Here is a 57,671-nt window from a genome sequence, read left to right as displayed (position 1 = left end):
GAAATCTTTAGTAAGATTACCTTCTTCATTACGAACAATTTTTAGTGAGACACTATATAAAGCTGTCGTTGAGGCTCCGATAGTAAAGATAGGAATTGAAAATATAAACCATAAAATATTTAAATAAGCACTGTAGCAGATGTTTGTGAGTGCTTTTGAAACAGGACTGTTATACTCGAATAGATTACCCATGAAAAATCTCTCCTTTTTAATCTCATTAGTGATTTGTTGATTCTCTAAGTATGAGTGTTGTTTCGGTATACATCTTACGGTAATTTAAAGTAGGTTCTTTAATTCTTGAAAATAATAGTTCAGCAGCACAAACCCCCATTATTTGACTGTGGATATGAATAGTTGTTAGTGGAGGAGATATAATCCTTGATTCAGGAGAATTATCAAATCCACATAAAAGAACATCATCGGGAACCTTATAGCCTTTAATTTTTAAAACGCTAATAACATCTAATGCAATAAAATCATTTGCACATATAAATAAATCAGGTAACTCATCTAAATTATCAAGGCAATTGTGCAAGTATTCCAAATATGAACTTTGTGTTTGAAGCGATTTATCTACATTATGATTTGTAAAACAGAATTTATCATAATACTCTATATTATGAAACAATAGACCATTACGAAATGCTAGGTAGCGTTCATAGAAAGATTGACAGTGATTAATTTCTCCAATGAAACCTATTTTTCTTTTGCCACGATGAACCATTTCTGAAATAAGTTGTTGAATTCCTGATGTGTTTTCCATATACAGGAAATCGGAATTAATAGGATTTGATGTTAGAACATGTGAATCTACGAATAAGATAGGGATATTTAAATTACTAATCATATGATTATAATCTTTATCAAACATTTCAAAACAAATAATCCCAGCACAAGTATGTTTGTTAAAAGAAGAGGGAAGTTTTAATGAGCTTAATTCTTCAGGTAAAACTCTGATGATTGTAAGCGTATAATTTAATTGTGATAATTCACGTTGAAATTTATCAAGCATTAATGATGCAAAGTGTGAATTATTTAAGAAGGTGGATGTTAATAAAATGATTTCACTTTGTTTTATAGAATTAGAAACTAGATCGTTGAAATTATTAAAGTTTGAAAATTCTGCGATTGAAAATTGTTTATATCCCATTTCTATAGCTTTTTGCATAACTTTTTCCCTAGTTGCTTCTGCTATAACTCCAGTATTATTAAGTGCTTTAGAAACAGTATTTCTAGAAATACCTAAAGCATCAGCAATATCTTGAATTGTTACTCTATTTGACATATATCCTCCTTATTTTTATCATTCTAATATTGATATTTTTATCAGAATGATTTTTTATATTTATATAAGTAGTGAAATATATTTCATAATCTCAGAATCAGGTTTATCCTATCAATATTTTTGACAGAAAGATCAACTATTGTCATGCTAAAATTTTCTCAGTTATGAAAACTTATCAGGACTTATATATTTAGGTTTAGTGAATGATTGGGTATCGGAAAAATATAGAAATATATAATTATTATAATATACGAATAAAAAATAGTCAATTGCACAATGTTTGCGCTTTATAATGTAACAAAAATTGTGCAAACGACAAAAGATAATTTGTGCAATTAATGGTGTTGTAGATGTAAGATTTGGGATATTTTTTGGTTAAAAATAACAATATTTATTGACAATGTGTAAAAACACTGATATAAATACTAATGTAAACGGTTGTAGTGTTACATTTGTAAAAGTATTGTGGAGTGAATTAATTTTAGAAAGGAGAAGAGTCATGGAAAATAGCGCACATGTTTTGGGAAATAACCAAGTGAAAAAGCGTGGTAGATCAAAAGAAACAATATTATATATAAAATCCCACTGGCAGTTATATGTGATATTTCTTTTACCAGCTTTATTATTAACATTGGTATTTAAATATTTACCAATGGGAGGGGTATTAATTGCATTTCAAGATTATAATCCGATAAAGGGGATATTGGGAAGTGAATTTGTTGGTTTTGAACACTTCATAAGATTTATGAAATCTCCAGATTTCATTTTATATCTAGTTAATACCTTAAAGTTGAGTATATATGGCCTACTATGGGGGTTCCCAGTACCTATTATCTTAGCTTTCCTATTAAATCGGATTAGTAGTTCTAAAATAAGACAAAAAGTTCAATTGGTATTATATTTACCTAATTTCATATCTGTTATCGTATTGTGCGGTATTATACGAATATTATTATCAGTAAATGGGCCGCTTAATTTATTCTTTAATACAGATATAGACTTTATGACTATGCCCTCAGCATTTCGTACAATTTATATTGCCTCAGGTATTTGGCAAACTGCTGGATGGGCTTCGATTATGTACACGGCTGCACTTTCGAATGCAAGTAAAGAGTTGAAGGAAGCGGCGATTATCGATGGAGCTAATATTTTTCAACAAATTAAGGCTGTTGAATGGCCAGCGATTAAAGATATCGTTGTGATTCAATTTATCTTAGCAGCAGGAAATGTTATGAGTATCGGCTTTGAAAAAGCATATGCGCTGCAAACAGATTTAAACTTACAAGCTTCTGAAATAATATCTACATATGTTTATAAAATCGGATTGCTACAGGGTGATTATGGATTCTCAACAGCAGTAGGATTATTTAATACAGTAATTAATATTATTTTATTAGTTTTAGTGAATAAAATTATTGCTAAAATGAATGACGGAAAAGGATTGTAGGTGAATAGTATGGAGAGGATAAAAAAATTTCATAAGCTATGTGTTAGTGATAAGTTATTTTTACTGCTATCGTTTTTGGTATTGGGGTTATTTTTATTAGCTATTATAGTACCTGTATTATATATTATCTTTGCATCATTTGTTGATCCAGTAACTTTACAAAATCAAGGAATTACTTTTGATTTCAGTAAATGGACCTTAACAGCATATGAAAGGGTAATTGATAATGCATCAATTTGGACAGGATTTAAAAATGCTATTATTTACTCAGTGTTATTTACTGTCATTTCGGTTATAGTGACGTTGCTAGCGGCTTATCCTATGTCAAGAGAAGATTTTAAAGGTAGAAAGATTTTTAATCTAATATTTATGATTACAATGTTTTTCGGGGGAGGATTAATTCCAACATATTTATTAATAAGTGATCTAGGATTATTAGATTCAATTTGGGCCATAATTTTGCCAGGGGCTTTTAGCGTATGGAATATGATTATTGCTAGAACGTATTATAAAGGTATTCCAAGTGAGTTAAGAGAAGCTGCAGAAGTAGATGGTGCTAATGAATTAGTCTATTTCTTTAAAATCTTATTACCAGTTTGTTTTCCAATTATTGCAGTATTATCATTGTGGCAATTTGTTGGAATGTGGAATAGTTATTTTGATGCAATGATTTATTTAAATGATGCATCTAAGCAACCATTACAACTTGTATTGCGCTCGATATTAATTCAAAATCAACCTGAGTCTGGAATGATTTCAGATATACAAAGTACGGCTGAAAGAGCTCAGCTAGCGGAGTTATTAAAATATTCTACAATTATTATTTCGAGTTTACCCTTAATTGTGATGTATCCATTTTTCCAAAAATATTTTGATGGAGAAATCATGTTAGGATCGATTAAAGGGTAATATAAAATACAAAATTTATGGAGGGGAAAAAATGAAATGTAGAACAGTTATGCAGGGAATTAGTCTTTTTTTAGCGTCATCTATAGCCTTAGTCGGTTGTAGTGGGAATAAAGTAGAGTTAAGAAGTCAAACGGATTTTCAAGAGGTTGATGTAGCAACTCTGCAATTTCCTTTACAAGAAACGACGACTATCAAAGGAATGACAACGTTTCCAGCTAATACGGAATCTAATCCAAATAACCGCACAATTTTTAAAAGGTTACAGGAGGCTACTAATGTAGAGGTGGAGTGGACAGCCATTCAATCAGATCAATGGGGAGATAAAATCACATTAGCAATGTCAGATGTTAATACATTACCTGATTTTGTAATGAATGCAGGATTTTCTACAAGTGATTTATCAAGATACGCACAACAAGGAGTTATTCTTCCATTAGAAGATTATATTGAAGCGTATATGCCGAACTTGAGTAATATATTAAATAAATATCCAGAATATAGAACTATGATTACTGATTCAGAAGGACATATTTGGTCTCTACCTTGGATTGAGCAATTAGGTAGCGGGAAAAAAGCTATTCAAACAGTTGGAAATATGAGTTTTATTAATCAAAAATGGCTTGATTTCTTAAATTTAGAAATACCTGAAACGGTAGAGGAATTTGAAGAGATATTAATTGCCTTTAGAGATAATGCGGAAGCTTTACAAAAAGAATTTAATATAGATGGAGATATTATTCCAATGTCTTGTATTATTAATGATGGTGATCAAGATCCTTCAATATTAATTAATGGATTTGGGGAAGGATACGGCGATCCAGATAAAAGTAGACATATTGCAGTAACAGATAATCTAGAAGTCATTAGTACTACTGTACAAGAGGGGTACAAAGAAGGTATTCAATGGCTACATTCTTTATATGAGCAAGGTTTAATTGATGCAGAAGCGTTTACTCAAGACTGGTCTACATATGTCTCAAAAGGGAAATCAGGACGTTATGGAGTTGCTTTTAGTTGGGATATTGCAAACATTGATAATCTTAATGATTGGGTTCCATTACCAGTTCTAACTGCTGATGTGACAAATTTAACAGCTCAAAATGGTTCATTTACTAGTGGTGTAGATGTTGGGCGTGCAGTAGTGACAGCTGCAGCTGGAAATCCAGCATTAGTATGTGCATATTTAGATCAAATGTATGATCCATTTCAATCTCCACAAAACAATTGGGGAACTTATGGTGAAGATGATGAGTTTGATATCTTTGAATTAGGGAAAAATGCAGATGGTGAAGAAATGTTACAACATGCGCCTCTAGGTGATGCATCACCTGTTGAAGTTCGTGAAGCTGAGTCTGTTGGTGGCCCATTGGCTATTCTTGATGAGTATTATGGTGTTTATGTTACTACACCAGCTGATGCACAATATCGTTTAGAGTGGATTGAAGAGTACTTTACACCAGATATGAATCATGAATATGTATATCCTGTAGTTTTTATGGATCAAGAAGATACTAAACGCTTAGCAAATCTTCAAACTGATTTGGAAAAATTAATGAATACTAAAAAAGCTGATTGGATTAAAAATGGTGTTACTGATGAAGAGTGGAGTCAGTACCTGAAAGATTTAGACGCTTATGGACTACAAGAATATTTAGAAATTCATCAAAAATATTTAGATGCAGCTTATGAATAATTAGGATAATAACGTATCTCAATATGTCTGGGAAATGAGGATATCAAATATGAATATAATTTTAAATAAAGCTAGAGAGTATGAGATGAATCATGAGGGTGCAATTAAGCTACAAAAACCTGACTTTCATTTAGCATCACGAGTTGGGTGGATGAATGACCCTAATGGATTTAGTGTTTATAATAATGAATACCATATGTTCTATCAATATCACCCATATAGTGCTTCATGGGGACCGATGCATTGGGGACATGCTAAAAGTAAAGATTTGATTAATTGGGAGTATCTGCCTACGGCGTTAGCACCTGATCAAGAGTATGATCAATTTGGATGTTTTTCTGGAAGTGCTGTAACGTTAGATGATGGTAAGCACCTACTTATGTATACAGGTGTGAAAAAAGTAAAACTTCCAAATGGTGAGGAAACCGATATTCAAACACAATGTATTGCCATTGGAGATGGTGTTAATTACAAAAAACATCCAAATAATCCAGTTATCACAGCAGATATGCTACCTGAAGGATGTAGTAAAGTAGATTTTAGAGATCCTAAGATATGGAGAAAAGAAGATGGTAGCTATTTATGCGTAGTAGGAAATAGACCAGCAGATGGTAGTGGACAAGTTGTTCTATTTAGTAGTAAAAACGCAATTGATTGGAAATATGAAGATATTTTATCTTATAATGGAAATAGGCTAGGGAAAATGTGGGAGTGTCCTGATTTCTTTGAGTTGAATGAAAAAGGTGTATTATTAATTAGCCCACAAGATGTTTTACCACAAGGATATGAATATGGAGGTGGGAATGTAACGGCTTGCTTAATCGGTGATTTTGATAATGAGAACAATATCTTTAAAGAAGAAATTAATCATGCAATTGATTATGGGTTAGATTTCTACGCTCCACAATCTGTTCTTACTGAGAGTCAAAGACGGATTATGGTAGGATGGATGGCAAATTGGGACACAAATGGTTTACAAAATCCAGGTAGAGAATGGTTTGGACAAATGAGTATACCAAGAGAACTACACGTTATAAATAATCGATTAATTCAAAACCCAGTTAAAGAAATTGAAAATTACCGAAAAAATAAGGTTGAATATCAAGAAGTTACATTCAAAGGTAATAAAACATTTGAGGCTGTTAAAGGACGAAGAATTGATTTAGAAGTTATCGTTAAACCAAGTATCAACTGTGATGAATTTTCAATTAAACTCGCACAAGATGAAGTATGCTATACTGCAATTAAATACGATGTGAAAAAATCCTTATTAACAATGGATAGAAAATTTTCGGGTTGTAGAAGAGCTGTTTTGAATGAAAAAAGTGCAATAGTACCATTAAAAGATGGTTTGTTAAAACTCAGACTCATTTTAGATAAACAAAGTATTGAGACATTTATTAATGATGGTGATAAAGCAATGACTATGTTAATCTTTACTGATTTAAATGCTGAGGGAATTTCATTTTTTAGCGATGAAGAGATAACGCTAAATCTTGTAAAATATGATTTAGTGAAATAATTAAAGATTAATTTTTTTAGACTAACGAATTGTTAATACAACTGTGACACTTTCTCATGAAATAGCTCGACTCCTACCAGAGAGGGATACCACTTCGTGGGGAGGTGACCTATGCAGTTTTCCACCCTAAACATTTTTGTAGTCGATGATTAATGAGGCACTCTGCCTCATTAATCTCTTCATTACTTCCTCTTTGCCAAGACGAATAGGCATCTGCGAAATAAACAGTAACTTTTAAATCAGCTTCTACTTTGGAATAACAAGCAAACGCTTTTCCTCAATCGGAAGTACGTCATATAAATATGTCTATTTTGACCCCTAACTTTGAGCTATACTGTAGCTATCAAAGATAAGGAGGTCAATTTTTTATGAAAGAAAATCATATTATAGTTCCAGTCACATTGAGTGACCCTAATTTAAAGTCTTAGTCAGCATCTACGACCGGTAAGGATATGCCTGCCTGTTACTTTAAAATTAAGGATACTGAAGTCACGTTTTACAATGGGGAAATAAGAGTATATTTTAGATGAAGTTTTAATGGAGCTGTTTAAGTATGCTTATTAATTTTACTACGATTCAAAATATCTTTAAGCCCTACTAATGGGGGGAGGCATTTACTTCGTAAATGGTCGGTGATCCATTGTTTGTCGCCACAACGATATGCGTTGTGGGAATGAGGGTTTAACTAATGTCCTCACTGATAAATATGATTTAGATTTATTTAATCAGACTATCTTCTTATTTTGTGGGAGAAAAAAGATTGAGACAAAGCTTTATACTAGGATCGTGACGGATTTATGTTGTTATATATAGAAACAGAAATGTATTTCATCATTCTACATCAGTCTTAGTTAATCGATTGCTTTAATACTAAGACAGACTATCGTCCAGGGGTCACCTAGCGATTTCTGAAAGAAATCTACTCCTCCTTTGCTAGGGTATGGGTCACCTACCATGCGAAGCATGTTTCCTCCATTAGTAGGGCTTAAAAGTTTTCCGATATGAAAAACTTATCTGGACTTATATATATTAGAATCGAAAATGAAAATTTACAATGACCACAAAATCAAGATGTAAAACAGGTTGCTTATACTAATAGAAATAAGCGGTTTTTTCGATAAAATCTCTTATTTCTATTTTTTTATGATTACTTATACTAGTTGTAATGATAAACCCTTTTCAAAGTAGGCGACTTGGATGACAGAACTTGAACAACAATTAATAGAACGAAATAAAGCTTTATTCACTAAAAATCAATCACTCGCAGAAAAATTTCGCCAACTAACTGTGCAGATTCAGTATATGAATAAAAAGAGATTTGAATTTTCTAAGTGAGAAGACGAAGGTAGCTGATGCTCAAATTTCATTATTTTAATCCGATAATGTTCAGAATTTGGTGTGGTAACTTCTTTATGAGTTTTTTTATGGGTCACATACAATATTACAATCTATCTGATAAAAATTAAGTAATGGCGTCAAAAAGACAAATAAGTGATATAATAAAAGATAGTAATAATTAAAAGAGGTATAAAGATGACAACATTTAATGAATTCAAACTTAGTTCAGACATTTTAAAAGCATTAAATGGACTGGGGTATCATGAAGCTACAGAGGTTCAAGCCCAAGTTATTCCAACCATTTTAAATAAAGAAGATCTAATGGTTCAATCAAAAACGGGAAGTGGGAAAACAGCATCTTATGGAATTCCAGTTTGTGAACAAATAGATTGGGAAGAAAATAAGCCTCAAGCACTTATTTTAACTCCTACTCGAGAATTAGCCGTTCAAGTTCAGGAAGAACTGATGCATATTGGACGCTTTAAGCGATTAAAGGTAGTTGCTGTTTATGGGAAGTCTCCGTTTAAAGATCAAGTTCGAGAATTAAAACAAAAAACACATATTGTTGTTGGAACACCAGGGCGAGTATTAGATCATATTGAGCGTGGAACATTAAATTTACAGCAAATTAAATCTGTTATTTTAGATGAAGCTGATGAGATGTTAAACATGGGATTTATTGAGACGGTGGAAATGATTTTAAAGATGACACCTAAGGCACGTCAAACGATGTTATTTTCGGCAACGATGCCAAATGCAATTAAAAAGTTAGCAAAGAACTATTTATCGCAGCCGACAGAAATTAAAATTGAATCGAAATCAATTGCAACCGATTTAGTTGAGCATGCGTTATATCCTGTTCGAATGCAAGAAAAAGTTCGTTTACTACAAGAGTTATTAACCGTAGAAAATCCAGGTCGCTGTATTGTATTTTGCTCAACACGCGAAGCAGTAGACGCTTTATATCAAGGATTAAAAGCAAAAGGTTATCCTGTGAATCGTCTACATGGAGGAATGGAGCAAAGGGATCGTCTTGAAGTGATGCGAAACTTTAAAATGGGACAGTTTTCTTTTTTAGTCGCAACGGATGTAGCAGCACGAGGAATCGATGTCAGTGATTTAACACACGTGTTTAACTTTGATTTACCTGAAGACCAAGAATCTTTTGTTCATCGAATTGGTCGCGTCGGGCGTGCAGGAAAAGTCGGGAAAGCGATCACGTTTGTAACTCCATTTGAGACTAAGTTATTAGAGCAGATTCAAGCTTATATTGGATTTGAATTGCCAGTGATTGAACGTCCAGTGGCAACAGAAGTTGAAAAAGCAAGAGCTGCCTTTGAAGCGAAATTAAAAGAACGTCCGAAAATCAAAGTGCAAAAACATGCAGATGTCAACAAAGAAATTATGAAAATCTATTTAAATGGTGGAAAGAAAAAGAAACTTCGTGCGATTGACTTTGTTGGAACCATTTTATCTATTGATGGAGTTGAGAAAGAAGATATTGGAATTATTGATATCCAAGAGAATGTGACCTATATTGATATTTTAAATGGTAAAGGTTGGAGTGTCATTGATGGGTTAAAAACGAAGACCATTAAAGGGAAAAAACTAAAGGTTCAAAAAGCGTATAACTAAACGATTTAAAAGATGAAAAGTAAGGTCGGCAAATTCGCCGATCTTTTTTTGATATGATTAATACGTTGGTAAATGGACGGAAATGCTAGTTTATTGCATAGCAAATCCATCAATTTGTCATACTAGTTTTATTAAGATATAAAAGCAGACGGGGAGGATTTCGTCTGCTTTTTTTCAAAATGAGGTGTAAAAATGGTACGACGTGGGTACGATAGCCAAGACGAACGCTGGTTTTCCCAAGTAGAATTGGAGAAGTTAAAACAGGCAAATCATGATATTACTTGGCTCATCAATCGAGGTTATAAACTAGAAGGAAGTGTTACTTTTGTTAGTAATCGCTTTTTATTTTCAAACCGCCAACGTGAAGCATTAAAGCGTGTTATTTGTGCAAGCACATGTTGTTTAAAACGTATGGAAAAAGAGTTACCACTAGAGCAGATGAAAGGAAAGACACTCTATATTGATGGGTTCAACTTAATTATTACACTTGAAGTGGCATTAAGTGGTGGCACCTTAGTATTTGGGAATGATGGGAATATTCGTGACTTAGCAGGACTTCGAGGCAGTTATCGAATGATTGAAGAAACTGAACAGGCTCTTCAACTACTGGGACAATTTTTAAAGCGATATGAAGTTTCGCATGTCATTTTCTATTTAGATGCACCTGTTTCAAACTCTAAACGGTTAAAATCCAGTATTTTATCGATGATGAAAGCCATTCCTCTTTCTGTTGAAGTGGAATTAGTTCCGAATGCAGATGTGCTACTTGTCAATAAAGAATATGTCGTGAGTACAGATGCTGCTATTTTAGATTCATGCCTGAGTTACTTCAATCTATCAAAAGCGATAATTCGAGAGAACCAAGTGAGTGCCATGATGGTTGATTTTAGAATGAAAGAAAGAGGGAGTATCGATGATTGAATTTATCATTAACTATTGTGCGCCAACACTTGCTCATATTAAAGTGGCTAATTTATTTAGCTATCCGCTCACATCTCTAGAAACTCTCAAAGAAGAGTTAAGGGCGGTCAATGAACAGATAAACCCATCTGGTATTTACGCCACGTTACTTAAAATTGGAAAGAAAAGAGCTTTAATTTATGTCTATCAGCAACAAGCGTTAGAAATTGAATTAAGAAAATTGAACGTAAAACAATTTTTGACGACGATTGGGTATCAATCCTTTAATCTTAAAGATTGTTTGAATTTTTTAAAAAAACGTTTGATGATCAGTGAAGCATTTCCACATGAAATAGGATTTTTCCTCGGTTATCCGTATGATGATGTCATTGGATTTATTGAACATGAGGGGAAAGACTATGCTTACAAAGGATACTGGAAGGTTTATGCAAACGTTGAGGAAATGAAACATCTATTTAAAAAATATGCAGATTGTAAACAATATTACCTTAAGCAATATGAACAAGGCATATCGCTACAATGTTTGTGTGATACAATAATAGATTAATAGATAAGACGTAATCATTCTTATGTATCGTAAAAATTTGACTGCATATATCGTCGGTCTGTATGAAGAACGTTTGATGATTTTACAGTTTTTTTACCCTTTTATTATGAAATATGGATTATTTTTCGATATGATAAATCAGTGAAAATGGATAATTAGGAGCGTGATTGTCAACTAACGATACTAACAATGTTGGTGAGTTTGACGAATAAAGCAGGGAGGCAGAGAGTATGAGGAAACGATATCTAATCGGATTCTTTATTGTAACCCTTCTCATAAGTATGGGGTTGACGTGGAAACTAAAGATGTCTGTTCGTCCGTCTTTAGCGAAAGAGTTACTAGATTTACCTTATATCGTTAATAAGGTGGACGAGCTTGGCGGTGAGGACCTTCAATTAAATTGGCAAGAAATTGTGTCAATTATTGCAGTGGACCCGAAAAAAGATTTGAGTCAAATCTCAGAGGAAGAATTACAGCAACATGCTTCACTTTTTATTAGCCATTATCAAGTCTTATCCTTTGATGAGGTTCTCAATCAATTAGATTTAAATGAGAAAGAAAAAAAGAGGGCCTATGAGAACTTGAATCAATTAAAACATTATGGTTATATTCCTTCTAAAACGAATCCTGAATCTTTTGAGATGAGATTTATTGAGTCGATTAAAGCAGGGGCGATCGAAAACTATCAGTTATATGGCATTTTACCGTCTATTACGATTGCCCAAGCGATATTAGAATCTGATTGGGGGCAATCAGATTTAGCCAATCAAGCGAATAATTTATTTGGAATTAAAAAAGGGACGAATTGGTCAGGTGAAGTCATGAGTTTTGAAACGAAAGAAGGCTTTGATGAGTATATTATCGATGAGTTTAGGAGTTATCCATCGCTTAATGCATCCATCATTGATCATGGTCAATTTTTAGTAGCCAATTCTCGTTATACTAAAAGTGGCGTGTTTGAAGCTAAGACCTATAAAACACAGGCAAAAGCATTAGAAGAAGCGGGATACAGTACCGCTAAAGATGAAAATGGGGATAAAATTTATGCTAAAATGCTGGGTCAATTAATTCGTCAATATAATTTACAATTAATTGATCATGCTGTGTTATATTGATAGAAAACCTCTATTTTTAAATAGAGGTTTTTTTGATTATATTTAGAACTTAATCTTTGAGTCTTTTAAATGATTGGTTAACGTGGTATAGTTTAAGCAACAAGTTAGCGTCAGCTAACTTGTTGAAAAGATATTTTTTTAAATAGATATTAGAAAAGTCTTTTATTTTTAAGATTTAGTTAGCATAAGCTAACTTGAATAAAGTGGAGGGATAAAGATGCAGAAGTATTTAGTTGAACATTGTGCACCCACGTTAGCGGGGCTAAAGACAGCGAGTTTATTTAATTTATCTTTTTCAACTCGTGAAGAGTTGGATCAAAAGGTGTTGATGGCGAATCAAATGTTAAATGATAAAGGTCTTTATTGTGAAGTTTTACGACTGCGTCAAACCTCAGCTTTGATTTATGTGTATCGTCATCAACAGTTAGAAATGGATTTATCAAGATTAGAGAGTCAACAACTCTTATTAAAAGTTGGTTATTCCAGTGTGGTGCTAAGACCATGCCTAGAATTATTAAAGGAACGTCTTTGTTATCAAGAAACATTTCCTCATGAAATAGGATTATTTCTTGGCTATCCTGTAGAAGATGTCGTTGGATTTATAAGGCATCAAGGGAAAAATAGTAAGCACACAGGATATTGGAAAGTGTATGGGGATGTAGTGGAGAGTATTAAGCTCTTTACAAAGTTTAAAAAGTGTAAGCATATCTATAAGCAACGATTTGGAAGTGGTGTTTCGATTCAGCAATTAATTGTTGCTGATTAATATAATTAAAGGAGAGTGGAATGATGAGTAAAGTTGCAGTTGTGTTTTGGAGCGGAACAGGAAATACGGAAGCGATGGCAAACCAAGTAGTAGAAGGTGCAAAGCGTAAAGGAGCCGAGGTAGATTTATTTACAGCTGCTGAGTTTGAGAAGAGCTTAGTTGCTACGTATGACGCTATTGCATTTGGATGTCCGTCCATGGGCGTGGAACAGTTAGAAGATGGCGAGTTTGAACCGATGTTTGAAGTCTGTTTACCAAAGCTTGCGCATAAGAATATTGCATTATTTGGTTCATATGGCTGGGGTGATGGTCAGTGGATGGAAGAGTGGGAGTCTACTTGTTCAGAAGCTTCAGCAAATCTAGTTTGTCAAAGCGTGATTTGTAATGATTATCCTGATGAAGAAGCATTAGATGCCTGCTACCATCTTGGACAGTCATTAGTAAAATAAGAGGAAGGAGCGGAATATTCCCGCTTCTTTTTGTCATTTAATCACTTATTTTAAAGATATATCATACGATAGCAAAAGATAGAGTGAAAGGTGTGATTAAGTTTTGAGTGAAGACATGAGAGCGCCAATTAATAAATATACCATCACAAATCTTAATTTACGAAAAGAGCCTTCTAAATCAGCTACGATTATTACGGTCATTCCAGCCTATTCTCGATTTGAGCTCATTGACTCAGATGATGAATGGTTGAAAGTATTATACGATAACCAAATCGGTTATGTTTATAAGGATTATGTTTCAGCAACCAAGATGACCACAAGTAATGTTCATTTAAGAACTAAACCATCAAAAGATTCTCAGTCTATGAAAGTGATAAAAAAGCATCAAGAGGTTGAAGTCGTCGATCAAGATGGACTTTGGAGCCAAGGTTTTTATGATGGAAAGCTTGGATTTATTTATAGCGCGTATTTAAGTAATGATGGAGCGAAGTCAGATCCAGATCCAGATAAATTAGCTGTATTCTATATGGATATGACGAAATATGTTAATGATAATAAAATTAAAAGTCCAACATCATTTCTATTAACGACAGATTTAAAAGCCAAACAAACGTATGTCTTTGAAGATAATAAAGGAACTTGGAAAGAATTATATCGCTGGCCATCTACGATTGGGGCACCGGTGACACCAACGATTACAGGAACGTTCCATATTAGTGGTCGTAAACCTTATTTTGGAACCGACCGTTATCAAGTAAAATATGCGACCCGAATTAAAGATGGTTATTATTATCATTCAATTTTATATGATCCAAGTGGCACACGAATTATCGATGATCGGTTAGGTGAGGCACTGAGTCATGGGTGTATCCGATTAGCTCCGGAGAATGCGAAATGGATTTATGATAATATTTTAGACGGTACCACAGTTGTTATCCATTAGAAAACGCCCATTGATGGGCGTTTTTTTACATGATCACCTGCTGTTTGTTGAGTAAATCGATGTAAGACTTCATTTGTTCTTCTGTGACTTGGGGAAACGATTCATAGTAAGCGCCAACTGAAGTGAAGCGATCAATGGAATGGAGACAGATGATGTCATCTACAAATTGTCGGAATGCTTCAATCGTTTCAGTTGGGGCAACAGGGACAGCCAGAATAAGTTTTTTAGGTGCGTGAGCATGAATAGATTTAATGGCAGCAAGTAGGGTGAAGCCTGTGGCAATCCCATCATCAATTAAGATGACCGTTTGATTCATCACAGGTGGGAATGTTTCACTTCCTCGATACTTCTGGAGTCGACGTTTAATTTCCATCATTTCTTGTTGAATTTGTTCTTGAATATAGTCAGAAGAAACGTCGATTTGATTAATATATTCTTCATATAATAAATAATTTCCATCCATCGTGACGGCACCGATGGCAATTTCTTTATTATGAGGGGCACCGATTTTTCGCGGAATCATAAAATCCCAATCTAGTTGATAACGGCGAATAGTCTCGAGCCCAACTTCAACGCCTCCACGGGGAACGAGTAAGATGAGAGGATAATCGTTCTCAAATCGTTTAAGTTGATTAGCAAGTTGTTGGCCTGCATCGAATCGGTCTTTAAAAAGCATCTAAATTCCTTCTTTCATTAAAAATGCTTTGATTATTATGTGAATTTTTGGTGATTCATATCATCAAAAACTAACGATTCAAAAAAAGTAACAAGGTGAGGAAAAATTTAAAAATTCATCGGTAACAAATTCAAAAAATTAGCATAAAATGCATTGAAATGTCATTAGAAAGGATGAATTTAAAGTGAAAGTTTTGAAACACCACATGTCTGTCTATCAATATACATGGACAAGTTTAAAATTACGAGCGGAAAAATCAATGATTGCTGAAGTTTTAACAGTAATCCCATCTCATACGAAATTTGAGGTGATTGATGTTGATGGCTTGTGGTTAAAAGTAGTATATGAAGGTCATATTGGTTTTGTCATTAAACAATCGCTTTCAGTCAGTGGGCTAGTTGAGAAATCATTGCAACTTAATTTTCAAAAAGAGGTTATTTAAATGATGTTAGCTTGTAAAATTGAGGAGCAAGTTGAGAAAAGAAGTGACAATCTGAAAAAAAGTATCTGACAGAATATAAAATCCGACAAATTCTGCCGGTTAAAATTTTTATAATAGAAAGGTAAGGGAAGAAAAATAGAAAATAGATATTGGGGTGTCATTTTCTATTTGGAGAATTAAAATAGGTAGTGTATTGTATTCTTTGCTAGAAACTTTACCTAAAAGCCATCTGGATTTGAAATCGAGATGGCTTTTTTTATGATGAAATCAGAAAAAATTGCAAACGATATAAAGATAAATAGGGTTGATTGTTGTTATGACCAGGATTACGATAAGTGGTTAGATGAATGGGATCAATAGATGAAAAATACATGGGATAGAGGATTTCATAGCATCATATAAATATAGCTACTGATATTAGCAGGGGGGATAATATCGTTAATTTCTACTAAATCGTTGACTTTCAGTGTATTTAGAGCGTGAGTCATTTATGATTAATTGTGCTATTGATCAACGTAAGATTCCTCTTCAAATTTTAATGAAGTTAGTCACTTATTTGGTGAACTAGTGAAAAAGAGGGTTAGGAATAAAAGCTTTATCGCATAAGAAGAACATGAATGGCTTATATTAAAATTCCTTAGTATAAATAGAGGCTAGCTGATAAATACTACTGAGAGCTTGATTAAACAGTAGATTTGAGGTGATCAAATGAATGAACAAAGAAATGAGGCCGTATGGTATTTTGTCATGAGTGTGTTGATAGCATGGATTTGTCTAAAGTCGTTTGATTTTCTAGGAATTGCAGGTCATCTTTTATTAGTTATAGCTATAGGTTTAATGGGGATTGGATTTATAAAATTACCAATGATAAAAAATAGGAAACATGAAAGATATAATCATCGACTTCATCAAGGAATGCAATTAAATGAAGTCTATCAAAAGTTGAAACTAAGTTTTGATGAAGAAATGGGAGATGATAAGACGATCATTTATGTAGATAGTCGACATAATAAATGGTTTGTGATTCAAAAAGAAAAGGTTATGCCAGATTATAAAAGGATACATATTTTTGATTTTTGTGATATTGTCTCAGTCGAGTTAATAAATGAACGAAGCTTTTATAAGAATCAACTCAATTACCGCACTGTCGATGAAGTTTGTACAAGACTTGAAGTACAAGTTATGACTACAAACATCAAGATGCCAGAAATTCATTTACGATTTATCACTGCAGATGTTTTTTGTTCATCAAAGCAGTATCAAAAGATATTAAGAGAAGTGGAATATATAAAGACGATATTAACAAGCATGAAATATCAAGGTCATGATGAGTTATATGGATGGGGCGAGAATATAAAATATAAGGAGGAAAGAGAGGAAGTTATTGAATAAAAATAAAGCTAGAGGAAATCCTCTAGTTTTATTTTTGTCGTAGATCGATTGAGGAATACTGTGCTAAAATGATCTTATTGTAAGTGAAATGTTGTAAGGAGTGTCAGAGATGGAACAAGAGACAGTATTTATTCGAAACCAAGGTGGCGTGACAGTACTGAGTGACTTACTTCAATCACTGGATCAGTGTGAAGGTTTTTGTTTTACGGTGGCCTTTATGACGTTTGGTGGAGTTCAGCTATTAGTTCAAAAGTTAAGTGAATTGGAACAACGTGGTATTTATGGTCGCGTTTTGACATCAACATATCAGCAATTTTCAGAACCGAAGGCGATTGAGAAGTTACAATCTTTTAAAAATATAGAAGTTCGTTTATATGATCAAGTCATTGAAGGGGGACTTCATGCAAAAGGTTATCTATTTATGAAAGGAGAGCTTGTTGAGGTTTATATTGGTTCATCCAATTTAACGACGAGTGCATTAAAAGAAAATATTGAATGGAATGTGAAGTTAACTAAATCAAAGAGTGATGTAATGGTTGAGGACGTATTATCTGATTATGAATTGTTATGGGAAGCTGCAGGTAGTTTAACGAAAGAGAAATTAGAAAAGTACAAAGCCAGCTATCAAAGATTTAAGGCTTTTGAAAGAGAGAGCTTGTTAGAAGTAGAAGATGCACTATTATTACCAAGTGAGGTTCGTCCAAATCTGATGCAACAAGCGGCCATGAAACGACTGAATTCACTTCGTCAAAGAGGAGAAAAGAAAGCTTTAGTGATTGCAGCAACAGGAACTGGTAAGACTTATATGTCGGCATTTGATGTCAGTCAGGTCAAACCTAGAAAGTTATTGTTTGTAGTGCATCGAGAGGAGATTTTACGAAGTGCGAAGGTCACGTTTGAGAAAGTAATGGGGGATTGTAATATATCGATGGGGCTTTATACGGGGAATGTGAAAGAGATAGAGGCGGATTATTTATTTGCAACGGTACAGACGATGTCGCGTTACTATGAGCAGTATCCACGTGATTATTTTGATTATGTCATTATTGATGAAGCACATCATGTTGGTGGCCAGTCCTATCAAAAATTATTAGATTATTTTACACCTAAATTTTTACTGGGAATGACAGCAACACCAGAACGTTGTGATGATTTTAATATTTTTGATTGTTTTGATGGTCATGTTGCATTAGAGGTTCGTCTTCGTGAAGCACTTGAAGAAAATTTGATTGTTCCTTTTCATTATTTTGGGATCCGTGATATCGAAGGTGTGAATTTAAGTGATGTTAAGTTGGATCAAATTCATGAAATAACAAAGCGACTTAAAGTCAATGAACGGGTTAATTTTATTTTAGAGCAGATGCAATTATTTGGGTATGATGGGGAATATCGTAAGGCAATTGGTTTTTGTGTTAGTGTGGAGCATGCGGAGTATATGACGCAAAAATTTAATGAAGCGGGAGTTGTAAGTGCTTGTTTAACGGGGAATCATTCTCCCGAAGAGCGACAAGTCATAATTCAACGTCTAGAAGATGATCAGGATCCATTAGAAGTGATTTTTACGGTTGATATTTTTAACGAAGGAGTCGATATTCCATCTATTAATTTGGTACTTATGCTTCGTCCGACACAATCGCCAATTATCTTTATCCAACAATTAGGTCGTGGATTACGTAAGCAAGAAAATAAAGAGTTTTTAACTGTTTTAGATTTTATTGGTAATCATCATAAATCATTCTTAACTGCGATTGCACTAAATGGTGATCGTTTTTATGATAAAGATAGTTTGAAAGTAGCCGTATCAACGGGATTCCCTGATATTCCAGGAGACAGTTTTATCATTTTAGATAGTATTTCAAAGGAGCAAATTTTAACACAATTAGAGTCTGAGAATTTTAATTCGATGGCATATTTAAGGGAAACTTACCAAGAATTTAAACGAATGAATCGAGGACAGACGCCGTATATGTTAAGTGATTATTTAAAATATGAAGGGGCACCTGATCCAGTATCGTTCATTAAAAAAGAAAAAACTTATCTTAATTTTGTTGCTAAAGTTGAACAAGATTCATTTCTTTTGTCACTTTTAGGTGCCGATGAATTTGTTAAAGTAGTGCGTGAATGGTCAGGTCAACTTCCTCTAAGGCGACCATATGAGTTCATCTTATTAAATTATTTAATGCGTCATCCTGAAGTGATGCATCTAGATTTAGAGATGGCTATCAAAGAGGTATTAAAGTATGTCGATGCCGTGTGTGAGGAAAGTGTGTTACATGCCTTACAATGTTTAGGTCAAGTTTATTATGACACAGGTGAAGTTTCTCAGTATTTAAAACTTTTCGAGTGTCTCGGTCAAACGATAGTCGTATTACCGGTGTTTAATCAATTACGTCATGCCCCTCATTTTAAACCTTATTTAGAAGATGTCTTAATGTATGGATTAGTCCGTTACCAAGAGGAATTTGGAACTAATGATTATGGATTACCTTTCTTCAAGTTATATGAATCTTATATGATGAAGGAGGTTGCTAAACTGGCAAACTATGATAAAAAACATAGTGCATTTAGAGGAAGTGGATTGTTAACCTATCAGAATGATTTCTTCTTATTTGTTGATTTACATAAAGAAGAAGACATAAAAGAAAGCATTAATTATCAAGATCAGTTTATTTCAGCAGATAAGTTTCAATGGCAGTCTCCAAATGCTACAACTCAAGATTCAGAACGTGGACAAAAGATTATTCATAATAAAGAGAAGGGAATTAATCTTCACTTATTTGTGCGTAAATTTAAAAAGATTGATGGTGAAGTTCAACCATATATCTATATTGGAAGAGGAAATACCATTCACGCAGAAGGAAATAAGCCTATAACGATTCAAATGGAACTTGAGCATAAAATCCCAGCAGCGTTATATCGAGAATTTAATTATAAAGTATAACAAAAAAGAGTCTAGAACCCTTAGGTTTCAAAGACTCTTTTTGTTATTTCATTAGTTCATGGACAGCAGGAAGATCAGCGGGTGCCCAGTTTAATTTATTGAGTTGAGATTTTGACACCCAGCGTAATTCTGCGTGTTCATTAGCATTCGGTGTCCCCTGAACTAACTCGCAGAGGACGGTGATTAAGTTGACAAAAATGTGTTCATATTCATGCGTATAATCATTGAATACTTGAAGAGCTTTTATTGTACAGTCTAATTCTTCCTGAATTTCACGAATAACAGCATCTTCGATACTTTCATTAGGCTCAATCTTTCCACCTGGAAACTCCCAATAGTTCGGTAGGCTCATCTTGGGTGAACGAAGCGCACATAACACTTCATCACACTCATTGATGATAATAGCACCAACGACTTTGACTGTTTTTTTCATTTGTATCACCTGTTTATTAATAATAACCATTATATCATAAAAAGCGACGTTGGGAAAAAGATTAACATGTATGGAGTATCTGAATTAGGAGGTTAGTCTCAGTCATGATAGAAAAGAGGGAAAGTAACTTTCTAGTCATCACTTTACGAGCCATTCTTCCATATAATGAACTATATGAATAGTTTGAGACTAAAGGAGAAATCGTATGTTATGGTTTGAAAGATTAAATAAAATTCAAGGATTTGATATTAATGATCCAGCTAATGCAAGACAAAATAGTTATGCTTGGTCAATGGTGGAATTTGGAGATTATATTTATGTGGGAACTTGCAGGAATATGTTGATTTCTGCTGCTACTAGTTTTAGTGGTCAATTAAATCAAAATCCTATCATTACAACTGGAATCGATAATAACGCTGAAATTTGGAGATATAAAAAGGATGGAAGCTGTCCATGGCAACGAGTCTTTAAGACTAATTCTTCCGATAATAGTTATGGATTTCGAGCGATGATTACACATCAATCGGAGTATTCTTGTGCCATTTATGCCGCAACGATTGGTGAAGAGGTGTATGTCTTTAAAAGTGAGGATGGAGTACACTGGAAAAAATTATACACCCCTGAATTGGTTGGGACAAGCTCGAGAGCTTTTGCCTCTTTGAATGGTAGATTGTATATCGCCACATTGGATGAAGCCATAGGTGGAGGAATGCCATATTTATATTCAAGCCAAGATCCTGAATTTGAACCTTTTGAGTTAGTGATTAACCCTAATAGTCGTTCTTTTATTCCAAGCCAAAATCCAGTTGGTGGAGTTGATAGCTTACAAGTTTTTAATCATAAACTGTATGTAGGGATTGAGACTGAAAGTGGAGCTGAAATCTGGCGTTCGAATGATAGCTATCCAACCATGAATGATTGGACACTAGTTGCTGATAAAGGATTTGGAGATGCAATGAATCGAAATGTGATGTCTACTGGAGTCTTTAAAAATCATCTGTATATTGCTGTGACTAAAGAGTTACCATTAGCTTTATTTGCACCACTCGGCTTTGATTTAATTCGGGTTGATAAAAATGATAACTGGGAAGTTGTTGTAGGAGGGAAGCCATTACTTTCATCCTCTCCTTCGACTGGAAAAAGAAATAAAAGCATTTCGGGATTTAATTCAGGATTTAACAATATCTTTAATGTTTATGGGTGGCAAATTAAAGAATATGAGAATCATTTAATTCTTACCACATATGATGCTTCAACTAATGTACGACTCCTATATGAGGTGTTTCGTAAAAATAAAGAGCAATATATAGAAAATATGGGAATAGAGAATTATACAAAGATTGTTAGAGCATACTCAAAAATTTTATGCTTATTGAATAAATATAATTATCCCAAAGGATTTGATATTTATACATCCACCGATGGTTGTCATTTTACACCAAGAGTTTTAGATGGTCTACATGATCCATATAGTTATGGTGGAAGGACTCTATTGGTTAGTTGTGAAGATGAGTTGTATCTTGGAACAGCAAATCCCTATTGTGGATGTAATGTTTGGAAAGCGCGTTATGTCAACTCCAATTGCTACCATTCAAATGGTAACTTAAATACATACTTTAATAATTTGAATCAAATGAATGGTGAATTGCAAAAGGTTTATCCAGAGTTAATAGAAGCACTTGAGAACATGTTTACGTTACGAGCTCAGGCGACGAATCAACAAAGTGAAAATTAGAAGCAATCAATACAGCAAATTTAACTCTAATTAAAAAAGAATATTAGAACGTATATGAAATATAACCTATAGAATAGACACTATCAAACAATGGCTATTCTATAGGTTTTTTGGATAAGACGAATTGTTAATACAAATGCGATACTTTCTGATGAAATAGCTCGCTTCCCTACCAGAGGAGGATACCGCTTCGTGGGTAGGTGACCCATGCAGTTTTCTTCCCTAAACATTTTCGTGGTTGATGAATAATGAGACAGAATGTCTGATTAATCTCTTCATTATTAACTTGTGCTAAGTTTGTCTTCTTCTGCGAGAATTGTTCAAGAAGACCATTGGTATTTTCATTTGTAGTTTGTTGTGCTTCTTTAGTTAATGGACGTGATTGACCATGAACTCCAAAATCAGGTTTAGCATGTCGTATCCAATACATCGTCTTTATTAGATTATCCGCTTTTTTTAGTAATTTTATATGAAATATAGGTAGTGATCAATAGAGAGATGCTTCAATATAATAGAGATTTTTGAAATTCATAAAAACAGTGGTTTTTAGGAAAAAATCTTTTTTCATTGGTCAAAAAGGAGATCTGAAATGAATGAGATGTATGGATCACTAATATCAGTCAATTGATTTTGTAAGAGAACGGGATCATCAGTGACGATTCCATCGACCTGCATGGAAATCATGGATTGCATGGTTGATTCTTTATTGACAGTCCACGCATAGATTTGTTTTCCAGAACGATGAATCTGATCAATTAAAGCATATGAAATAAATGAGGCTTCGATGGAATAATAGTCGACATCCTCAAGATCTTGGTAATCGCCATAAGCTAACGCAGTGATGTAGACGGTTTGAATTTTTGGATTAATCATTTTGACAGCTTGTAAAACACGATAATCCATCGCCCCGATGAGACATTCTTTTTCCATGTTATATGCTTCGATGAGTTCAATGACTTTCCGTGCGACATCAACGGGATGATCTTTTGCTTTAATTTCAATCATCAACGTAATCTGACCTTTACTACGTTGTAGGACTTCTTCAAGCGTTGGAACCGGTTCGCCGTCAAATTCTGAAGAGAACCAGTTTCCCGCTTCAAGTGTTTGAATGTCTGAATAAGTGGCTTCACTGACTTTTCCATTAAAGCCAGTTGTTCGTTTGAGATTGGCATCATGCATTAAGATAATTTCACCATCTTTTGTTTGTTGAACATCAATTTCTGCCATATGGGCGCCACTTAATATGGCGTAGTCTAAGGCGGCTAATGTATTTTCAGGTGCATGAGTAGCTGACGCTCGATGAGCAATGATTTGCATTTCATCAGATAAGTGTTTATTAACATTGTAAAGATTATCTGGACTAATGAGCTCCCCAACTAATAGGCTTAAAATAAGAGTTGTACTTGCTAATAGAATGGGATGTTGGCGCTTTGAAGCATAGCCTGAAGAGAGGTGAGGGATAAAACTATGAGGTGATTGAACATATAATGTGGTTATAAAAGCACAAGTTCCAATTAGGAAGAGACTTGGAGCGATGATGGTTAACATGTTTTTAATCATTAAGGAAGCGTTAAAAAAGACCATCATGGCTTTCGATGATGGAAGTATTACTTTAATGACAAGTGCACAACTGAAAATAAAAAATCCATAAACGGTCATAAAGCCAATCGCGACTAATAATGACCACCTTATTAGTAAGGGGATAAGCTGACGAACGTTCTTTTTTGTCAGTTGAAGGCTTTCCTGACAAGCGGATAAAACAGATGTTTTTTTATAAATAAAAATCGGAAAAGTGAAAATAAAGTGAAGGCATAATAATTCAATGAGGACGATAAAAACGAAATACATCGGATGTAAGGGAGCCCTTTGATAAATGAAGTCAAATAAAAATTCAGTCATCGAGGCACCATCTAAAAAGACAAATTTAAAAACAAAGGCGGATACTGGAATGAAAAAAATTAAAGGAAATAGCAATATAATATTCTTAGGATAAAGGATCGTACAGGATTGTTTAATACTTTGTTCAATTAATCTAAAAATAGAAGGTCTCTGTTGATAAATAGCACATTGAATGAGAATGAAAATGGCCTGAATTTCAAAAAAGAAATAATAGCCTAAACAAAGAATCATTGAAAAACCTAGAATAAGGGTAGAGGGGGAAAAGATAAAGTGATAGATGATGCTAGGACTTAAATAAGTTAAATCGGCTTGTTGCATCATTGAGGTTAAAATTGAAAAAAACATAGGGATAATGACGACTAAAGCAAAGAATTTATGAATAAGTTCAAATAATAAGAGGGTCAGCCAATTCCATTTTATATAGTATAATGTTTGTTTAATCAGATGAAGCATTCTCTTGTCCTCCCTATCCGCCGTAATGCTTAATCATATGCAGAAGATTTAATTAATTTGCTTCATGATGAAAAGATTTAATCAAAGACATAATGAAAGTGAGTGGTCTTTGATTTGTCATAACGAGTTCTTGAGGGGATTGACCTATCTTTTAGACAGAACAGAGTAAAATTAACTTACTTGAAATTTTTAGAGTAAAACTAGCTTGAAAGAGGAAGTTAGAAAGTTCAATCATTGTTTACTAATTGACTAAATATTAGAGGTTATAGTTTATAGTATGACCCTATATGTGTTGAATCATGAGATAATATTAGATAATGTGTTATAAAATTAGGCAGTAAGGGATAAAAATAAAGAGTAAAGTTTAGTCATTCTTAATCTATAATAGATGAAATAGACTTTGAGTTTAGATGTAGTTCTTGTATAATAGAAATTATAACAAATAAGTGAGGTTAAATATGAGAAAACGTTATTATACTAATTTTGAATTTTACTATGATGAAAATACGATGGACATTCCGCAGCATATTCTAGAAAGTGAACAATTATCAGATGCAGCTAAAAATATTTATATTTACTTCATCTATTTAATCACTGAAAATGTAGAAGATGTTTTAGATGCACTCAGCCGAATTGATGAGGCGAAAAAGGATTTAGAGCCAGGACTTGAGGAACTTTTAGCTTGTGGATTAATTAAAAATGAGATTAAAACGAATGAAGCAGGCGAAGAAGAAGTACACTATATTGTTACAAAAGAGATGAATGAGTAAGCGTTAAGCTTACTTTTTTTATAAGGAAGAAGTGAAACGGAATTAGGAATCGTTATTATTGAAGGGGTATTATCTTTTTCTTCACCATTTATTTTGCCTATTTTACCGGTCTACTTAAGTCTATTATCAAATAGCACCAATGAAAATGAAACTAAGACAAGTTTTTTTATTCTGCCGTTAGTTTCCGTTTAAGCTGTTTTAGAACTTTAAGTTTAACGTAGCAAATGAAAGAGGTTATTTATTTCGAGATAGTAGCAATTGCTCTCATTTTTCATAAAATAAGATGAAAAGTTAGGAGTGATAGAATGAATTATTCAAATATTCGAATCGTCAATCAACCTTTCAATCCAGCTCTTGGGTGGACAACTATCAATCAAGGACCAAATAGTATTCAAATTCCATCAAGACCCCCATTTTATGGGCCTAGCATAGGAAATAATATGCCATCAAGTGGAGGTTCGCAGCCTTCTGGTAGTCAAATGATGCCAACAACGCCAGCTCCAAATTTTACGCCTCAAAAAAATCAAAATCAATTTAGTACCTTTGCAATTGATGCAGGTAGTATTAGCGGCTGCTTATATCGATGGGTATATATTTGGCCATCACGTTCAAATCAAGGATTTTGGCTTTATTTAACGTATGTAGGTCGCAGAAGTATTGCTGGTTTTAGAGCATCAGGATGGGGATTTAGTTATTATGGAATGGATGTTAATCAAATTGATTCGTTCCAGTGCTATTAAGATAGAACCTTTCTAACCATTCGGTTAGGAAGGTTTTTTAATAGTAAAATATTGAAAAATTAAAAGAGTTGGTGCAACAAAGACGTTAATAAGAGCAAAGCATTTAAAAAGAGGTGACATCGTTGCAATGGTCAGTTGACCATAGCGAGATGCTGGTGATGAGGGTATTTATTGAGGTATCTTCAAGGAAAAATATTGGAATAATTTATATTAAATATCATTGAAATGCGGTATACGTTAGCGCAGTCAGGATTAGTGGATAAAATTCGACAAAACTAGGCGTTATAACGCTCTCATCTTATGGGGAATAGAGTTTTATAAAATTGTGTACGTTTTCACATAGTTTCATTGAGTTTTTTTTCACAAAGTTATTGTTCAAAAATTCACAACATGCTATAATGAAGACATCAAGGAAAATATGAATAAAAAACATGAGAGGGGTTTTCTAGCATGAGAACTGAGAAAGAATTTATCAACTATATTAATGAATGTCCAACAAACGTTAAAATCCGAGGAAACCGACAAAGTATCATCTTATCTTGTGAAGATACTGAGGTAAAATTCCCAGTGGTTGATCATATTTATACACGTTTTGTGTGCTCATTATCACATGCAGAAATATTATCAATGGGACGATTAGAAGAAATTACGATAGAAGGATTAGAGGCATTAGCGATGGCAGCTATGAATCGAAAAGCATCAAGCTTTGACTTAGCATTCCAAGCTTAAGTAAAATAAAAAAATAGTAAAAATAGAGCGAATCAAGCTCTGTTTTTTTGATTGATTCGTATTAATGGTATATCCATTTTAAGGAAAACAAGGGTAGTGGATGAGAATAAAAACGTTTTATTTAACTGTAAAAATGAAAAAAGTCGAAAAAAAGACTTTACAATTCGAAATTTATTAGCTAAGATGAATACAAATATTCGCGTTGAAGAAGAATAGTAGAGATTACCCTTTTTTGTAGAGAGAGAATGGTTGGTGAAAATTCTCAAAAAGGAATCTTGAACCAGCTTTGGAGCTCTGTACCGAAAGATTGAGTAAGCTACAGCGGTTGATCTCGTTATCGATTTTAAAGATATGATGATAGAGCCATGGACTATGATCATAATTAGGGTGGTACCGCCGTTTTTGGCCCCTTACTTGGGGAGCAAAGCGGCGTTTTTTTTGTATACAGGAAACGCCGAGATGCCCCTTAAACTAGATGAAAGATAAGGATGAACCTTATCTACGAACTTAATTTAGATTTTAGGGAGTGACGTAACATGAGTAAGAAATTTGTTCAAGCCATTACTGCGATTGATGAAGATTTTGCGCAGTGGTATACCGATGTTGTAAAGAAAGCAGAATTAGTTGATTATTCGAGTGTAAAAGGGTGTATGATTGTCCGTCCATATGGATATGCCATTTGGGAAAACATTCAAAGCTATTTAGATAAAAAATTTAAAGAAACAGGGCATGAAAATGTTTATATGCCAATGTTAATTCCAGAATCACTATTACAACGTGAAAAAGATCATGTCGAAGGATTTGCACCGGAAGTAGCCTGGGTGACACATGGTGGAAATGAGAAGTTAGCAGAACGATTAGTCGTTCGTCCAACGTCAGAAACTTTATTCTGTGATCATTATTCAAAAATTGTTCAAAGTTATAATGATTTACCCAAAAAATATAATCAATGGTGTTCGGTTGTTCGCTGGGAAAAAACAACGCGCCCATTCTTACGTACCACTGAATTCTTATGGCAAGAAGGTCACACCGTTCATGCGACGGCTGAAGAAGCTCAAGAAGAAACCTTGTTAATGTTAGATACTTATGCCAAAATGTGTGAAGAATTCTTAGCCATTCCAGTGATTAAAGGGCAAAAAACAGAAAAAGAAAAATTTTCTGGAGCCCATTCAACGTATACGATTGAAAGCTTAATGCACGATGGAAAAGCATTACAAAGTGGAACATCACATAATTTTGGAACCGGATTTGCTAAAGCCTTTGATATTAAATTTGCAGATAAAGATTCTGAAATGAAATATGCACATCAAACATCATGGGGAGTGACAACACGTTTAATCGGTGCGATTATCATGGTACATGGAGATAGTTCAGGTCTTGTTTTACCACCTAAAGTAGCGCCAACACAAGTCGTTATTATTCCAATTGCCGCACACAAAGAAGGAGTGATTGAAAAAGCGAATGAATTACAAGCACGCTTAGCAACTGTCGCTCGTGTCAAATGTGATACATCTGATAAAACACCAGGATGGAAGTTTAGTGAATATGAAATGAAAGGAATTCCTGTTCGTGTAGAAATCGGGCCAAAAGATATTGAAAATCATCAAGCAGTCTTGGTTCGTCGTGATACACGTGAGAAAATCGTCGTATCACTCGATGAATTAGAAATAAAAGTTGCAGAATTACTAGAAGATATCCAACGTCATTTATATGCAAAAGCTTTAGCGAAGCGTGAAGCGATGACATATACAGCGAAGACGATGGATGAATTAAAAGAAAATGCACAGAATCGTCCAGGTTTCACAAAGGCTATGTGGTGTATGAATCAAGCTTGTGAAGATAAAATTAAAGAAGAAGTTGGATTTACATCACGCTGTATGCCATTTGTCCAAGAAGAAATTTCACAAACGTGCGTCTGCTGTGGAAAAAAAGCGAAGACGATGGTTTACTGGGCCAAAGCTTACTAATGATTCTATTTTTAAAAGCCAAGCTATCGATATTTAAACATTGAACAAGTGAGAAAATAACAAGAAAATCAAAGCGGGAAAAATTAATCAATATATAAGAAGCAGTAAAGTTTTTACGATGGAAAACTCTTTATTGCTTCTATCGTTATCTGATGTTTCTAACATTTTGAAACTTTAACTTTGACGCCAATCATATAAATGATTTATTAATTTTATATATATACAAACAGAAATGTAATTCATAGTTTTAACGCACACTTTGTTGTATATCTCTTTTAGCACTTAGATACTTTTTAATCTAGCTAAAATTTTTCTTGGTATGAAAAACTTATCTGTTTCTATATAGTTTAAAATTTTATGCATATTTTAACAACTTGCTTCTTATAATGTGATATCAAACCATTAAAGGAGCTAATAATCATGAAAAAATTTGAATACCGATTAGAGGAATTACATATTGATATTAAATCAGCTTTAAATCCAGTATATACTGAGCTTCATGATCAGCTTGAAGAAAAATTAAATGAACTTGGAAAAGAAGGATGGCGTCTTTGTGGTGTCAATGGTTGCTTATATTATTTTGCACGGGAACTTTAGTCCTATATAATAAGGATAACAAACATAGAAATTAAGGGGAAAAATTAATTTAGCTTTATTTAGAAGAAGTATTAAGTGTGTCTCACTTGTTACTATCCTTTAAATAAAGCTTTTTTTTATAATAATTAAACATCTGGTGATCAGAATAAAATAGATTCAATGAGTGAATGAAAGATGAAAATGAAGGTTTTAAAAAGAAAAATGAATGAAAATGAGTGATCTCATAGTAATTTATGTAGCTATAATCTATTTAGATTGTTATCGTGATTTGTTTTGAATGAAAATGAATGAATTTGATTGAAAAGGATTGACTTTTGTAAACGTTTTTCTTATAATAGAAATGTAATCAAGTTAAAACATTCGAAAAAATGAGTTTAGTTAATAATATCATTAATAATTGGGTAAATTATGAGATGAGGTGAAAAAGTGATTACGGAAGAACGACATCAATTGATTGTATCTGAATTAAAGCAAAAAGGATCAGTGAGAGTCGCAGACCTTGTTGAAAAATTTAATATTTCTGAATCCACGATTCGTCGTGATTTAGTTCAATTAGAGGCATTAAATTACTTGAAACGTGTACACGGTGGTGCTGTACCAGTACAAAATAAATTTGTTGAGAAAAGCTTTAATGATAAATCACATCAATTTGTTACACAGAAGGATTTAATCGCTCAGTATGCTGCTTCATTAGTCGCCGAAGGAGATAGTATTTATCTTGATTCCGGAACAACGACTTATGAAATGATTAAATATCTAAAAGATAAAGAGATTGTAGTGGTGACAAATGGGTTATCACATGTTGAATCGCTAATTGAATGTAATATTCCTTGCTTCGTCCTTGGTGGAAAAGTCAAGCAAAAAACAAAAGCGGTTGTTGGATATGAAGCTATTTCAGCCCTCGGTCGTTATCGTTTTGATAAATGTTTTATGGGAAGTAATGGTGTTCATTCATTACATGGATTTACAACGCCTGATCCAGAAGAAGCAATGATTAAGGAAAATGCTATTAAAGCGTCAAATAATGTCTTTATCTTGGTCGATGATAGTAAGTTTGGAGAGGTCAGTTTTACACGATTTGCAGAAATAGGTGAGGCAACCATCATTACAAATGGTGACGATGATTTGACTCAATATCAAGATAAAACAACAGTGAAGGTAGTGAGAAAATGATTTATACAGTAACACTAAATCCTTCCATTGATTATGTTGTAAACATGGATCAATTAACGGAAGGTGTAGTTAATCGAGTAAGCACAGAACATTTTTATGCAGGTGGAAAAGGAATTAATGTTTCACAAATTTTAAATCAGCATGAGATTGATAATGTAGCACTTGGCTTTATTAGTGGATTTACAGGTGATTTTATAAAAGGTAGTCTTCAAGAAAAAGGGATTAAAACAGACTTTATTCAGTTAAAAGAGGGATATTCACGTATCAATATGAAAGTAAAGACGCTATCTGATGAGACGGAAATCAATGGATCAGGACCAAAGATTTCAAAGGAAGAGATTGGAAAATTATATCAACAGTTAGATCGCTTAACATCTGAAGATACACTGGTGCTAGCTGGAAGTATTCCTGCTTCATTACCGGATGATTTTTATGAACAAATCATGAAATATGTAGAAGCAAAAAACGTGAAGGTTATCGTTGATGCGACAAAAAACTTATTATTAAATGTCTTAAAATATCGACCATTCTTAATTAAACCCAACCATCATGAAATTGCTGAAATGTTTAATGTAACCATTTCTAGTACAGAAGACTTGTTACATTACGGAAATCAGTTAAAGGAAATGGGTGCCCAAAATGTTTTAATCTCAATGGGGGGCGACGGTGCGATTTTAATCTCAGAAACTGGAGAGATTTATCGCAGTAATGTTCCAAAAGGAACGGTTAAAAATTCAGTTGGTGCAGGGGATTCAATGGTAGCTGGATTTATTGCAGGTTACCAAAAGCATCATAGTTATGAAGAGGCATTACGATTAGGGGCTGCAAGTGGAAGTGCAACAGCTTTTTCAAGTGATGTGGCAACCCGAGAGTATATTGATGAATTGGTATCAGAAATTAATGTAACCAAATTATAAAATGGAGGTTAAATGATGAGAATTACAGACTTATTAAGTAAACAGTCAATCACCCTAGATTTAAAAGCAACTAATAAAATGGCTGCGATTGATGAGTTAGTTGATTTAGTTCATGCAAGTGGAAACTTAAGCGATAAGGAAGAATATAAAAAAGGAATTATTGCGCGTGAAGAGCAAAGTACAACAGGAATTGGCGAAGGAATCGCTATTCCACACGCCAAAACGAAAGCGGTTAATAAAGCTTGTTTAGGAGCCGCTGTTAGTCAATCAGGGGTGGATTATGAATCATTTGATGGAAGTTTAGCTCATTTATTTTTCATGATTGCAGCCCCAGATGGAGCGAATAATACACACTTAGAAGTGTTATCTCGTTTATCAACGATTTTAATGGATGAAGATTTCCGTAAAAATTTAATGAATGCCAAATCAGTCGATGAGTTCTTGTCATTAATTGATGCAAAAGAAACAGAGTCTTTCCCTGAAGAAACAGAAGAACAAAAAGATGATTTTTATGAAACTCCCAAACGCGGAGATGCTAAATATCCTCGTGTTTTAGCGGTTACAGCTTGTCCAACAGGAATTGCCCATACGTTCATGGCGGCAGAGGCATTAAATAAAAAAGGTGCTGAGATGGGAATCTCGATTAAAGTTGAAACAAATGGATCAGCAGGAGCTAAAAATGTTCTAACAAAAGAAGAAATTGAACATTGTGATGCGATTATCGTCGCAGCCGATAAAAAGGTTGAAATGGCACGTTTCAATGGTAAAAAAGTCATTCAAACAAAAGTAGCAGATGGAATTCATAAATCAGAGGAGTTAATCACTCGTGCGATTAATGGAGATGCTCCAATTTATCATAGTGCAGAGGGTTCAAGTGACGTTGAAGAAGAATCAAATGAAAGTTTAGGACGTCAATTATATAAACACTTAATGAACGGTGTTTCAAATATGCTACCTTTCGTTGTAGCAGGAGGGATTTTAATTGCCTTAGCCTTCTTATTCGATGATCGCGCAATTAATCCAGCTAATTTTGGATCAAATACCCCATTTGCAGCCTTCTTTAAAATGGTTGGAGATGCAGCGTTTGGATTCTTATTACCTGTTTTAGCAGGATTTATTGCCGTAAGTATTGGTGATCGCCCAGCAATGGTCGTAGGATTTGTTGGAGGGTTATTAGCGAGTACAGGTGGAGCAGGATTCTTAGGAGCTTTACTTGCAGGGTTTATTGCTGGATATTTAGTATTAGGTTTACGTAAAGTCTTCTCATTCTTACCACAATCACTTGAAGGAATTAAACCGGTATTATTATATCCATTATTCGGGACACTTTTAATTGGTGTGATTATGACATTTATTATTAATCCACCAGTTGCTTTCGTTAATAATGCGTTAACAGGATTCTTAAATAGTTTAGGAACAAGTTCAGCAGTTATTTTAGGGATTGTAGTAGCGGGTATGATGGCAATCGATATGGGAGGACCATTTAATAAAGCCGCTTATGTCTTTGGGATTGCTTCATTAGAGTCAGGAAATGAAGCGGTTATGGCAGCGGTTATGGCCGGAGGGATGGTACCACCACTTGCCATTGCTTTAGCGACAACATTCTTCGGAAATCGATTTACAAAACAAGAACGTGACTCAGGAAAAGTTAACTATATCATGGGATTATCATTCATTACTGAGGGGGCGATTCCATTTGCAGCCGCAGATCCATTAAAAGTGATTCCTTCATGTGTCATTGGTTCAGCTGTTGCAGGGGCATTAACGATGATTTTTGGTTGTACGTTACCAGCTCCACACGGTGGAATCTTTGTTTTACCAGTAATTGGAAACTGGTTCATGTATTTAGTAGCTATTTTAGTTGGCTCAATTGTTGGAGCGGTGATTCTAGGATTCTTAAAACGTTCAAAAAATGAAGCATAGCTAGCGCTAAAAAGCTTGAGATCAATGTGTCTCAAGCTTTTTATTATGACATAATAAAAAGCTATCGTCATAGATAGCTCTTAAGGTTAATGATTATTAGCAATCTTTTAATTGTCCATTAGCAATTAAGAATTCTTTAAATAATGGAAGTTTAACGATTAATTCATCACAAAATTGACGCCATTCAGGTAAACGATGATTATGGCGTTGTGACCAGATGTTCATTAATTGTAGATAATTCGTTGAAATACGTCCCGTCATTTTTAAGCCAGCAGGTGTTGAGTATAGAAGTTTTAAATAATCTTCTTTTGATTTTGTTTCGTTATAAACTTGTTGAAGTTCTTTTAAACGCTCAATAATGACTGAGTCCGTATATTCATTAAACGCTGCTTCTAAATCAAATTTACTAATACGATGCATTGTACTCATCCCTGTAATGATATCCGCAAAGTGATAACGCTGAAATTCAATCCAAGCTTTATTTGTAAAAGTAATGTCCATATTAACAACAATTCCTTTAGCAAATGAACAGTGTCCACTATTTAGAGGAGCTTTTAATAATTTTAATGCGCGCGCATAGTGACGATTTTCACCATTAATCTCTTCCTTTAAAAGGCTTGCTTGTTCAATACAGTGTTGTTCATCATATTCTTCGATCATTGCATAACCACTTGAAATAAGAGTCTCTTCTAAATCATAGACACGAAAATTTGTTATAACATTCATTACGTTTCTCTCCTCTTTTTTTGTAAAATGATATATCATTTTCTTGAATTCAGTCATTTAAGAACGAATAATCTCGAACTAAATGATAACTTGAAACCTTAAGTTAAGCAAGATGAAATAGTTTACAATTTAGATTATTTTCTTGAGTTTAAAATAAAAGATTTCAAATGTGAAAAGAAAGGTAAAGGAAGTGATTGAAAAATGAAAGTGTTGTTAAAAATGTCGAACTTTTTTAATAGAGTTGCATAAACTAATAGAAAAGGAAAGGAGGAGATCAACATGAGTCAAATGATTCCTAAAATTATTCATCAAATATGGATTGGCGATTCAGAAATTCCTAAACAATGTTTACAGTATATCGATTCATGGAAAAAACATCATTCAGATTGGGAGTATCGATTATGGACTGATGAAAATATGATTAAACTCCAGAATCAAGAGCTTTATGATTCAACGACAAACATTCGACAAAAAGCGGATATCGCGCGATATGAATTACTATATCGTTTTGGAGGAGTTTATGTGGATATTGATATGGAATGTTTCAAAAACATTGAGCCATTGTTAGATGGGGTTGAATTTTTTGTCGGTACTGAAGATGATTTTTATTTTTCAAATGAATTGATGGGCTGTGTTCCTTATCATGAGCTCATGTGTGAATTAGTTGAAGGAATACCTGCTTCTATAAAGTCTGATTATAATTTGACGATTGATGAGCAGAGTGGACCAATTTATATTACGAAATATTTGTTATGGATGCCTCAAGTTACAGTTGTTGAACAGGAAATTTTTTTTCCAGAACAAAGTTGCCAAGCTAATCTTAAAAAAAGTTATGCCGCTCATCGGGCTAAATTATTAGCCTCTCTTTAGGGGGAGTTAGACATCCTTTAAGTGTTAGTCAATTCTCTTGATTCCATCTCATAAATTTGATATTCTTCTTTAAAGATTAATATTTGAAAGGATATCAATAATATGAGAAAACATTATGGGGTTTTAGCAACTCTTTTATCAGCTTTTATATTTGGATTTACCCCATCTTAGCAAAGTGGACTTATATAGGAGGAAGCAACGCCATTAGCCTGACATTTTATCGCTCATTTATGGCGCTTCCTGTCTTGTATATTATTCTAAACAGTCGAGGAGTTTCATTAAAGATTACCAAAAAAGAAGTCATGCATTTATTAATGGTGGGTGGCTTAGGACAAGCTTTAACAACGTTAACATTGTATGCATCGTATGATTATTTATCAGTTGGAATGGCAACGACGTTACATTTTATCTATCCTATTTTTGTGGTACTGGTAGGTGTTTTATACTATCATGAGTCATGGTCACCTGCCAAAATTATTGCTATTGGTTTAGCGATTTTTGGGATGTTGACTTTTATTGATCAAACAGGGGATATTAGTTTCATAGGCGTTTTCTTAGCATTTTTATCAGGCGTAACCTATGCTTTTTATATCTTATATTGATAAGAGTGGCTTAAAACAGATGGATCCATTTAAATTGACCTTTTATTTAAGTCTAGTGGTGTCCATCTGTGTCTTTATTTATGGAATTTCGACACAAACCTTGGCATTCTCATTAACACCGGGGGCTTGGTTTTTGACACTTATGATAGCATTACTTGTAACAGTAGGTGCTGTAGCTTTACTTCAAATTGGCATTCGATTAATCGGAAGTACAAAGGCCTCTATTTTATGTTTAGCTGAACCGATTACAAGTGTTGTTTGTGGAGTAGTATTATTAAATGAACAACTTTCAATCATGAAACTGATTGGTTGTGCATTTATTTTGCTATCGTCCTATTCGATTACAAAAGATAAATAAAAATATCTCACAAGTGTGAGATGTTTTTTTTATGCATGACAGAGATAGACAAGTTCCTTCTTTTTCACATGGTAAAATAAGAGAATATGAAGGGGGAAGCATGATGAAAAATCCTAAATCATTTACAACATTTTTGGAAGGATTTAATTTGGGGGCTATTTTAGCATTAATTTCACTAGGTGGAGCCTTGTTAAATAGTCAGACCATTCAGATATATAGTTTGATCCTAATTTTAATCGTAACGAATGGTATCGTTGTTGGAGTGGTTCGGCAGTATTTATTAATTCAATTGACTTTAACAAAAAACATGACTCGGTCATTTAAACAATCGAAAAATCAAGTTCCAGGCCGATTATTAGAGATGAGAAATTATAAACTTGCAGATACATTAAAGTTATTGGTCGGAATTAGTGCTAGGTTACGGATGAATATGTGTGGTGTTTTAGTTTTAATGTTGCTACTCCTGTTAACATTATTTTTACCAACCATTTATACCTATCGATTGGCCTCAGACATGATGATGTTTAGCTTAATGTGGAGTTTTATATTTATCATTTATACGTTTAAAATTATTGGAGAGATCAATCACAATTATCATTATCTACAAAATCAAATTACTTATTTATTAGAGATACATCAATTTAATCGAGCAGAGATGAGACAAAAGCAAAGTTAGTGGACTATCTATTGGGTTAGATGGTCTTTTTTTATTGTTAGTGATTAATAAAGTGCATATACTATTAATAAATCATCCACTTTTAGTGGAGGAAATGACTTAGGGATTGAAAGAGTTTTGGATAGAGGAGAGTCAATTCATGTTCGAGGGGATAAGGGGGGAGTAGCATTGAAAAGTGAATTTTCAAAAGTCACTATTTTTCGCGCCATTATAGGATGTGGAATCATCCAAGTTTTGATGGCGATGATGAGTCAATGGATGAGTGCAAGTGCCGTGATAGAATTATCTTGGGGAGTGGAAGCCATTTGTTATTTTATGATGAGTGCTTATATCGTTTGGCAGTCAACTTATCGTTTGAAAACTTTTAAAAAAGATATAGAAGGGTTGCAAAATAAAGAGTTACTTTTGTGTGTTTTACTCGTTTTTATGACTCAATATTTTATGTCAGTAGGAGGTTATCAAGTTGTTTTAAGTATCCTTTTTTATACGAACGAGAGGTTAGCGATTCAAGTTTATGAAGAACCTTTACTTCGCTTTAGTAGCCAGCAAGATTTATTATTTGCGTGTATCACTGTCTCGATTTTAGTACCCATCTTTGAAGAGTTTCTATTTCGTGGAGTGATTCTGTCCCGATTCATGAATTGGTTTTCAATGATAGGAGCGTTAGGTCTCATGGCGCTTTGTTTTGGTGTTCTTCATGGGGTTGATTTCATCGGAGCAATCATATTTGGATTTTTATGTGGAATGCTATATCTCAAATTCGAAAATATTTGGGCTCCTATTTTAGTTCATCTTTTAAACAATGCGTTAACTTGCTTATCCTTTTCGTTAAGGCAAGAGGTTCATCCATCATTAGCCACCTTGACTCAAAGTTATATTGATCATCAGTTTAAAGAGGGATTAGTATTGTTAAGCGTAGGAATGATATTGTTATTTTTCACCATAAAACGATTGAATTTAGTACGTCTCGAATAGAGACGTTTTTTGTTGGGGAGAATAGAAGCAGTTAATCGATTAAAAAGGGTGATAGTTGTGAATGAAAAACAATCAGTGATTCAATCAATTAAAAAATACATGGTTCCACTATTTCGTTGGATCGGATTGAGTTTATTTATGGGAATTCCAGTGGGAATTATCGTTGGTTTTTTTAAACAGGTGTTAAGTTTAGCTAATCAATATCGTGCTGATCATCCATGGTTAATTTATGGACTCCCTTTCGCAGGGATATTGATTAGTTATTTATATGTCAAAGCAGGCCGAAATGCATATACAGGAGAAAATTTATTAAAGTCTGAAGTGATGCAAGCCTCAAAAGATATTCCTATTTATATGGTTCCTCTTGTCTTTTTTGGTTCCCTTTTAACGACTTTTTTTGGAGGATCGGCTGGAAAAGAAGCAGCGGGGATTGCGATGGGAGGGACACTAGCCGATGCCATTGCTCATCGTTTTAAATTAAGTGAGGAGGAACAACGAACACTCGTCGTGATAGGTGTTGGAAGTGGATTCGGCGTATTATACGATGTACCGCTAGCAGGAGCCATTTTAGGCATGGAATTAGTGCTGAAAGGGAAATTTCATTATGAAGCGTTGGTTCCTGCTTTTGTAAGTAGCGTTGTCGCGAATAAAGTGGCATATCTTTTAGGAGATCAAGCAATTGTTTATCCAGCATTGGACTTAGGTGGTTTTTCATTGCTATTAATTGTGAAGTTAATCGGTTTAGGAATTTTGTTTGGAGTTGTTTCGATTTTATTTAATATTGCGCTAGATACAGCACCTAAAGTTTATAGTCGATTAATCAAAAATCCAGTCGTTAAAGGGATTGTAGGGGGATGTTTAACGATTGTATTATTTTGGATTGCAGGGGATAATTATAATGGCTTAGGCCAATCTTTTATTGCAAAGTCGTTTGAAGAATCTGTGAGTTTGATGGAATGGATTTGGAAAATTATCTTTACGGCTGTAGCATTAGGTTCAGTCTTTCAAGGTGGGCGTGGAAATCCAATCTTTTTTGTGGGAGCGACCTTTGGGAGTGCCATCGCTCCTTACTTTAATCTCAGTATTCCCTCTGTTGCCGCGTTAGGGATGATCGGTGTATTTTGTGGAGCTGCTAGTTTACCCTTAACCGGAATAGTTATGGCAATCGAGTACTTTGGTGCGAATGAAGTGATGGCCATTATTCTTGTCATGACCATCACTTATATGATTTCCGGGTTTTATGACCTTTTTAGTACTAACAAACTTGCGAAAGGAAAAAAGGAACTATTTGAAGCACAAATTAAATCATAAATGAAAAAAGATAGGTATCCCTATCTTTTTTAGTTGGCTTTTAACGTTAGACCGACCGGACAGTGATCAGAACCTAAAATTTCAGGATAAATACAAGCATCTGCTAAGCGATCGGTTAACTTGGCTGATGCAATAAAGTAGTCAATACGCCATCCAACATTTTTAGCACGAGCATTCGCACGGTATGACCACCATGAATAGCATTCTTCTTTTGTTGGATAAAAGTGACGGAACGTATCAACAAATCCAGCATTTAAAAGATGTGTCATTTGGTTACGCTCATCAGGTGTAAATCCAGGATTTTTCGTATTTGTTTTTGGATTTTTTAAATCGATTTGTTGGTGAGCGACATTTAAATCACCACAAATAATCACAGGTTTTTTAGTCTCTAAATCTGTTAAATACGAACGGAAATCTTGCTCCCATTGCATACGATACTCTAAACGAGCAAGTTCATTCTGTGAGTTTGGTGTATAAACCGTAACTAAATAAAAATCTGAATACTCTAATGTAATCACACGTCCTTCTTGATCGTGTTCTTCCATCCCAATTCCATAAGCCACCGATAAAGGTTCATGCTTCGTAAAAATGGCTGTTCCCGAATACCCTTTTTTTATAGCATAATTCCAATACTGATAGTATCCATCCAAGTCTAAGTTGATTTGTCCTTCTTGTAGCTTTGTTTCTTGAACACAGAAGAAGTCGGCATCAACCTCGTTGAAAAAGTCTAAAAATCCTTTTTTGACACAGGCACGTAGCCCGTTTACATTCCAAGAGATAAACTTCATTCTCATCTTCCTCCTTTTTCGATAAGTTTACCGTAAATCAGTCAAAAAGTCCAATTGGATGATTGAGAATCTATGTAAAAAGATCGATCAATGAGATCGACCTTTTGGGTTTAATATAATTTAAAACGTTTATGAATGGGTTTTGTCGGAAGTGTAACACGAAAGGTGGTTAAGCCATTTACAGTACTGGTGACTGAAATCTTTCCTTGATGTTGGTCAATAATTGATTTGGCAATGGCTAATCCAAGACCATATCCTCCCGTTTCTCGTGCTCGAGAAGAATCGACTCGATAAAATCGTTCAAAAATTTTATGAAGATGTTCTCTAGGAATTCCTTCACCTTCATTGCTAATTTCTAATTGATAAATAGCTCCAATTCGATGAAGATTTATTTCGATTTTTGTCTGAATAGGGGCGTGTTTAAGGGCGTTATCAAGGAGAATAACAATGACTTGTTGTAAACGTGCTTCTTCACCGGTATACATGAGGTTGGGTTCGATGTTCATTTGAAGCTCTTTTCCAGATTCAAAGATGAGGGATTCGAATGGAAGGATGACATTCATAATCGATTCACTTAAATTAAAAGAGCTTGATTTTATAAGAGATTCATTGTTATCTACTTTTGTAAGATAGAGGAGATCACTGACTAGTTTAGACATACGCTCAGTTTCTGATTGGATATAATCCATCCATTTTTGTTCACTACGAATGGTGTGATCTTTATTGGATAAAAGGATATCAGTGGTCGTTTGGATAACAGTCAGTGGTGTTTTCAGTTCATGAGAAGCATCGGCTACAAATTGTTGTTGTTTTTCCCAAGCGAGAGCAATCGGTTTAATGGCCCAATTCGCTAAATAATAGCTAATGATGGTAAGAATAACAATGCTAACGCCTCCAATTGCTACAAGAACGACAATCAATTGGGATAAGGTAGCAAGTTCGGTCGAACGATCAAGAAAGACAATTAGTTTGCTGCCATTAGGACGAACGTGTATTAAATAACGTAATTTTAAGTCATTAAAAGAAATAATCCCAGTGTCCTTGTCAGATGAGAGTACTTGTTCAACTAATTGTTCAGGATTACTTAAATTGGTTTCTTCCGGCATGTTTGATATCGTTTTAATGAGATGATTGGAGCTATCTAAAAGAAGGGTAAAACTTGAGCGCATTAACGTTTGATTAATAGGCACTGGATTTCTTTTAAGAGGGGCATTAAAATCTTTAAATGGCGTTCTCATAATTATTCCCTCATTTTGAGCGATTTGCTCCATGACTTTAATTGCTTGGACTTTTCCTGATTGATACATGAGATAATAAGTACTGCTAAAGATGGCAAAGAAAATCGTTAATAAAATCGATAGATTAATCCAAATGAAGCGATGTTTTAATTTTTTAATCATTTGTTGTTACTCCAAGGCAATATCCAACCCCGCGAACTGTTTTGATACAAACAGAGGATTTAATAAATTGAAGCTTTTTACGAAGGAATGAAATATAAACCTCTACGTTATTATAGTCAACATCTGCATCATATCCCCAAACTTTTTCGATTAATAGCTCTTTAGTCACAATCTGATTCCCATGATTCATTAGACAAGAGAGAATATTAAATTCTTTTAATCCAAGTTGAACTTTTTTCTCCTGACACCAAAGCTCATGAGTTGAAAGGTTAAGTTGACTATCTTCAAATTTAAGGCAGTCATCTGTCACCACTTCACCTTGACGGCGTAATAAAGCACGAACACGAGCGAGCAATTCTTCTGTTGCAAATGGTTTGGTCAAATAATCATCGGCCCCTAAATCGAGTCCGTGAACTTTATCTGAGATCTCATCTTTTGCTGTTAGAAACAACACTGGTGTTACAATGTTATGTTGACGAAGTTCTTTTAAAAGCTCAAATCCGTTTAGTTTTGGGAGCATGACATCTAAAATGATTAAGTCATAAATTCCACTTAGTCCGTAGTCTAGTCCAGTAGTTCCATCGTAGAAAATATCAACTATATATTTTTGGCTTTTTAAAATTTGCCCGATAGCGTCGGCTAATCGTCTTTCGTCTTCTACTAGTAAAATCCTCATATTTGTCACCTCTTTTTTTATTTTAGCACAGATATCTTAAAACAATCTGAAAGAAAAAAGAAGATTGAGAAAATATATAAGAAGTAGTCATTTTTACAATTTTTGTTGTTAGTTTCTATTCAGCATAGTTTAAGGTGTTCATTTAAAGGTAAGAGTTACAAAAAATTATCTACTTCTACCTAGAAGGTGAAAATATGATGGTGGCTAGATCAAAAAAGATTATACATTGCAAGTCATCATGAGAAAGAAAAGGAATAAAAAGCAAATAGAAGATTTAATTTGATTTGATTGATTAGTATTTTACTTAGTTTTCATTTAGAGATACATAAAACCTATCGAAAAGCATAAGATTAAGATAGAATGTAAACGAATAACTTGTACTGAAATGGGAGAGTTCAAGATGTATTTACACACGAGTCACTGTTACTTAGTAAAAAATAAAAGTCAAAACCTTCTCGTTGATGAGTGGGACCAATTACCGTATCCACTCATTCAACCAGAAGATAATCTCTTATATTTAGAGTGGAGTATTATTTTAGATGAAACTGAAAAACAAGTGGGGACTATTGCTTTGAAACAATTACCAGATATGGTGACTTTTGAAATGATTTATCATGTTGATCGAGAGAAAATAGGATTAGATTTAATGGAGGAACTATTAAAATTACAGATTGATTATTCTTTTAACTCTCTCAAAATTCAACGATTAATGATTCAAGTCCGCGCCATCAACTTTGATATGATTCGTATTTTAAGACGACTCGGGATGCGGTTAGAGGAAAAAACAATGATTCATGATTGTACTTTAGTCACCTATACATTAACTAATTATCAACAATTACCCATGATGAAAATGCGTTCATCTAGTTTAGTGCATAGTCAAGTGCTACAATTTGTTAAAAATGAAGAAGAGATTCGAATTTTAATGCAAACCGGTTTACGTCTTAATCGAAATGCGCCGATTGACTTAATGCGTGATTATCATTACCGTCTTTTTGTTAATGAAGAAACTTTTTTAGATTATTTAAATTGTACCGATTGGATGCATCAGTTTGGTGATATAGTGATTGTTAAAAAAACAATTCTTTCAAAGTCTGCTTACTTATTTCAAATACAATTTCAAGATGGAGTGAGATTGGATTTAGAATTTATTTCACTTGTTAATTTATGGGGAGCTGTTTACGAAGAAACATTATGTCGAGTCATTTTAGATAAAGATGGCCTCTTACCTCCTCTTGATGATCCTAACGATAGTGCCCATTATCTTCAATGCCCAACTGAAGAAGAGTTTAATCAGTTATTAAATGACATTTGGTGGTATCAAATTGAAGTGGCGAAAGCAATGTATCGAGATGAAGTTACTTTAGTTAGTTCTATTTATGAAGAAATGTTACTTGAACGAGTTACGACACTATTAAGTTGGAAAATTGGGCTGAAATATGAATGGAAAATAGATTTAGGACGAAAAAAACGATGGTTAAAACGATATTTACCTGAAAGTATATACAATGATTACCTACATTTATATCCAAATAAATGCTATAACTCAATATGGGATCGTTTATTTTTCATGGGGTCATTTATTCAAAAAATAGCGATTGAAATTGCTCAAACTTTAGGCTATGATTACGATCAATCGCAAGGTGAGATAGTCACGAAGTTTTTACATCGAATTAATTCATTACCTGATAATGCGACAGAATTTAATTGAGAAAAGACATCAGTACTCAATCTGAGGAGCGTTGAGTAAAGCCTCTATCAACTTCAGACGTTAGTTATTGGATAATTTTTCGCTTAGCTTTCGTTTTCTAACTCCAGGGTTCCAATCCGTACGCCTTGCACTTTTTTAGGATTCAATCTCGATTCTTAATCATTTAACGTCTTCTAATGGTTGTTCGCAAGTTAATGATTTCGTTTCTTTCGGTTGATTTGGGTTTGTCATGTCGTATCGAGGCCTTCCTTTCGATCTAAATAAAGCCTCGATCCCAGCCTTAAGAAATTTCGTATTCCAATTGGCGATTGTTCTAATCTCTGAAACTTCAAAGTGATTTGCAGTCATACTATATGAGGCACCTGTTGTTTTCATATCGTTTAATACATTTAACTTAAATTTACCAGCATATGTTTGTTTTGTACCAATTCTTTTCCCCATATAGTTTGTGTTGCCTCACCTATTCCTGAATTTGTTTCGTACTTAGGATTTTATCTTTCTAATCAAGGGAAGTATAACTTGAAGATTCTTCTAAATGTTTGTCCTTTAAATTCTAAGTTATATTTCAACATGAAAATACCCCGTAACATTAGAGTTTTAAGTCTAATATTTGGGGTGTACATCACATCGGCTTAGTTTATCAGTTTTTGTCAATGACGAAGTTCTTTTTAATTCGATAATCTTAATTAGACTTGATTTTTAGTGTCTTTCTCAAATAAGTTATTGTTTTTTATGAATAAAGAAACGACAAGACTGACGGTGAGGCAGTATGAGAGTGTAAAAATAATATTCAATCCATTGAAAGATGTGAGTAAATCTTTAATATCATTAACAAATATAGGTTATTTATGTAAAATGTGAGATAGATATGTTAAAATAAGAGTAAAACTAAATGAATAGTAATCATGAATCATGGGGGAATTAGATGATTGAACTTTTAATATTACTGGTAATGATAGTTGTTGTTATATTTTCGATTTTTTGTTGTGGTTGTATAATTGGTTTAACTCAATTTTTGCTTAAGGTCACAGCTTTAACAAAGGTTGCTTGTGCCTTTATGTTGTGTACAATAGCCATCATTCTCTTTTTAATGATCGGTTACCTTATTCGGATGATGGTTAGTTTGGTCACATATTTGACTGAATCATCCAATCATTTTAATTTTTAACGTCGCTTGAGCGACTTTTTTGTTTTTAAGGGATATTAAAGATTTTAAACGTATTAATAGGTGAGAAATGGGATGAGAAGATGGAGGAAACAAAGACATTTGTCATTAATGGATTTAAAATAGATATTACATCAATCACACTAACAGATGGGGCAAGAGATGCAAATGTAAATAGCCTTAATGAAGGACAAACTATCCCTTTAAGGTAAAGTTTAATGAATTTAATCAAGGAGATAATTGCTTACTTGATTTAGGATTAAGTGATACAAATGAAAAGAATCCATTATTTTTGCTCTATCAAACGACAGATTCTCCAAATGGTGAGGGCAGACTATATGAATTATATTTAAACTCAAAAGCATCTGTTTTAGACTTTAAATTTTATCGACTCATTCTTGAAATTAATGGTAATTGGGAGTTTTTCATAGAATAACTATAAAATTCATACATATAATCTAGCAAGCAATCCGTGAGAAAATGAGGAGGGAGCTAGATTGAGGCAGCGAAAAAAGTACCTCGTGATTGGTTTACTAACTAGTATCTTCATCTTTTTTGTAATCCCGATGACGATTAGTGTGATCATCTATGAAAAGCAGTTTGGTAGTCGTAATGAAACACCCCAACATTTAAAATATGAGGTTTCTGATTTTGAAAATTTAGAGCAAACTCCAGCATACTTTAAGTCAAATCATGATCAGTTATTGGCTGGATATGTCTATACCAATCCAGAAGTCGTCCATCCGAATGGAGTGATTATTGTTGCTCATGGATTAGGAGCGGGACATAATACATATTTACCTGAAATTTATTATATGACTCAAAATGGTTATACCGTTTTTGCTTATGATGGGACAGGGAATGATGAGAGTGAAGGAAAAAGTATTGTTGGACTTCCACAAGCGGTGATTGATTTAGATTATGCAATTAACTATGTAAAAGACGATGAACAATTTGACGGCTTACCTATCATGCTTTACGGTCATAGTATGGGGGGGTATGCCGTAATAGCTGTGTTAAATCATCATTTAGATATTACAGCAGTTGTTGAACGGTCTGGTTTTTATGAATCGACAGACATTATTGATGAGCTTGGAGGTCGACTGTTTGGTTCAGTCTTTCATCTATTAAAACCTTATTTTAGGTTGTATGAACATCTTAAATTTGGGGAGTATGCGAGTTTAAATGGCTTAGAAGTTTTAGCAAATACGAATGTTAATGTCATGTTTATGCATAGTAAAGATGATGAGGTAATTAGTTATGATCAATCCTTTTCCAAGTATGAAGCCTTATTTGGAACGAGAGGCAATTTTAAATTTATTAGTTATCAAAATCGAGGACACGATGTTGTTGTGGATGAAAGGTTAAATCAAACGCTACGCACTCAAATAGAAGAAGAGTATGGTTCCTACCACGCAATGCCTAAAGAAACTCGTCAGATGTATGATGATGTCTTATATGATGTAGAAAAGCGACTAGATTTATCGGTCATGCAACAAATCATCGATTTTTATAATCAATGGATAGTCAAAGAGTATGAATAAGAAATGATCATGACAAGTGATTATTTTAATGTCATCTTCATTGATGTCACATAAAATGTTATTAGCAATTAGTTTCATCAGTTGTCTTAAGTCCGAGATTTAGTTCATAAGAGTAAAAGTTAAATCGAAGTAAAAAAGACTGTATCAAATGCGATACAGTCTTTTGTTTATAAATACATTAAAATAACTCCTTGAACGAGTCCGATCAGGCCTCCTAGACAAAAGCCTAGCCATTCAATATGTCGAAGTTCTTTTTTGGCCACTTTTAAGATGATTTGTTCAAGTTCTTTTAAATCTAGAGCATTAATATTTTTTTCAACCAATTGCTCGATATTTAAGCGGGTTTGAACGATATCTTTAATATTAACAATGACTTCATTTAATCCTTGGTCGACTTCTTCATCTATCATCTGATCAATTGGTCCTTGAATCATCGCCTTAAATGGAAAGGGAACCATCGACATTTTTTCATCAATTACAGTTTTGATTTTTCGTTTGACGTAGCCTTTAATTTCTCGGAGGTCTTCATCAGTGACGGTCTCATCAATCAATTCCTCAACGGAAAGTAATTCGTGAGCAACCACTTCTCCAATCGTTTTAGCAAGTTCTGCGCGACGTTTTGGTATTAAACCAATGAGAACGAATGGGGTAAATGGGATTTTAATGGGGTGAAGGGGACGGAATAAAAGCTTAATAGCAAAAATATTTGTAATCCATCCAATTAAGGCCCCTACAATTGTTAAAATAAGGATGGTCATCATGTGATTCATGTAGCTTCCTCCTAAACGAAAATATCCTTCATTTTAACATAAGACTAGGTAAAAAGTAAAATAGCTTGTTTGAATAGATAAGCTGTCTGATGCTGAATGGGGATATTTGTGAAGAAGGGGGATAATAAGAGCTAGATTAATTTTCTTCTTGCATAGATGAATACTAATGGAAGTCGACATTTTTATACGGTAAAATAGACTATAAAATGTAAAAATTTCTAATGAAACGCACGAAGGTGTTGAATCAGTTTTTGAACCGGTTTATAATACAAGCAGAGTCATTAGGAGAAAGAAGGGCAGATACACTTGACATTGTATGATTGGTTAATGCTCACATCAATTGCATGTTTAATTGTCATCACTTTTTCAGGCACTTTTTTACTAAATCGTGCGCGAAAAAATATTGATCAGCAAACACTTGAAATTAAACGTAGTACGGAGCAGTTAAAAGCAATACCTGAGTCAGTAACTTGGGAGATGCATTCAAAGCTGAATGAAATGAAAGATCGTCTAAAACTTAGTTGGCGCATTTTTATGTTTGTTAGACGTCAAAGAAAGAAACGAAAATTAAAAAAGAGGATGATGAGTTAATGAAAAAACGTTATATTTTCGCACTAGGAGCTTTAGTTGGAGGGGCGGCTGCTTTATTTTTAGCACCTAAATCAGGGAAAGAATTACAAGCCGATTTATTAGAAAAAGTGGAAGATTTACAAGATAAAATTAAAGATTTTGATCAAGAGGCGTTTAAGACAACTTGTAAAGAACAGCTAGAAGAAATTAAAACATCGATTACTAATTTTGATTTCTCAGAATCGATTCAAATCATTGAAGAAAAATTTAAAGCATTAAATGAACGAGTAGCAAATTTAAAAGTGGTGATTGAAGAACATCAAACTGAAACAATGCCACCATTAGCTTTAGCTGATGAATTAGAAGATGAAAAAATGCTTGAGACATTACAAACATTAGAAGACTTAGAAGAAGTTGAAGCGTTAGAAAAATAGGTTGTTTGTCGACTCGTATGAGTAAAGAATTTTTATAAATGTAATCGAGAGGAGTTTAACTGCTTTTTGAGCGGTTTGATTCCTTTTATTTTTTTGTCCGAAAGAAGAGGGGGGAGAATGTCACCTACACCCCATAGTATAGAATCTAAAAAAACCTCCGATTGGAGGTTTTTTTTATGAATAAATGGCGGTTAAATATCCAATGAATAGCGTAATAAAATTCCATACTGTGATTCCAGCAGCAGAATAAATGAGATAAGTTTTAAATGGAATTTGGAAAACTCCAGACATGAGTGAGATAAAGACGCGAACAGTAGGGATAATTCGTCCAGTAAAGCACATCATGGCTCCATAACGTTCGCTTAATTCGCTAGCTTTATCTAGTCCTCGTTTGGCTAAAGGAAACTTTTGATAAAAGTAGTTATACATTGAACGACCGAATTTTCGAGCCACGATATAATATAGGAGACAACCGCTAATACTCCCAAGAAGCGTCATGACCAAAATAAATAAAAAGCTAAATGGGCTCTGTTCGATAAAAAAACCGATTGCCGGCAAAATGATGTAAGAAGGAATTCCAGTTAAGTTTAAGGCTTCTAAAAACATAATGACAAAAACGAGCAGTGGCCCATATTGGTCTAAATAATTCAAAATATCAGATGATAGCATGATTCATTCCTCTACTTATAAGTTTTAAATTCATTATAGCATAAATTAAGTGAGGAAGCATCTTAACATTTTCTCTGAACTTATGTCAGTAAAGATAAGTTTGTACAGCTTAAAAAATTTTAGGACCTGCAAGTGAGGATACAGTGTCTTCGAATATAGTCCGCTTTAGTATTAAAGCAAATCACCAACTAGAACTGATTTAGAAATATAGAATACATTTCTGTTTCTATCTAGTGGTTGAATCACTTGAACTGAAAATACACTTTAAAGGGGAGTATTTAAATTGACAGACAATTTAATTTAAGTTAATATATTCCCATAAGAGAATATTCTTGAATTGGAATATAAGGAGGTAACTATGACCTATGTTGATGTTTTAAAAGCATTAGCAGATGAAAAAAGACTTCAGATCATGTGCTTATTAATGCAAGGAACAAAATGTGTCTGTGAAATTGAACCGGCTTTAGAGATTTCTCAGTCTTCCACATCCAAGCACCTTATCAAGCTAAAGCAAGCAGGTCTAATTCAATCAACCAAGCGAGGACAGTGGGTCCATTATTATATACCAGAAAATGTATTTATCCGCTATCCGTTTGTTGCACAATTAATTCAAGAAGTAAGTGAGCAATCTGCTCATCATAAGGAAAGAATGGAGTAGTTAAAATGAAAAAAGTAGCATTTGTTTGTGTTCATAATTCATGCCGTTCACAAATGGCAGAAGCGTTTGGAAAAGTATTAGGTTTAAATGTCTTCGAGTCTTATTCTGCAGGAACAGAAGAACGTGATTGTATTAATCCAGATGCCGTTCGCATGATGAAAGAAATTGGGATTGATATGACTTTAACACAGCGTCCCAAGTTATTAAGCGAAATTCCATCAGTAGATATTGTAATTACTATGGGATGTAATGTAAAGTGTCCTCATTTACCATGTACACATCGAGAGGATTGGGGACTTGAAGATCCAAGTGGAAAAAGTGATGAAATCTTTCGTCAGACACGCGATGTGATTAAAGAAAAGATGGAGGATTTAGTCGAGCGTATTCGAAGAAACGAGTTATAAAAGAGGTGTGGCTATGAAGAAAATTGATTTAACACAAGGAAAAGTCGTTTCTGTCTTAGTAGCCTTAGCTTTACCTATTATGGCGAGCTCAGTGTTACAACTCACGTATAATCTGGTAGATATGCTTTTAGTTGGACGATTAGGAAGTGACGCCGTTGCAAGTATTGGAACGTCAAGTTTTTTAATTGGAGTAGCCAATGCCATTCAAGCGTGTATTGTGATTAGTACTGGGATTTTAGTTTCGCATGCTATTGGACGAAAAGATGAAGAAGAACAATCAAAGTATTTAAGTACGGGGTTTCGTCTTAATTTATTATTTGGATTGTTTTTTGCTCTGTTTGTTATTTGGATAGGAAAGCCGTTTATTTCGTTTTTAAATGTTCAAAATGAATGGGTTGAGTTACAAGGCTATGCCTATTTAGTCGTCAGTTCACCAATGTTAATCTTTTCATTTTTTAATTTTTGGTATACGCGTGTTTTTAATAGTTTTGGACAAAATAAAATGGCATTAAAAATTAGTGCCATTGGGGTTGTTTTAAATATCATGTTAGATCCACTCTTTATTTATACCTTCAAACTAGGCGTTTTAGGAGCAGGGTTAGCCACATTAATCGCTAATGTGGTCATGACACTTTGTTTTTATATCAAATCAAAACAGTTGTTTCAGCTAGATTTAACCGCTAAATATGGAGTTTCAACGTATCTGAAAATGATTCGACTTGGACTTCCGATGTCTTCTCAACGACTGTTATTTACTCTGGTTAGTATCTTCTTAGCGAAAATGATTACGTCGTTTGGCACAGAGGCTATTGCGGCACAAAAAATTGGCTTACAAATTGAATCAATCACGTATATGGTGATTGGTGGACTAAATGGTGCGATTGCGAGTTTTGTTGGACAAAACTATGGTGCAAAGAATTTTAATCGGATTAAAGAAGGGGTACGAGTGGCAATCATCATAGGATTGCTTTACGCGCTCTTAACAACGGTTTTATTTTTAGTGTTCCCTAAGTCGTTGGCTCGATGTTTTGTGACGGATAGACAAACGATTGAAATTACTGCTAATTATCTGCGAATTGTTGGCTTAACTCAAGTCTTTATGGCAATTGAAATTATTTTTAATGGAGCCTTTGTGGGATTAGGGATGCCTAAAATTCCCGCTACGATTAGTATTGTTTTTACAGCAGCACGAATTCCAATGGCCTGGCTATTTACTCAATGGATGGGTGTGAATGGAATTTGGTTGAGTATTAGTGTAAGTATGGTATTAAAAGGTATTTTAGCAGCTTATGTTTATTATAAAAAAGGAAAGGAGGGAATCATGGATGTTGCTGCAATTTAAAGAAGAATTACATAAAGAAGATTTGTGGTATGCTAATTTTGGAATCGAGCGTGAAGGACTACGTGTGACACCTGAAGGAGAGTTAGCGTTAACCCCCCATCCAAAAGCTTTTGGGAACAAACTGTCAAATCCGTATATCACCACTGATTTTTCAGAAAGTCAAATTGAAATGATTACCCCAACTTATTCAACTGTCGAAGAAGCTTACCAATTTTTAAATGCGCTTTATCAGATAACCGTATCTGAATTAGAAGATGAATATTTATGGCCACAATCGATGCCTTGTCTCATTAGTATGGAGCAAGAAATTCCAATTGCCCTTTATGAAGAGGGTGAAGTCGGAAGGGCCGCAATGAATTATCGCCAGGCATTGCTTGAGAAGTATGGAGGAAAAAAACAACTGATCTCAGGCATTCATTACAATTTTTCATTTAATGAATCGTTAGTTCAAAAGCTATATGAAGCCAATCATCACGAATTAGAGTATCGATTGTTTAAAGATCAAATCTATTTAAAAGTGGTGCGCAACTATATCCGCTATCGCTGGTTATTGATTTATCTTTTAGGGGCATCACCGGTTGTGGATGAGAGCTACTGTAGTGAATGTCGCGTCTCATCAAAGGAGGTTGCCCCACATAGTTACTCAAAATTAGGTGCAGTTTCTTTTAGGAATAGTCCATGTGGTTATCAAAATCACATGCCGATTTATGTTGATTATACAGATACGGCACATTACGTTCATTCATTAAATGAGTATATTGAACGTGGAGATATCTCGAGTTTTAAAGAGTTTTATAGTCCAATTCGCTTAAAAGCAAAAGATCCTATTCATTTAATGGAATCACTACTTCAGGATGGAATTGAGTATATTGAAATCCGTTCCATTGACTTAAATCCCTTTGAGGCGACTGGAATTTCATTGGCAGATTTACAATTTATCCATTTATTTATTCTGTTTTTACTTGAAATGGATGAGCGAGAATACGACCAGTGGCAAGAAGAGGCGACTGAAAATGAACGTCGAGTGGCAATGGATGGATTACAATCAGAATTATGGTTGATTCAAAATGGTCAGGAGATTTTATTGTCAGATTGGGCACAATCTATTTTAGATAAAATGCAAACAATTAATGAGACATTTTCATTTAATTTAGATGATATTTTAGAAGATAAACGTCATCAAATTTTAAATCCAAATGAAACGATTTCGGCAAAAATGATAGAGCTTGTTTCTGATAGTGATTATGTGAAGGTGAATCTTGAATTAGCTAAAGCCTATCAAGAGAACGTGTTGGATCAGCCTTATTCCTTAGCTGGATTTGAAGATTTGGAGCTATCTACACAAATCTTGATCAAGGAGGCCATTAAACAAGGCATTCACATAGAAGTGCTTGATCGCTCAGATAATTTCATCTGCTTAAAGAAAGGGAAGCGGGAAGAGTTTATTCAACAAGCAACTAAAACATCATTGGATTCTTACAGTGCGGTATTAGCAATGGAGAATAAGGTGATAACAAAGAGGATGTTAAGGGATAAAGGGATTTCTGTTCCGATGGGAGAAGTATTTACCTCTTTACCAGCTGCATTAGCTTCATATTCGCAATTTATTAATCAACATATTGTAATTAAGCCGAAAAGTACAAACTTTGGTCTTGGGATTACAATGATTGAACAATTGAATTCGAAAAAATGGTTTCAGCAAGCACTCGAGATTGCTTTTAACCATGATCAAAGCGTAATAGTTGAACAATTTCAAAGGGGTAATGAGTATCGTTTCTTAGTGATAGATGATGAGGTTGTTGGTGTTTTACAACGAATTCCAGCTAATGTAACAGGTGATGGAATTCATACGATTGAACAGTTAATTCAACAAAAAAATGAACACCCAATACGGGGAGTAAATTATAATCGCCCGTTAGAAAAAATTAAAATTGATGCTAGTTTACATCTTTATTTAGAGGCGCAACAGCTAACACTTACCTCTATTCCTAAACTAGGTGAGAAGATTCAATTACGAGAAAATTCTAATATTAGTACTGGTGGAGATAGTGTTGACATGACGGATCAAATGCCTTCACGTTTTAAAGAGATTGCTAGAAAAGCAGCTAAAGATTTAAATGTTGCCATTTGCGGGGTTGATATGATTATTGAGGATTGGCGAGATGAGTCATCTAACTATTCTATTATTGAAATGAATTATAATCCTGCCATTCATATTCATACATATCCGTTAATCGGAAAAGGTCGTCCAGTGGCTCAGTCCATTTTGAAAGCTTTAAATTTCATTAGTTAAAAGAGGTTATCTCAAAATGACTAAAATTTTATAGTCATCGAGAGATAACCTTTTTTTATTAGTTCATGCTTTAATGAGTATAGGAATTTTTGAAGCATAAAAAGTTAGAGCAAAAAAAGATAGCTTCAAAAGAATGATAAGAGTAGGAATCCTGGGTACGTTTAAGAATATTAAACACATAATTCTTAAATATAACATGCGTTAGGATAGTCTATATTGTTAAAACCTTAGAAAGTAGCATCGTTCATTTTGTTGTTTTACATTTTTGAATGCATGATTAATTAGGTTTAGCGTTATATTTAGTTTAAATAGGGGGGATATCGGAATAAGAGAAATGATATGTTATAAATTGCATCAACCATTTTCATTAGTAGGATTTGAAGATTTAGACGTAATGACACAAAGTTTGATTAAAGAGGTCATCAAACAAGGAATTAGTATGGATGGTTTAAGTGATCTGAATAACTTTACGTCTTTGAACAAAAACAAGCATGAAGCATTTATTGAACAAACTAATAACAATTTATTTGAGTCTTATGGTGCAATGTTGGGGATGGAAACAGGAGATAGAGAATAAAAGAATGGTAACACATCATGTGATTTCGACTTTAAGTAAAGAGAGGATTATCATTTTTTAAGATGAACTAAGGGTATAATTTTCTCATTCACTTGAGATTGTAAAAATGATATAAGAAAAAATAAACCTAAGAAAAAAGCATTGATATACTTATTTTCTTAGGTTTTTAATAATAAAGTCTTTTAAATTTTTTTAATTCGATGTATTTTCTTAGTTGTTTACTCTTAGATTGTTCTTTTATTGGGTGACTTGCTCGATTTCATCTAAAATTCCACTTAAACGAAGGGCTAACTCATCGAGTTGAAGTGCTTTTAAATTTAAAGCGTCTTCCGTAGCTAATTGTTGTTGTTTACTTCTTTTGAACTGGGCAGTCTCATCATTTTCAACCGCGATATAATTGGCTTCAAAGGCTTGTAATAGTTCCTTTGACTGTTGAAGCTTCATTCGAATCATAGTATTCGTATAGCCAGATTGTATCATTTCAGAAGCAACACTCATAACAGAATTAACATCGTGTTGAGCTAGTTCATCATCCATGAGTCTAAATGCAGTTTGGAGTGAGGTCTCATAAGTAGGTTCATTTGGATTTGTCATATATTGCTCAACGGCATTGGTAGCGTGGCTAATTACATAAAGAACGTCCTCAATCACAGAATCTTGTGATTTTTTTTGAAGTTGTTTTTCAAGTTGTTGTTGAATTTTTGTTAAAGGATTTAAAATTTGAATCGAAATCGATTCTATATAAGGACTGATTTCTTCCACTAAAATATTTCTTTGAATCATCAATTCGTCGATCTGTTGTTTTAGGGTTTGAATTTCAATTTCTAAATCTTCACGTTGTTCATTGAGAAGTTGGAATTGCGAAGTAGCATTTACTAATGTCGAAGTCTGATTTTCCAATAATTTAGAAAGAGGGGTTGAAACAGTCCGACTTGAGTCGAGTCTAATAGAGGACTCTTGAATCAACTCAGGCTTAAAGGGAATTCTTGTGGTGTAAAGACCGAAGAGAGTGAATACACCTCCTAGAAAACATAACGGTATAATTTGTTTAATTTTCATGATAGCCTCCCAAAAAAACTAGTTTTTAATATTATGGTCGATTTAGTGGAATCTTTATCATAAAAGTTAAAAAATTTCAAAATTATATTTATTCGTTTATGAAAAATGTTAAATTGATAGGTGATAGGATGTTAGGTTGGAGATGAGGATGATGAAAAAAAGTAATAATCAGCTTTTTAAGACTATAAAGTCTCTAATCTAATTGGGATTGTGTTTGTGTTTTTATCCGCTTGTATTCAGATGTTATTTCTGCCAGGGTTAGGTCAAACTATTGATACATTAGTTTGAATATGGGCGAATGATTCAAATCGGTAATCACGAGGGGCTTATGAAAGGTTTAGGATATGATGTTCATTTGTTTTAAACGTCAAAAAATATACAATTATGTACTTGAAAACCATAGTTAAACTGTGGTTTTTTATTTTTTGGAATTATTTTCAATAATAGATGATGAAATGGTAAAAATTGTGTCAGGTTTTGTCGTTGAATAAGGAGTGCTTTTTAAATATAATGAGGTTATGAGTTAAAGTGAGAAAAGGAGTCAAAGAAATGAATCAAGAAAAACGAAAGGTCAAATCGATTAGCCTTGAAACCTTTGTGTTTTTAGGTGTTTTATTAGTTGGATTTGGTTATATTGGTAACAAAATGGGCGTGGGAATCATGTTTAGCGTCATTATGGAAACAGCCCATGACTTATTATTAGATACGGTGTTCTTTATTATGGCACTTGCAGTCCTAGCAGGAGCACTGAGTGCCTTATTATCTGAATTTGGAGTCATTACCTTAATTAATAGATTATTATCAGTGTTTATTCGTCCTTTATATGGATTGCCAGGGGCAAGTATTATTGGAGCGATTGCTACTTATTTATCAGATAATCCAGCGATTATTTCATTTGCTAAAGATAAAGAGTTTCAAAAATTTTTCAAACGTTACGAAGTTCCAGCTTTATGTAACTTAGGAACAGCATTTGGAATGGGATTAATTGTGACAACATTCATGATGGCGCTTGGATCAGATTTCATTGTTCCTGCTTTAATTGGAAATGTTGGAGCGATTGTTGGAAGTATCATTAGTGTTCGATTAATGCTTCATTTTACAAAAAAATATTATGCCAATCAACCACAAGAAGAAAGTAACGAGGAAGAAGTTATTGAACGACTAGATTACCGTGAAATTCGTGATGGTAATTTATTCCAACGAGTGTTGGATGCGATGCTTGAAGGTGGGAAAGCCGGGGTCGAGATGGGATTATCGATTATCCCAGGTGTGTTAATTATTTGTACCTTTGTGATGTTGTTAACATTTGGACCATCGACTGATCCAGTAACAGGAGAAGCTGTCTATTTAGGAGTCGCTTATGAAGGAGTCGCTTTACTCCCAGCGTTAGGTGAGAAATTAATGTTTATTTTGAATCCATTATTTGGATTTACAAATGCTCAAGCAATCGCTTTTCCAGTTACATCGTTAGGAGCTGTTGGAGCCGCAATGTCTTTAGTTCCACGATTTATTACTGAAAATGTGATTACTCCAAACGATATTGCCGTTTTCACCGCAATGGGAATGTGCTGGAGTGGATATTTAAGTACACATGTTGGGATGATGGATGCCTTAGGTGTGCGTAAATTAAGTAGTAAAGCCATTATTTCTCATACGATTGGTGGAATTGCTGCAGGAATGGTTGCGCATTTCTTGTATTTATTATTTGTATAAAAAGTTGCTATTTTGGCAACTTTTTTTATATACAGTAATAATGAGGAAGAGGTGACTTTATAAAAAACAGGAAAAAAAGTAGAGGCGAATATATCACAACGTGTTATAATAATCTTATGAAAAATAGGGGGGATTTAGTAATTTTTATGATTTAAAGAGGAGTGAGTGTAAGATGAGAGTTATGACGTTTAACCTTCGTTCAGATTCGATTTTTGATGGGAAAAATCGCTGGAATAGTCGAAAGGAAATTGTATACGATATTTTAGATAAATATGCATGTGATATTATTGGATTACAAGAAGTGACATTAAAAATGCATGCCGATTTAGAAAATAAATTACATGATTATCAAATTGTTGGACAAGCAAGAAGTAAAAAATTCTTTGTTGAACATAATAATATATTAGTTTCCAAACGTCATAAAATTTTAGATCAAGAGACGTTTTGGTTATCGAATCAGCCTAAAAAAATAGGAAGTTCCATTTGGTATTCTATTTTTCCTCGTATTTGTACAACCGCAAAGATTCAATTAGAGGAGGGAATGATTGTTCGCGTTTATAATACTCATCTGGATTGTTATCTATCCCCTGCACGAGGATATGGACTGAAAAAAATTATGAGATATATCGAAAAGCAACAAGAGTTTGAAAAACTTCCCGTCATTTTAATGGGGGATTTTAATGCGAATCCTAATCATCGATTAATTAAAGGCTTTTTTGAAGGTGAGTTAAATACTCAACAGCTGATTGCGGTACAAGAGATTGATCGATCGATTTATCAGCAAGCAACCATGGGAGGCTTTAAAGACCGTCATCACGGCATGCATTTAGATTACATTTTTGTCTCACCTGAATATGAAGTCTTGAGAACACAAATTGTGAAAGATAATGTGAATGGGAGATTCCCATCTGATCATTATCCATTATTGGCAGATGTTTGTTTAATTTAGCAGAGAAACTAATGATAAAAACAAAAAAAGATACCATAATTAAAGTGTGACATTATAATAAATGTCTTGAAGAA

56 protein-coding genes and 1 other annotated feature (1 of these 57 running past the window's edge) are annotated in these 57,671 nt (G+C 33.9%); of the genes, 42 read left to right on the top strand and 14 right to left on the bottom strand.

Annotated elements, in window-relative coordinates:
• Both NEH74_RS01465 and NEH74_RS01460 read right to left on the bottom strand, forming a co-directional pair.
• Nucleotides 1-192, bottom strand: the beginning of a protein-coding gene (locus tag NEH74_RS01465; protein WP_055305900.1) for a YesL family protein. 450 nt of this gene lie to the left of the window's left edge; 192 of the gene's 642 nt are visible here — the first part of the coding sequence; it begins with the start codon at nt 190-192; its stop codon lies beyond the left edge, outside the window.
• A 25-nt stretch (nt 193-217) separates the two neighbouring features.
• Complete coding sequence (locus NEH74_RS01460; protein WP_055305901.1) at nt 218-1,285, bottom strand: LacI family DNA-binding transcriptional regulator; 1,068 nt, start codon at nt 1,283-1,285, stop codon at nt 218-220.
• A 499-nt stretch (nt 1,286-1,784) separates the two neighbouring features.
• Here NEH74_RS01460 and NEH74_RS01455 point away from each other — a divergent pair, with 499 nt between their 5' ends.
• From NEH74_RS01455 to NEH74_RS01400, 12 genes are all read left to right on the top strand, one after another.
• Nucleotides 1,785-2,732, top strand: coding sequence for an ABC transporter permease (locus NEH74_RS01455; RefSeq protein WP_055305902.1), 948 nt, complete (start codon nt 1,785-1,787; stop codon nt 2,730-2,732).
• A gap of 9 nt (nt 2,733-2,741) precedes the next feature.
• On the top strand, nt 2,742-3,641 hold the full coding sequence (locus tag NEH74_RS01450; protein WP_055305903.1) for a carbohydrate ABC transporter permease: 900 nt from the start codon (nt 2,742-2,744) through the stop codon (nt 3,639-3,641).
• A 31-nt stretch (nt 3,642-3,672) separates the two neighbouring features.
• Complete coding sequence (locus tag NEH74_RS01445) at nt 3,673-5,334, top strand: extracellular solute-binding protein (protein WP_055305904.1); 1,662 nt, start codon at nt 3,673-3,675, stop codon at nt 5,332-5,334.
• A 49-nt stretch (nt 5,335-5,383) separates the two neighbouring features.
• Nucleotides 5,384-6,856: a glycoside hydrolase family 32 protein gene (locus tag NEH74_RS01440; RefSeq protein ID WP_055305905.1), complete on the top strand. Its 1,473-nt coding sequence runs from the start codon at nt 5,384-5,386 to the stop codon at nt 6,854-6,856.
• Between the two features lie 639 nt (nt 6,857-7,495).
• Nucleotides 7,496-7,669, top strand: coding sequence for an IS66 family insertion sequence element accessory protein TnpB (gene tnpB, locus NEH74_RS13660; RefSeq protein WP_370456890.1), 174 nt, complete (start codon nt 7,496-7,498; stop codon nt 7,667-7,669).
• A 720-nt stretch (nt 7,670-8,389) separates the two neighbouring features.
• Nucleotides 8,390-9,829, top strand: coding sequence for a DEAD/DEAH box helicase (locus NEH74_RS01430; RefSeq protein WP_055305906.1), 1,440 nt, complete (start codon nt 8,390-8,392; stop codon nt 9,827-9,829).
• A 192-nt stretch (nt 9,830-10,021) separates the two neighbouring features.
• The gene (locus tag NEH74_RS01425) at nt 10,022-10,750 is read left to right on the top strand and encodes a DUF434 domain-containing protein (RefSeq protein ID WP_055242185.1); all 729 of its coding nucleotides are present in this window, start codon (nt 10,022-10,024) and stop codon (nt 10,748-10,750) included.
• Nucleotides 10,743-11,297 carry a DUF3793 family protein gene (locus NEH74_RS01420; RefSeq protein WP_055242187.1) on the top strand — a complete coding sequence of 185 codons (555 nt, stop codon included), beginning with the start codon at nt 10,743-10,745 and terminating at the stop codon, nt 11,295-11,297. Before NEH74_RS01425 ends, NEH74_RS01420 begins: the two co-directional genes overlap by 8 nt.
• 230 nt (nt 11,298-11,527) lie before the next feature.
• Nucleotides 11,528-12,412: a glycoside hydrolase family 73 protein gene (locus tag NEH74_RS01415; RefSeq protein WP_055305382.1), complete on the top strand. Its 885-nt coding sequence runs from the start codon at nt 11,528-11,530 to the stop codon at nt 12,410-12,412.
• 217 nt (nt 12,413-12,629) lie between these two features.
• Complete coding sequence (locus NEH74_RS01410) at nt 12,630-13,178, top strand: DUF3793 family protein (protein ID WP_055242190.1); 549 nt, start codon at nt 12,630-12,632, stop codon at nt 13,176-13,178.
• Nucleotides 13,179-13,201: 23 nt separating this feature from the next.
• A complete protein-coding gene (locus NEH74_RS01405; RefSeq protein ID WP_055305384.1) occupies nt 13,202-13,627 on the top strand; it encodes a flavodoxin in 426 nt (141 codons plus the stop codon).
• Nucleotides 13,628-13,730: 103 nt separating this feature from the next.
• Nucleotides 13,731-14,570 (top strand): SH3 domain-containing protein, encoded by an 840-nt coding sequence (locus NEH74_RS01400; RefSeq protein ID WP_262940956.1) that lies wholly within the window; start codon nt 13,731-13,733, stop codon nt 14,568-14,570.
• A gap of 25 nt (nt 14,571-14,595) precedes the next feature.
• Here the strand turns inward: NEH74_RS01400 and NEH74_RS01395 are convergent, their stop codons facing one another.
• A complete protein-coding gene (locus NEH74_RS01395; protein ID WP_055305385.1) occupies nt 14,596-15,246 on the bottom strand; it encodes a phosphoribosyltransferase in 651 nt (216 codons plus the stop codon).
• Between the two features lie 184 nt (nt 15,247-15,430).
• Between NEH74_RS01395 and NEH74_RS01390 the strand changes: the two genes are divergently transcribed.
• From NEH74_RS01390 to NEH74_RS01380, 3 genes are all read left to right on the top strand, one after another.
• On the top strand, nt 15,431-15,688 hold the full coding sequence (locus tag NEH74_RS01390) for an SH3 domain-containing protein (RefSeq protein WP_055305386.1): 258 nt from the start codon (nt 15,431-15,433) through the stop codon (nt 15,686-15,688).
• 708 nt (nt 15,689-16,396) lie between these two features.
• Nucleotides 16,397-17,080 carry a hypothetical protein gene (locus NEH74_RS01385; protein ID WP_262940955.1) on the top strand — a complete coding sequence of 228 codons (684 nt, stop codon included), beginning with the start codon at nt 16,397-16,399 and terminating at the stop codon, nt 17,078-17,080.
• Nucleotides 17,081-17,189: 109 nt separating this feature from the next.
• Nucleotides 17,190-20,021, top strand: coding sequence for a DEAD/DEAH box helicase (locus NEH74_RS01380; RefSeq protein ID WP_055305387.1), 2,832 nt, complete (start codon nt 17,190-17,192; stop codon nt 20,019-20,021).
• Nucleotides 20,022-20,064: 43 nt separating this feature from the next.
• On the opposite strand, the gene NEH74_RS01375 is transcribed toward NEH74_RS01380, so the two are convergent.
• Nucleotides 20,065-20,454, bottom strand: a complete 390-nt coding sequence (locus NEH74_RS01375; RefSeq protein WP_055242202.1) for a (deoxy)nucleoside triphosphate pyrophosphohydrolase — start codon at nt 20,452-20,454, stop codon at nt 20,065-20,067.
• Between the two features lie 205 nt (nt 20,455-20,659).
• Between NEH74_RS01375 and NEH74_RS01370 the strand changes: the two genes are divergently transcribed.
• A complete protein-coding gene (locus NEH74_RS01370) occupies nt 20,660-22,189 on the top strand; it encodes a hypothetical protein (RefSeq protein ID WP_055305388.1) in 1,530 nt (509 codons plus the stop codon).
• A 169-nt stretch (nt 22,190-22,358) separates the two neighbouring features.
• Here NEH74_RS01370 and NEH74_RS01365 read toward each other — a convergent pair whose 3' ends face one another.
• Both NEH74_RS01365 and NEH74_RS01360 read right to left on the bottom strand, forming a co-directional pair.
• A complete protein-coding gene (locus tag NEH74_RS01365; RefSeq protein WP_055275364.1) occupies nt 22,359-22,619 on the bottom strand; it encodes a hypothetical protein in 261 nt (86 codons plus the stop codon).
• A 134-nt stretch (nt 22,620-22,753) separates the two neighbouring features.
• On the bottom strand, nt 22,754-24,541 hold the full coding sequence (locus NEH74_RS01360; RefSeq protein WP_055305389.1) for a glycerophosphodiester phosphodiesterase: 1,788 nt from the start codon (nt 24,539-24,541) through the stop codon (nt 22,754-22,756).
• A gap of 458 nt (nt 24,542-24,999) precedes the next feature.
• Here NEH74_RS01360 and NEH74_RS01355 point away from each other — a divergent pair, with 458 nt between their 5' ends.
• The 8 genes from NEH74_RS01355 (at nt 25,000) to NEH74_RS01320 (ending at nt 33,357) form a co-directional block, all read left to right on the top strand.
• Nucleotides 25,000-25,311 (top strand): hypothetical protein, encoded by a 312-nt coding sequence (locus NEH74_RS01355; RefSeq protein WP_055275368.1) that lies wholly within the window; start codon nt 25,000-25,002, stop codon nt 25,309-25,311.
• Nucleotides 25,312-25,616: 305 nt separating this feature from the next.
• Nucleotides 25,617-26,051 (top strand): hypothetical protein, encoded by a 435-nt coding sequence (locus tag NEH74_RS01350; RefSeq protein ID WP_055275370.1) that lies wholly within the window; start codon nt 25,617-25,619, stop codon nt 26,049-26,051.
• 450 nt (nt 26,052-26,501) lie between these two features.
• Nucleotides 26,502-26,780 carry a hypothetical protein gene (locus tag NEH74_RS01345; protein ID WP_055242216.1) on the top strand — a complete coding sequence of 93 codons (279 nt, stop codon included), beginning with the start codon at nt 26,502-26,504 and terminating at the stop codon, nt 26,778-26,780.
• 193 nt (nt 26,781-26,973) lie between these two features.
• Nucleotides 26,974-27,194 (top strand) — a binding site (T-box leader).
• 122 nt (nt 27,195-27,316) lie between these two features.
• Complete coding sequence (gene proS / locus NEH74_RS01340) at nt 27,317-28,747, top strand: proline--tRNA ligase (protein WP_055305390.1); 1,431 nt, start codon at nt 27,317-27,319, stop codon at nt 28,745-28,747.
• 420 nt (nt 28,748-29,167) lie between these two features.
• Entirely contained in the window at nt 29,168-29,344 is a 177-nt protein-coding gene (locus tag NEH74_RS01335; protein ID WP_172676267.1) for a hypothetical protein, read from the top strand.
• Between the two features lie 426 nt (nt 29,345-29,770).
• On the top strand, nt 29,771-30,517 hold the full coding sequence (locus NEH74_RS01330) for a DeoR/GlpR family DNA-binding transcription regulator (RefSeq protein WP_055305391.1): 747 nt from the start codon (nt 29,771-29,773) through the stop codon (nt 30,515-30,517).
• Nucleotides 30,514-31,434, top strand: coding sequence for a 1-phosphofructokinase (pfkB, locus tag NEH74_RS01325; protein WP_055305392.1), 921 nt, complete (start codon nt 30,514-30,516; stop codon nt 31,432-31,434). Before NEH74_RS01330 ends, pfkB begins: the two co-directional genes overlap by 4 nt.
• A 15-nt stretch (nt 31,435-31,449) precedes the next feature.
• On the top strand, nt 31,450-33,357 hold the full coding sequence (locus tag NEH74_RS01320; protein WP_055305393.1) for a fructose-specific PTS transporter subunit EIIC: 1,908 nt from the start codon (nt 31,450-31,452) through the stop codon (nt 33,355-33,357).
• A gap of 96 nt (nt 33,358-33,453) precedes the next feature.
• On the opposite strand, the gene NEH74_RS01315 is transcribed toward NEH74_RS01320, so the two are convergent.
• Nucleotides 33,454-34,083, bottom strand: coding sequence for a hypothetical protein (locus NEH74_RS01315; protein ID WP_055275378.1), 630 nt, complete (start codon nt 34,081-34,083; stop codon nt 33,454-33,456).
• A gap of 279 nt (nt 34,084-34,362) precedes the next feature.
• Between NEH74_RS01315 and NEH74_RS01310 the strand changes: the two genes are divergently transcribed.
• The 6 genes from NEH74_RS01310 to NEH74_RS01285 all read left to right on the top strand — a co-directional run bounded on the left by NEH74_RS01310 (nt 34,363) and on the right by NEH74_RS01285 (nt 38,875).
• The gene (locus NEH74_RS01310; protein WP_055305394.1) at nt 34,363-34,953 is read left to right on the top strand and encodes a glycosyltransferase family 32 protein; all 591 of its coding nucleotides are present in this window, start codon (nt 34,363-34,365) and stop codon (nt 34,951-34,953) included.
• Nucleotides 34,954-35,090: 137 nt separating this feature from the next.
• On the top strand, nt 35,091-35,555 hold the full coding sequence (locus NEH74_RS01305; protein ID WP_317452422.1) for a DMT family transporter: 465 nt from the start codon (nt 35,091-35,093) through the stop codon (nt 35,553-35,555).
• Nucleotides 35,533-35,913 (top strand): EamA family transporter, encoded by a 381-nt coding sequence (locus tag NEH74_RS01300; protein WP_411040359.1) that lies wholly within the window; start codon nt 35,533-35,535, stop codon nt 35,911-35,913. The genes NEH74_RS01305 and NEH74_RS01300 overlap by 23 nt, the downstream gene beginning before the upstream one ends.
• Before the next feature lie 103 nt (nt 35,914-36,016).
• Nucleotides 36,017-36,589, top strand: a complete 573-nt coding sequence (locus tag NEH74_RS01295) for a hypothetical protein (RefSeq protein WP_055305395.1) — start codon at nt 36,017-36,019, stop codon at nt 36,587-36,589.
• A 168-nt stretch (nt 36,590-36,757) separates the two neighbouring features.
• Entirely contained in the window at nt 36,758-37,564 is an 807-nt protein-coding gene (locus tag NEH74_RS01290; protein WP_055305396.1) for a CPBP family intramembrane glutamic endopeptidase, read from the top strand.
• Nucleotides 37,565-37,621: 57 nt separating this feature from the next.
• Nucleotides 37,622-38,875 carry a chloride channel protein gene (locus NEH74_RS01285; RefSeq protein ID WP_238581284.1) on the top strand — a complete coding sequence of 418 codons (1,254 nt, stop codon included), beginning with the start codon at nt 37,622-37,624 and terminating at the stop codon, nt 38,873-38,875.
• A gap of 29 nt (nt 38,876-38,904) precedes the next feature.
• On the opposite strand, the gene NEH74_RS01280 is transcribed toward NEH74_RS01285, so the two are convergent.
• From NEH74_RS01280 to NEH74_RS01270, 3 genes are all read right to left on the bottom strand, one after another.
• Entirely contained in the window at nt 38,905-39,663 is a 759-nt protein-coding gene (locus NEH74_RS01280; protein WP_055275386.1) for an exodeoxyribonuclease III, read from the bottom strand.
• A 110-nt stretch (nt 39,664-39,773) separates the two neighbouring features.
• Complete coding sequence (locus NEH74_RS01275; RefSeq protein ID WP_055305397.1) at nt 39,774-41,063, bottom strand: sensor histidine kinase; 1,290 nt, start codon at nt 41,061-41,063, stop codon at nt 39,774-39,776.
• Nucleotides 41,056-41,739: a response regulator transcription factor gene (locus NEH74_RS01270; RefSeq protein ID WP_055242238.1), complete on the bottom strand. Its 684-nt coding sequence runs from the start codon at nt 41,737-41,739 to the stop codon at nt 41,056-41,058. Before NEH74_RS01270 ends, NEH74_RS01275 begins: the two co-directional genes overlap by 8 nt.
• Before the next feature lie 400 nt (nt 41,740-42,139).
• Here NEH74_RS01270 and NEH74_RS01265 point away from each other — a divergent pair, with 400 nt between their 5' ends.
• On the top strand, nt 42,140-43,450 hold the full coding sequence (locus NEH74_RS01265) for a GNAT family N-acetyltransferase (protein ID WP_055305398.1): 1,311 nt from the start codon (nt 42,140-42,142) through the stop codon (nt 43,448-43,450).
• Nucleotides 43,451-43,609: 159 nt separating this feature from the next.
• On the opposite strand, the gene NEH74_RS01260 is transcribed toward NEH74_RS01265, so the two are convergent.
• Nucleotides 43,610-43,891, bottom strand: coding sequence for a helix-turn-helix domain-containing protein (locus NEH74_RS01260; protein WP_147614360.1), 282 nt, complete (start codon nt 43,889-43,891; stop codon nt 43,610-43,612).
• Nucleotides 43,892-44,698: 807 nt separating this feature from the next.
• Between NEH74_RS01260 and NEH74_RS01255 the strand changes: the two genes are divergently transcribed.
• Together NEH74_RS01255 and NEH74_RS01250 are read left to right on the top strand one after the other, a co-directional pair.
• A complete protein-coding gene (locus NEH74_RS01255) occupies nt 44,699-44,827 on the top strand; it encodes a hypothetical protein (RefSeq protein WP_262940953.1) in 129 nt (42 codons plus the stop codon).
• Nucleotides 44,828-45,112: 285 nt separating this feature from the next.
• Nucleotides 45,113-46,159 carry an alpha/beta hydrolase family protein gene (locus NEH74_RS01250; RefSeq protein ID WP_055305400.1) on the top strand — a complete coding sequence of 349 codons (1,047 nt, stop codon included), beginning with the start codon at nt 45,113-45,115 and terminating at the stop codon, nt 46,157-46,159.
• A gap of 167 nt (nt 46,160-46,326) precedes the next feature.
• On the opposite strand, the gene NEH74_RS01245 is transcribed toward NEH74_RS01250, so the two are convergent.
• A complete protein-coding gene (locus NEH74_RS01245) occupies nt 46,327-46,929 on the bottom strand; it encodes a DUF445 domain-containing protein (protein ID WP_055305401.1) in 603 nt (200 codons plus the stop codon).
• Between the two features lie 306 nt (nt 46,930-47,235).
• On the opposite strand from NEH74_RS01245, the gene NEH74_RS01240 reads away from it, so the two are divergent.
• Both NEH74_RS01240 and NEH74_RS01235 read left to right on the top strand, forming a co-directional pair.
• Nucleotides 47,236-47,520, top strand: coding sequence for a hypothetical protein (locus NEH74_RS01240; RefSeq protein ID WP_070099785.1), 285 nt, complete (start codon nt 47,236-47,238; stop codon nt 47,518-47,520).
• The gene (locus NEH74_RS01235) at nt 47,520-47,933 is read left to right on the top strand and encodes a YtxH domain-containing protein (protein WP_055275402.1); all 414 of its coding nucleotides are present in this window, start codon (nt 47,520-47,522) and stop codon (nt 47,931-47,933) included. The genes NEH74_RS01240 and NEH74_RS01235 overlap by 1 nt, the downstream gene beginning before the upstream one ends.
• A gap of 174 nt (nt 47,934-48,107) precedes the next feature.
• Here the strand turns inward: NEH74_RS01235 and NEH74_RS01230 are convergent, their stop codons facing one another.
• On the bottom strand, nt 48,108-48,602 hold the full coding sequence (locus tag NEH74_RS01230) for a DedA family protein (protein ID WP_055275404.1): 495 nt from the start codon (nt 48,600-48,602) through the stop codon (nt 48,108-48,110).
• Between the two features lie 358 nt (nt 48,603-48,960).
• On the opposite strand from NEH74_RS01230, the gene NEH74_RS01225 reads away from it, so the two are divergent.
• From NEH74_RS01225 to NEH74_RS01205, 5 genes are all read left to right on the top strand, one after another.
• Entirely contained in the window at nt 48,961-49,260 is a 300-nt protein-coding gene (locus tag NEH74_RS01225; protein ID WP_055242256.1) for an ArsR/SmtB family transcription factor, read from the top strand.
• Between the two features lie 5 nt (nt 49,261-49,265).
• A complete protein-coding gene (locus NEH74_RS01220) occupies nt 49,266-49,664 on the top strand; it encodes an arsenate reductase ArsC (RefSeq protein ID WP_055242258.1) in 399 nt (132 codons plus the stop codon).
• Between the two features lie 13 nt (nt 49,665-49,677).
• Complete coding sequence (locus NEH74_RS01215; RefSeq protein ID WP_055305402.1) at nt 49,678-51,006, top strand: MATE family efflux transporter; 1,329 nt, start codon at nt 49,678-49,680, stop codon at nt 51,004-51,006.
• Entirely contained in the window at nt 50,990-53,299 is a 2,310-nt protein-coding gene (gshAB, locus tag NEH74_RS01210) for a bifunctional glutamate--cysteine ligase GshA/glutathione synthetase GshB (protein WP_055305403.1), read from the top strand. The genes NEH74_RS01215 and gshAB overlap by 17 nt, the downstream gene beginning before the upstream one ends.
• Nucleotides 53,300-53,633: 334 nt before the next feature.
• On the top strand, nt 53,634-53,876 hold the full coding sequence (locus tag NEH74_RS01205; RefSeq protein ID WP_147614361.1) for a hypothetical protein: 243 nt from the start codon (nt 53,634-53,636) through the stop codon (nt 53,874-53,876).
• Nucleotides 53,877-54,113: 237 nt separating this feature from the next.
• Here the strand turns inward: NEH74_RS01205 and NEH74_RS01200 are convergent, their stop codons facing one another.
• Entirely contained in the window at nt 54,114-54,935 is an 822-nt protein-coding gene (locus NEH74_RS01200; RefSeq protein ID WP_055275412.1) for a hypothetical protein, read from the bottom strand.
• A gap of 549 nt (nt 54,936-55,484) precedes the next feature.
• On the opposite strand from NEH74_RS01200, the gene NEH74_RS01195 reads away from it, so the two are divergent.
• The gene (locus NEH74_RS01195) at nt 55,485-56,648 is read left to right on the top strand and encodes a hypothetical protein (protein ID WP_055305404.1); all 1,164 of its coding nucleotides are present in this window, start codon (nt 55,485-55,487) and stop codon (nt 56,646-56,648) included.
• A 172-nt stretch (nt 56,649-56,820) separates the two neighbouring features.
• Complete coding sequence (locus NEH74_RS01190) at nt 56,821-57,597, top strand: endonuclease/exonuclease/phosphatase family protein (RefSeq protein ID WP_055242270.1); 777 nt, start codon at nt 56,821-56,823, stop codon at nt 57,595-57,597.
• The last annotated feature ends 74 nt before the right edge of the window (nt 57,598-57,671 follow it).

Source organism: Turicibacter sp. GALT-G1, assembly GCF_025594995.1.
Taxonomy (GTDB): Bacteria; Bacillota_I; Bacilli_A; order MOL361; family Turicibacteraceae; genus Turicibacter; species Turicibacter bilis.
Note: the sequence above shows the minus strand (reverse complement) of the source record. Positions and strands in the feature narration are given on the sequence as shown.

Coding starts and splice junctions, on each gene's coding strand:
- NEH74_RS01440 (WP_055305905.1), top strand. CDS start 5,384: ATGAATATAATTTTAAATAAAGCTAGAGAGTATGAGATGAATCATGAG.
- NEH74_RS01380 (WP_055305387.1), top strand. CDS start 17,190: ATGGAACAAGAGACAGTATTTATTCGAAACCAAGGTGGCGTGACAGTA.
- proS (WP_055305390.1), top strand. CDS start 27,317: ATGAGTAAGAAATTTGTTCAAGCCATTACTGCGATTGATGAAGATTTT.
- NEH74_RS01215 (WP_055305402.1), top strand. CDS start 49,678: ATGAAGAAAATTGATTTAACACAAGGAAAAGTCGTTTCTGTCTTAGTA.
- NEH74_RS01450 (WP_055305903.1), top strand. CDS start 2,742: ATGGAGAGGATAAAAAAATTTCATAAGCTATGTGTTAGTGATAAGTTA.
- NEH74_RS01370 (WP_055305388.1), top strand. CDS start 20,660: ATGTTATGGTTTGAAAGATTAAATAAAATTCAAGGATTTGATATTAAT.
- gshAB (WP_055305403.1), top strand. CDS start 50,990: ATGTTGCTGCAATTTAAAGAAGAATTACATAAAGAAGATTTGTGGTAT.
- NEH74_RS01350 (WP_055275370.1), top strand. CDS start 25,617: ATGAATTATTCAAATATTCGAATCGTCAATCAACCTTTCAATCCAGCT.
- NEH74_RS01455 (WP_055305902.1), top strand. CDS start 1,785: ATGGAAAATAGCGCACATGTTTTGGGAAATAACCAAGTGAAAAAGCGT.
- NEH74_RS01260 (WP_147614360.1), bottom strand. CDS start 43,891: ATGGGGAAAAGAATTGGTACAAAACAAACATATGCTGGTAAATTTAAG.
- NEH74_RS01280 (WP_055275386.1), bottom strand. CDS start 39,663: ATGAAGTTTATCTCTTGGAATGTAAACGGGCTACGTGCCTGTGTCAAA.
- NEH74_RS01220 (WP_055242258.1), top strand. CDS start 49,266: ATGAAAAAAGTAGCATTTGTTTGTGTTCATAATTCATGCCGTTCACAA.
- NEH74_RS01460 (WP_055305901.1), bottom strand. CDS start 1,285: ATGTCAAATAGAGTAACAATTCAAGATATTGCTGATGCTTTAGGTATT.
- NEH74_RS01300 (WP_411040359.1), top strand. CDS start 35,533: ATGCTTTTTATATCTTATATTGATAAGAGTGGCTTAAAACAGATGGAT.
- NEH74_RS01410 (WP_055242190.1), top strand. CDS start 12,630: ATGCAGAAGTATTTAGTTGAACATTGTGCACCCACGTTAGCGGGGCTA.
- NEH74_RS01265 (WP_055305398.1), top strand. CDS start 42,140: ATGTATTTACACACGAGTCACTGTTACTTAGTAAAAAATAAAAGTCAA.
- NEH74_RS01310 (WP_055305394.1), top strand. CDS start 34,363: ATGAGTCAAATGATTCCTAAAATTATTCATCAAATATGGATTGGCGAT.
- NEH74_RS01365 (WP_055275364.1), bottom strand. CDS start 22,619: ATGTATTGGATACGACATGCTAAACCTGATTTTGGAGTTCATGGTCAA.
- NEH74_RS01345 (WP_055242216.1), top strand. CDS start 26,502: ATGAGAACTGAGAAAGAATTTATCAACTATATTAATGAATGTCCAACA.
- NEH74_RS01270 (WP_055242238.1), bottom strand. CDS start 41,739: ATGAGGATTTTACTAGTAGAAGACGAAAGACGATTAGCCGACGCTATC.
- NEH74_RS01295 (WP_055305395.1), top strand. CDS start 36,017: ATGAAAAATCCTAAATCATTTACAACATTTTTGGAAGGATTTAATTTG.
- NEH74_RS01225 (WP_055242256.1), top strand. CDS start 48,961: ATGACCTATGTTGATGTTTTAAAAGCATTAGCAGATGAAAAAAGACTT.
- pfkB (WP_055305392.1), top strand. CDS start 30,514: ATGATTTATACAGTAACACTAAATCCTTCCATTGATTATGTTGTAAAC.
- NEH74_RS01405 (WP_055305384.1), top strand. CDS start 13,202: ATGAGTAAAGTTGCAGTTGTGTTTTGGAGCGGAACAGGAAATACGGAA.
- NEH74_RS01255 (WP_262940953.1), top strand. CDS start 44,699: ATGGAGGAAACAAAGACATTTGTCATTAATGGATTTAAAATAGATATT.
- NEH74_RS01430 (WP_055305906.1), top strand. CDS start 8,390: ATGACAACATTTAATGAATTCAAACTTAGTTCAGACATTTTAAAAGCA.
- NEH74_RS01235 (WP_055275402.1), top strand. CDS start 47,520: ATGAAAAAACGTTATATTTTCGCACTAGGAGCTTTAGTTGGAGGGGCG.
- NEH74_RS01230 (WP_055275404.1), bottom strand. CDS start 48,602: ATGCTATCATCTGATATTTTGAATTATTTAGACCAATATGGGCCACTG.
- NEH74_RS01385 (WP_262940955.1), top strand. CDS start 16,397: ATGAATGAACAAAGAAATGAGGCCGTATGGTATTTTGTCATGAGTGTG.
- NEH74_RS01200 (WP_055275412.1), bottom strand. CDS start 54,935: ATGAAAATTAAACAAATTATACCGTTATGTTTTCTAGGAGGTGTATTC.
- NEH74_RS01245 (WP_055305401.1), bottom strand. CDS start 46,929: ATGAATCACATGATGACCATCCTTATTTTAACAATTGTAGGGGCCTTA.
- NEH74_RS01360 (WP_055305389.1), bottom strand. CDS start 24,541: ATGCTTCATCTGATTAAACAAACATTATACTATATAAAATGGAATTGG.
- NEH74_RS01190 (WP_055242270.1), top strand. CDS start 56,821: ATGAGAGTTATGACGTTTAACCTTCGTTCAGATTCGATTTTTGATGGG.
- NEH74_RS01415 (WP_055305382.1), top strand. CDS start 11,528: ATGAGGAAACGATATCTAATCGGATTCTTTATTGTAACCCTTCTCATA.
- NEH74_RS01445 (WP_055305904.1), top strand. CDS start 3,673: ATGAAATGTAGAACAGTTATGCAGGGAATTAGTCTTTTTTTAGCGTCA.
- NEH74_RS01375 (WP_055242202.1), bottom strand. CDS start 20,454: ATGAAAAAAACAGTCAAAGTCGTTGGTGCTATTATCATCAATGAGTGT.
- NEH74_RS01315 (WP_055275378.1), bottom strand. CDS start 34,083: ATGAATGTTATAACAAATTTTCGTGTCTATGATTTAGAAGAGACTCTT.
- NEH74_RS01355 (WP_055275368.1), top strand. CDS start 25,000: ATGAGAAAACGTTATTATACTAATTTTGAATTTTACTATGATGAAAAT.
- NEH74_RS01205 (WP_147614361.1), top strand. CDS start 53,634: ATGATATGTTATAAATTGCATCAACCATTTTCATTAGTAGGATTTGAA.
- NEH74_RS01335 (WP_172676267.1), top strand. CDS start 29,168: ATGAAAAAATTTGAATACCGATTAGAGGAATTACATATTGATATTAAA.
- NEH74_RS01195 (WP_055305404.1), top strand. CDS start 55,485: ATGAATCAAGAAAAACGAAAGGTCAAATCGATTAGCCTTGAAACCTTT.
- NEH74_RS01425 (WP_055242185.1), top strand. CDS start 10,022: ATGGTACGACGTGGGTACGATAGCCAAGACGAACGCTGGTTTTCCCAA.
- NEH74_RS01395 (WP_055305385.1), bottom strand. CDS start 15,246: ATGCTTTTTAAAGACCGATTCGATGCAGGCCAACAACTTGCTAATCAA.
- NEH74_RS01320 (WP_055305393.1), top strand. CDS start 31,450: ATGAGAATTACAGACTTATTAAGTAAACAGTCAATCACCCTAGATTTA.
- NEH74_RS01420 (WP_055242187.1), top strand. CDS start 10,743: ATGATTGAATTTATCATTAACTATTGTGCGCCAACACTTGCTCATATT.
- NEH74_RS01275 (WP_055305397.1), bottom strand. CDS start 41,063: ATGATTAAAAAATTAAAACATCGCTTCATTTGGATTAATCTATCGATT.